Consider the following 56,170-nt stretch of genomic DNA (forward strand, 5'->3'; position numbering starts at 1 on the left):
CGCCCTTGCCGCCGACGACCGCGACCAGCGTCTCGTCGGCCTCCTGCAGATCCCACACGTACTGCTCGATCATCGCGATACCTCCGAGGCAGCCGTGTCCCGTTGCACTGCGGTGGCCGATCGAATCACCGGCGCCGCCTCCAACTCTGTCGAGCTTCTTGTCGAGCACGTACTCATCCCTGGCTGCATTCCCTCTGACGAGTCGGGCGGCGCGCACCCCCGCACCACCGCCCCGAGCGCTCGCGACCGCACTGCCGGTCCCACCACTGGTTCGACGTCACCGCGTCCCCCATACGTCGACAACAACACCCGCACGGCCTGCCCCCATTTCCGCAGGTTGTGGCCTCGGCCGCCGATTCTGCGCCACCACCCGGGTCTTGCGGCAAGCCCCCCAGCGCGCTATAAGTTGAGAGTGGCGAGGAGAGAGTTCTCCTTGCCTTTGCCCTTTGCCGTGGCGCGCCGCGTACGGGTACGCGGCGTCGGCCCGGGCGGATGTCCCATCGGCCTACGGATGCGGCCACGGAACCAGAAGTGCTTTCCCTTGTCGGCAAGGCCCGAACGTCGAGCGCGCCGCCCCCTCCCGGAGGTCGTGCGCATCGCCCCACGCACAACCCCCCATGCCTGGGACGAGAGCATGGGTCGATTGCCGGATTCGGTGAAGCGCTCGAGAACGCCGCTTCGCCCGCATAGAGTTCCAGGTCAGGAACTCTGCTCCCCGCGCCCGCGGGGGATGAACCCGACGGCCGGCCGAGGTCCCAGAACAGGCCTGACGTTTAATCGCTGGTGCGCGGTTCAGTGGGCCGCATAGGTTGGCAGTGCGACCGCGCCTCCGATGCGCCCGGCTGCGGCTACTTCCTCTGACAACCAAGTGACGCCGCCGCCCCTTTTTGATCTCGGCAGGCGCGGTCCGTCTTCGCCCCGTCGGACCTTGTGTCCGGGGCGTCCGTTCCTTTGGATCCGGGGGGATTCACTGCCTCGTTACACCCAACGCGTCTCCAAGGTCTGGTCTGAGATGCTCGTGGCCCCGCCCGTCTCCGCGGCCGCCCGTACGCCGCTCGCACCGGATGTCCACCACTGGCCCGCCGGGCGGCCCTTCCGTACGTACGAAGGCGGCCCGGCCTTCGTACGGGAGCCGCGGGAGGAGCTCTTCCTGCTGGCCGTCGGGAACTTCGTCTCCCAGCAGACCTTCTACGAGAGCGGCCGCGAGCGCGACGACCGGTACGCCCGCCTCGTGGGTGAACTCGCCGTCGAGGACCCCGTATGGACGGCCGGCCTGCTGCGCTGGCTTCGCAGCGAGGGCAACATGCGTACGGCGTCCCTGGTGGGCGCCGCCCGGTACGTTAGGGCCCGGCTCGAGGCGGGGTCGTCCGAGGGCCCGTCCAACCGGTCCGTGATCGACTCGGTGCTCCAGCGCGCCGACGAGCCGGGAGAGATGCTCGCCCACTGGACCTTGGTGTACGGGCGCAGCGTGCCGCTGCCCGTGAAGCGGGGCATCGCCGACGCCGTACGCCGGCTGTACTCCTCCCGCTCCCTGCTGAAGTACGACACCGCATCCAAGGACTTCCGCTTCGGTGACGTGCTCAACCTGGTGCATGCTTCCCCCGACCCGGAAAAGCCCTGGCAGGGCGCGCTCTTCCGGCACGCCCTGGACCGCCGCCACCACCCGGAGCAGGCGGTCGTGCCGGTCTCCGACCGGCTGTTGACCGCGCACCGGGCTCTGATGGAGGTGCCGGCGGACGAGCGGCGGGCCGTGGTGACCGGGCCGGGTGGCGCCGAGCGGCTGGCCGCGGCGGGTATGACCTGGGAGGCCCTGGCGGGCTGGCTCCACGGACCGATGGACGCGGCCGTCTGGGAGGCCGTGATCCCCTCGATGGGGCCCATGGCGCTCCTGCGGAACCTGCGGAACTTCGACGAGGCAGGGGTTTCGGACGAGGTGGCCGCCCAGGTCGCCGCACGGATCGCGGACGCCGCCGAGGTCGCCCGGTCCCGGCAGTTCCCCTTCCGCTACCTGGCCGCCCACCGGCACGCGCCGTCGCCGCGCTGGGCAGACCCGCTGGAACGGGCGCTGGGCCACTCCTTGGCCAACGTACCGGTCCTGCCCGGCCGGACGCTGATCCTGGTGGACCGCTCCGACTCCATGTTCTGGGACACCGTCTCGGAGCGGTCCAAGCTGAAGCGGGCGGATGCGGCGGCCGTGTTCGGTGCCGCGTTGGCGATGCGCGCCGAGCAGGCGGACCTGGTGGAGTTCGGCTGGTCCAGCGCGGAGGTGCGGTTCGAGGCGGGGGAGCCGGTGCTCGAGGTGCTGAAACGGTTCCACAGTCTCGGAGGCACCGAGACCACGAAGGCCGTACGCGCCCACTACCGGGAGCACGACCGGGTCCTGATCGTCACCGACGAGCAGGCCGCGTCCGCGCCTCGCGGCGGCCGCCGCGGGCCGGCCGAACCGGTTCCGGCCGAGATCCCGGTCTACACCTGGAACCTGGCGGGGTACCAGCCCGCGCACGGCCCCGCGGGCCCCCACCGGCACACCTTCGGCGGCCTCACGGACACCGCGTTCCGGCTGATCGGCCTCATCGAGGCCGGCCGCCAGGCCGACTGGCCGTGGACTACGGGCCCGGCGTAGCGTGCTCCACCAGGGTGGGCAGCGGACAACGCCGTGTGCTCCTCGACTCCCGCTTTGTTGGCCTTCTTGATGACCACCTTGACGCTCAGGGCGCTCATCCGGAGAACGTGACCACGGTGCTGATCGCCATCGCCGGCTATTTCATTCACCAGTCCGTCCAGGCTGCGCCACCGGGGCTGCCGACTCTGCGCGAGTTTCAGGGGGCCCAGGGCGAAGCTGCACTCCGCTGGTTGCGGCAACGGTCGAGCTGGAGCTAAGCGGCTACGGCGAAGTCGGGTGCTGATCCTTTCCCCGTCCGGGCTCGCGACCAGCGCGGACGGCGTGGGAACAGCAGCGCGCTTCACCGCATCCGCTCAGTGCTGTACCTGCCTCCCCGAAGGGGTGCTCCGTGCGTGGGCCCCCAGCCAGGGGCGGAAGCTGTAGGAGTTGCGGATTCCGAAGAGACAGGCGAGGCCGACGTTGGTCCTCCTCGGGATCGCCGAAGAACCGTCCTGTTCACACAGGGAGTCGATCGCCGCGTTCTCTTCGTCGCTCAGCTGCACATCGAGCGCAACGCTGAAGACGGCCCGGGCGCGCGCCAACCGGCGAGTGACGTCCCAGCCAGCGATCAGAACATGGTGTTGTCGTTCTTGGAGGTGGGTGGGATCACCTGGAGGACGTCCCAGTGTTCGACGATCTTGCCGCCCGCGTCGAAACGGAAGATGTCGATGCCGGCGTACTCCTCGCCGGGCCAGGTCTGGTGGCAGTGCAGGATCACGTGGTCGCCTTCGGCGAAGGCGCGCTTGACCTCCACCCGCTTGCCCGGGTACTCGGCGGCCATGCGCTCGAAGTAGTCGATGAACGCCTGTTTGCCGTCGCCGACGTGCGGATTGTGTTGGATGTAGGTGTCGCCGACGTGCCGGTCGATGGCCTCGGCGGGGCGGCACTGGTTGAACATCAGGTCGTAGAACGCCTTCGCCGCGGCCTTGTTCTTCTCCGGATCGCTCATGGTGCCACCGTAGGGTCGGCGGCCGGGTGCGGCACGGTGAGTGCGTCGAGCAGGTGGTCGGCTCCGCCGGGGACGGGCAAAGTCCGGCTGGCGAGGTCGGCGGGGGTCTCAGAGCGGGTGGGATTGACGCGTACGAGGCGTGGGTGCGGGATATGGCGGGTGAGGTGTTCGCCCGGCCATCGGATGACGCCAGGGGTGTTGCATCCGGCGCCGAATTCGAGGATGAGCAGGCGGGTGCGGTGCCGGCCGGGGCGGTCCCCACACGGTCGGCCGCGCCGAGCCGGGTGCGTATCGTTCCTGCGGCGGCTTCCAGGTCGAAGGCGGGCTGGTTCATCGGGGCTGGGGCCCTTCGGTCAGTGCCTGGAGGTAGACGGCGAGGTCGTCGTCCGCGTACACGTTGAAGATCACGCGGTCGAGCCGTCCGGGGTGGAGGTCGAGCCATTCGGCCACGGTGTTCAGGGCGGTGCGGGCGGCGGGCGTCTTGGGGTAGCCGAAGACGCCGGTGCTGATGCCGCAGAACGCGACGCTGCGTATGCCGCCCACTTCGGCGGCGAGGTCGAGGCAGGCACGGTACGAGGCCGCCAGTGCCTGCTGGTGCTGCGGGAGCACGGGGCCGTCGACGATCGGGCCGACGGTGTGCAGGACGTAGCGGGCGGGCAGGTGGTAGCCGCGGGTGATCTTGGCGGTGCCGGTCGGCTCCGGGTGGCCCTGCAGGGACATGATCGCGTGGCAGTCGGCGCGCAGGCGGGGGCCGGCCGCGGCGTGGAGGGCGTTGTCGATGCACGGGTGCATCGGGGTGAAGCAGCCGAGCAGGGCACTGTTGGCGGCGTTCACGACGGCGTCCGCGCCGAGGGTGGTGATGTCGCCCTGCCACAGCGCCGTACGGTCGGCGGCCTGGTACGTGGCGTGGGGAAGCGTGTCGCGGACGGTGGGCAGCGAGGCTGCGTCGGTGGTGTCGCGTGCCAGGCGTTCGCCGGTGAGGAGCGCGTCGAGTACGCGGACGGTCCCGGTGGGCAGCGGGCCCGGTTGCCGGACCGTCAGCACAGCGCGCAGGAGCCGCCGGGCGGCGGCATCGTCGATCCGGTCCACTGCGCCGGGGCGCAGCCCGACCCTCACCGCCACCGGGTCGTCGCCCAGCAGGCCGAGCGCCTCTCGGACCAGGTCGGCGGACCGGTCATCCGGGTCATGGCCGGGGTCGGGTCGAAACGGTTCGTCCAAGGCGATGGCGGCGCTGTAGGCGGCGAGCGGCAGTGAGGTGGGGTGCACGGTGGTCCTCCGGACAGTGGGCACGTGGCGGGTCGAAGGTGAGCTGGGTCTGCCGGAGTCCATTGCCCCGGCAGCGGATCTTCAAGGGCGTCTTCGACAGACTGCGGCCACGCTGAACCCCAGGCGCACCCCTATTGCGGCTTCGGTCCCTTCATCAGCTTGCTGAGCTGCTCCAGGGGACCTTCCTTCATGCCCCGGACGTAGTCCCAGCCGTTGTGGTCGCCGCCCTGGATCTCGTGGATCGTGACCTTGACCGGGCCCTTGCCGTACTGCTGCTGGAACTTCTCCATCCGGTCCCGGCCGCCTTCCTTGGTGCCGTACTGGAAGAGGACGTTCACCTCAGGACCCTTGCCGTTGATCAGCTTCGGGGCGAGCTTCTCGGGGTTGTTGGCGTCCATCTCCGCCTGGTGGCCCTTCCACAGCGGGGAGTCCGGGACGATCTCGCCGCCGTTGGCGATCACGGCCCGGAACCGGTCCGGTTTCTGCAGGAGCTGCTTCAGGCCGACGAAGGCGCCGGAGGAGTTGCCCATGAAGGCCCAGCCGTCGCGGGACTTGTAGGTGCGGAAGTTGGCCTGCGCGAGGTCGGGTATGTCCTCGCCGATCCAGGTGCCCATCTTGGCCTGGCCGGGGATGTCGGAGCCGTCGTAGTAGTACTTGCTGTCCGGGTTGAGGATCGGCATGACCAGGATGAAGGGGAGGCTCTTGCCGGTCGCGGCGCCCTCGGAGACGGCCTTCTGCAGGCCCAGCTGCGGCATGGTCGCCCAGTAGTTGTCGGCGTTCCCGTTGCCCCCGGGCAGCGCGATCATGACCGGGAAGGCGCTCTTGGCGTACTCCGGCCGGTCGTACTCCTTGGGCGTCCACACCCAGACGTTGCCCTCGAAGCCCGACTTGGGGCCCTTCACCCGGGCCTTGGATATGCGGGTGCCGTCCTCCAGCTTGACCGTCTGCTTGAAGTCGGCGAACGGCCCGGCGGGGAGGGACACGTCCGGATCCCCGCTCGGCGCGGCGGCCCGGTTCCCGCTGCCGCCCGCCTCCTTGTCCGCTGCGGCGGGGGGCTTCCCGTAGCTGACGGCCTCGCCGTTCCCGTCGAACCAGTCCGTCTTCCAGTGGATCCACCCGGCGCCCCCGCCGGCGAGCAGGGCCACGGCCACCGCGGAGCCGATCCACACGTTCTTACGGGATCGCTTGGGCTGCTGCGGGTACTCGTGCACGAACTTCGCTCCGAACAATTGCGGCTGCCCTTGCGGGGCCGAACGGGTAGGGGTTCTCCCTTCTTCTGATGCACTTCATGACCCCCAAGGTTGCAAAAAAACGCACAAAAGTTGTCGTTTCGGTTCGTGAAGAGGCGGCGAGCGGCCGCGCCCGATGAACGCGCCCGACGAGCGCGTCCGGCGGAGGAGCTCGGGCCGCACCGCCCCGCCGTCGTGGACGGCGGGACGATCCGCGCCGCGTTGATGCCGACCACAGCCGCGACCCCCGTCCAAGTGAGCCCCCAGGCGATAGAGGCGCCGCGATGCCGGACGCCTCGGTCGCCGGGTTCGTGGGGTTACCCGGCCGGTCCGCGGTGCTCCTAGGCTTGGCCGGGGCAGCCGCCGGCCGGTGGCGGACCCTTGTGGGCTGTGTGCGGTCACCGCGCTGGAACAGGAGCCATGGCCCGATTGCCGGATTCCGTTGCAAGTGCTCGAGAATGCCGCATCGCCCGCATAGAGTCCCAGGTCAGGAACTGTGCAGGTACTCCGCGCGCATGCGGGGATCGGCACCATCGCCGCCAGTTGCTCCGCGTTCGATGCCCCTCACGACCCCAGGGGAGGGGAGGGGAGGGGAGTGGCGCCCGTGCGAACCTCAGTTCGTCAGCACGGGGCGGCGCGCGACGCACGTCCGGGTGGTACTTGCCCGCGCGGGCGCATTCTGGCCGTTCGGGCCCGGGCGGGCCGCAAGAGTTGGGCCATGATCATGGATCCCGATGCCAACTCCGGAACCCCTGAAGTTCCCGGAACCCCCGGCGAGCCCTCACCGGCGCCCTCCCGCCACCCCTCCCGCCGTACCGTCATCGCCGGAGCGGCCGCCGTCGCCGGAGCCGGCGCGCTGACGGTCGCCGTCACCTCCGCCGAACCCTCGCAGGCCGTCCCCGCAGCCGCGGTCGCCGACTGGGCCTCCTGCCTGACGATCGCCCGGGCCATCCTCGTACGGGACGACGAGGACCAGCCGCTCGTACCGCGCTACGCCGACATCCTCCTGAAGAACGGCCTGCCCCGCTCGCGCCGCCCCGGCAAGAAGGTGCTGATCGTCGGCGCCGGGCCGGCCGGCCTCACCGCCGCCCACCTCCTGCGCGAGGCCGGCCACCAGGTCACCGTCATCGAGGCCAACGCCAACCGGGTGGGCGGCCGGATCAAGACCTTCCGCACCGGCGGCCACGAAAACGCCGCCCAGCCCTTCGCCGACCCGAAGCAGTACGCCGAGGCCGGCGCGATGCGCATCCCCGACAGCCACCCGCTGGTCACCGGACTGATGGACGGCCTCGGCCTCAAGCGCCGGCGCTTCCACCTCGTCGACGTGGACGGGGCCGGCCGCCCCGCCTACCGGACGTGGATCTACGTCAACGGCATCCGCGTCCGCCGCGCCGACTACGCGCGCGCCCCACAGGTGCTCAATCGTTCCTTCGGCGTCCCGAAGGCGTACGAATCCGTCCCCGCCTCGCAGATCGTCCGCGACGCCTTCGCCCCCGTACGCAAGGAGATCGAGGGCAAGAAGGACAAGGAACTCGTCGAGGGCTGGGCGCGCGTCATCCAGCGCTACGGCCACATGTCGATGTATCGATTCCTGACGGAGGAGGCCAAGCTCGACGAACGGACCATCGACCTGATCGGAACCGTCGAGAACCTCACCTCCCGCCTGCACCTCGCCTTCGTGCACAGCTTCATCGGCGCCTCGCTGATCAGCCCCGACACCGCCTTCTACGAACTGCCCGACGGCACCGCCACCCTGGCCGACGCGCTGTACGCGCGCGTCAAGGACCTCGTACGGCTCGACCGCCGCGCCACCCGCATCACCCACGGCGAGGGCAAGGTCACCGTCGAAACCGTCTCCGAGGGCCGCGGCGGCAGCCCCGTGCGGCGCGAGACCTTCACCGCCGACACCGCGATCATCACCGTCCCCTTCTCCGGACTGCGCCACATCCCCATCGCCCCCGCGCTCTCCTACGGCAAGCGGCGCGCGGTCACCGAGCTGCACTACGACGCCGCCACCAAGGTGCTGCTCGAATTCAGCCGCCGCTGGTGGGAGTTCGACGAGGCCGACTGGAAGCGCGAGCTCGAGGCCGTGCAACCCGGCCTGTACCGGAAGTACCAGACCGGGCAGAGCCCGTCGGACGGAACACTGATGGGCGCCCACGACTCCGTACCCGAGGGCCACATCTCCAGGGGCCAGCGCTCCCACTACGCCGCCTGCCGCGTGGTCTCCCGCGACCAGCCCGAGGCGGCCGGCGTCATCGGCGGCGGCTCGGCCACCGACAACCCCAACCGCTTCATGTTCCAGCCCTCCTACCCCGTCGAAGGCAGCCCCGGCGGCGTCATCCTCGCCTCCTACAGCTGGTCGGACGACGCCCTGAAGTGGGACTCACTGGACGACGAGGAGCGCTACCCGCGCGCCCTCGCCGGGGTCCAGGAAGTGTTCGGGCAGCGCATCGAGGTGTTCTACACCGGCGTCGGCCGCACCCAGTCCTGGATGCGCGACCCGTACGCCTACGGTGAGGCGTCCGTACTGCTGCCCGGCCAGCACACCGAGCTCTTCCCCCACGTCCGCAAGGCCGAGGGCAACCTGCACTTCGCCGGCTGCCACACCTCCATCAAGCCCGCATGGATCGAGGGAGCCCTGGAATCCGCGGTGCGGACCGCCCTGGAAGTGCACACGGCTTGATCCGCTCCCCGGGCTGAAGCCAGCACCTCAACAAGGGCGCGACGTGGAGATCGAATGACCTGGCCGACATGGTCTACCTGTCCTGTGCGGCCGCATACGCGGACTTCATCGTCGGTGAGAAGCACATGCGCGATGTTTTGCAGCGCGGCCTGAAACACACCGCACGCTCGACACAGGTCTATCGGCCGGACTCGCAGATGCCGTGGCGGCGGGAGGCGCTGGAAGCGTCTCCCGCCCCCGTACAGCCCGCGCAGGAGCCTGGGATGACACCCCGACCTTGAGCCTACTGGGTGCCGGGGCCGGTGTCTCTCGCTGCCCGAGCAGGGAGCGGGCCCCGCCACCGCCACCCCCTCAGAGGTGGCCGCAGCCACCCGTGTGCCTTCCGCACCCGTTCAGCACATAAATGTCGGCATCTCCACCTACTGCCGAAATAATCCTCTATGTCCGTCCGGTCTCTGAGTGCCGGACCTCATGAAAAGTGGTGAGAGACATGTGGCGGGTCACATATCGCAGGTGCCTGACGGCACTCGCCGGCTGCCTGGTCGTCGGCGGCGTTCTTCTGCCGTCCTCGGCTGAAGCTGCTCCCCTGGTGACTACCAGGTGGTCTTGCAACGGGGGGCCGGTCTTCACGGTCACCACTACCCCGCAGGCCACCTCCCTGCTGAGGCAGATCTACCCGCGGTACGGCTGCCAGCAGGTGGGGTAATCCGCACCGTCTCGGGCCGCGCGTCGCCACGGCCGCAGCCCGGGGCGGACGGCTGCAGGACGCCCTGCCCACAGCTCACGCAGGGAGGCACTCCGGCCAACCCATCCACATGGCTGGAGTCGGTGACGTTCTTGTCGGATGCCCTTGAGCTGGCATCGGAGGCGGATGATCTCCTCGCCCTGCCTTCGGTCTCGGACGCTGGCCTGGCTCTGGTCGGCGTGGCCTTCCCGCTCGGCGAGGACGGCCGTCAGCCGCGCCACCATGAGCCGAGGCGTCACCCGCACTGACCTGGTCCAGGGGTTCCGGGACCAGACGGGTGATCGATCCCCGTTTGACATGGTTCGAACGGATGGCAGGGTGGTAGGTGGGGTCAATGTTGGGAGGCTCGGCATGGCATCCGGATCGGTATGGCGTTCGGCAGCGCGGCAACTTCCGCTCAGGCTCACGGTCGGCACGTTCTTCCTGAACTCCGGGCTCTCGAAACGGGGTGCGGACGAGGCCACCGCCGAGAGGCTGCATCAGTTCGCCGCCACTACCTACCCGTTCCTGGGCAAGTGCGATGCCCAGAAGTTCGTCCGGCTGGTCTCGGCCGGGGAGATCGCTATTGCCACCGCGCTGCTCCTGCCGGTCGTCCCTGCCGCTGTCGCGGGGGTTGCGCTGACCGCATTTTCAGCCGGCACCCTCGGGCTCTACCTTCGTACGCCCGGGATGCGGCAGGAAAGCAGCCTGCGCCCGACCGAGCAGGGAATCGCGCTGGCCAAGGACATCTGGATGCTGGGCATCGGCGTCTCCCTCATCGCCGACGGCGTGAGCGAACACCGGCGATGTGGTTGAAATGGCAAGTCAGGGGCGCGCATGGCCATGACCAAATGGTTCTTCGAGCCCGGTCATACCGGGGCGGAGTTCCGCGCCAGGCACATGATGGTCACCTACGTGCGCGGGCAGCTCAAGAACGTGCACGGCTTGCTGGAGGTCGATCCCGACGAGCCGGAGAAGGCGCGCGTCGAGGCGACCGTCGACGCTACCCAGATATACACCGGTCAGCCTGAGCGCGACGCCCACCTCCGCAGTGCTGATTTCTTCGACGTCGAGCACCACCCGACGTGGACGTTCGTCGGGTCGCGCATTCACCAGGTGAGCGGAACCGAGTTCGAGGTCATGGGAGATCTCACGGTACGAGGCGTGGCGCGCCCCGTAACCTTCGACGTCACTTACTTGGGACGGTGGGATACCCCGTGGTGGGAGGAGGGGCGGGACCTCGGGCCCAGGCGACGCGCCGGGTTCTCTGCCACGGCGCGCATCAACCGACATGACTTCGGGGTGAGTTGGAACGATGTGATCGACCGCGGCGGAGTGGTCGTCAGCCCCATGGTCGATGTCACGGTCGATGTCGAGGCCGTCCTCGAGCCCAGTGAAACGGCCGCCTGAGCACGACCAGCTCGGGCTCCGAGCGGACCGAGCCGTGAACGGCAACATGGGTGGGGCTTGCACAGCTCGCGATGGGATGACCGTCTGGACCGGTGGACCGGTAGAGATCACTCCGTCAGACCCCTTGGCTGGCCGCTGGCGGTGACAACCGCCTGTGCACCGAGAAAGGGCAGCCCTTGGTGGCGCGGCCAGGACCACCGGGTGACCATGGGCCACCCGTCTCTTTTCGGGCCGGCCGCGCCTGGGGTCCCCGCAACACACCGCTGATCCCAGGCTCGATCGCCGGGTCTGACGTACCCCGGCGTAGTCGGCTCGCGATCCCCAGACCGGCATCGGCATGCGGAGGGCGCTCACCCGTCGACCGTCAGGTACGGTGGTCCGTCTGCTCGTCGTCTGAGGGCAGCAGGTCCTTGGCCCTGCGCTCCATCAGGACCGGCAGGTAGGTACGCACACGTGCGTACCTGAGCTCGTCGTACGCCGTCCGAACTGAGCTTTCCACCAGTTCGGCGTCCAGCTCGGGGTGGGCCTTCATCAGCCGCTCCGCGACATGGCGGATGGTCAGGGCATCCTCCGACTCCGCCACCACGCACCTCAGCTTTCCTTCAGGGGCCGCCCTTCCTCAGTCTCGCGGAGCGGCCGTGACCCCGGAAGTCGATCTTCCGCCGCTCTACGCGGCCATCGGACGTACCTACGGCCGAAACCTGCTGCGCACTTTCCGGCGACCGGCGGTGGCTGAGTGTCAGGCGCCACCGTACCGTGGGCGTCACCGGTCGGCTGGGGCGCCCGCGCCGTCGCCGATGCGCTGGAGCAGGTCGAGCAACGTGGTGCGCTCGGCCGGGGACAGGGGCGAGTAGCACGAGGTGAGGACTTCGTCGGCGATCCGATGGCCTGTGCTCAGGACCTCTTCGCCGGAGGGGGTGAGGTAGTGCTCGATACGTCGGCCACGGCCCGGCCTGCGGTCGATCAGGCATAGAGCCGCCAATCGGCCGGCGAGCGTACCGAAGGCCTGCTCGCTCTGGAACGTCGCCGCGGCCAGGGCGCGAGCCGGCGCCCCGGGCGCCCGGCTGATCGCGCGGAGGGCGTCCCACTGAGCCAGTGTCGTGCCGGCGGCGCCGAGGCGGCTGTCCAGCGCTCGGTGCTGCTTGTACTGGGCTTGCTTCACCGCTCTTCCAAGGACCTGCAGTTCATCGGGCATGGCCCCATCCTAGGGCATAACTAAGCTTGTTTATATAAACAAGCTTAGTTATGGTCTGGGCATGTCCTCAAACAAGAGCGTCGCCCTGTACCCGGACCTGTCCCTCAACCTGACCGAAGCCGGAACCGGCAGGCCCTGCCTGATCCTTCACGGTGGTGGGGGACCGGCCACGGTCGCCGGACTCTCGTCCCACCTCGCACGGACCGCGCATGCCATCACGCCGGTACACCCGGGATGGGACGGTACCCCCCGCCCCGGATGGCTGACCGGCATCGACGATCTCGCCGTCGCCTACCTGCACCACCTCCAAGACCGCGGACTGCGTGACGTCCTGGTCGTGGGCTCCTCGGTCGGCGGCTGGACCGCCGCGGAGATGGCCGTACGGGACACTGGCGGAATCATCACGGGGCTCGTCCTGATCGACCCCGTCGGAGTCCACGTCGAGACCGAGCCGATCAGGGAGTTCTTCGCGCTCGACGCCCTCGGCGTGGCCGAGTACGCCTGGCACGACTCGGCCCGCTTCCACCGCGACCCCGAGATGCTCCCCGCCGCTCAAGTCGCCCTGCAGCGCGACAACATGGCTACTCTGCGCGTCCTCGCCGGTGACCCCTACATGCACGACCCGAAGCTGCTCCGCCGTCTGCGGCGCGTCGATGTTCCCGCCCTCCTGCTCTGGGGTGAGAGCGACCGCATCGTCACCCCCGCCTACGGAGCCGCGTACGCCGAAGCCTTCGGCAGGGGCCGGCTGGAAGTCATCCCCGAGGCAGGACACCTGCCCCAGCTGGAACAGCCGGAAGCGACCTTCGCCGCGATCGACCGCTACCTGCGCGGGATGACGGACGACCCTGTCGGCGCTTGATTGCCCGGCAACGTGAGCTGGGGCTGGTCGAACCGGCGTCGGATTGCGGCGGCCGTTTGGGGGGTGAGGGCGGAGGCGTACTCGGACAGGTTTGGTTCGGCCTCGTTCCGAGCGGCGAGTTCGAGCAGACGGGCTCGGCTGTAGCCGGCTCGGAGGAGGACGCCGATGTCGATGGCATCACGCACTTGGGCCCGGCCGAACAGGGCGCCGGTCTTGGCGGCTGCCAAGGCGTCCAGATGGAGGACGGGCCTCGTACGCCGCGGCGAGGCGGTCGATCGCCTGCGGCAGCTCGCCCTCGGCCGGTCCGATCGGAGTGAAGAGATCAACATTCATCACTGATCCGACTGACAAGTCGTAGGGCCTGGACCGCGTACCCGCCGGCTAGCCGGTAGCCGAAGTCCTTGGCGAGCGCTTCCAGGCCGAGGCGGATGACCCGACGGTGCAAGTCTTCCACCACGCGGCCACCGCCGTCGCGCTGGCGGTTCGGGAAGCGGGCCTCAAAGGCGGCCCTCGCCCGGGCCGGGCAGGAACAGGGCCCGCCAATAGCTCCGCAGCGTCCGGCCACGGCCGCCCCGGCGGCGCCGTCAGCTCTCGGCGAGCACGATCAGCCAGTCCTCCTCGGAGAACCGGACCCTCTGCCGCTTGTCGGGGTTGATCCGCACCCCGTAGTCGGGGCCCGTGGCGCCCCGCGCGCGCAGCCGGTACCCGACCGCGCATTCCCGGCGCCGCCGCGCCGACTCGACGGCGGTGGCGAACGAGACCTCATGACCGGCCCGGACGTAGTCCGCGGCCGGCTTGAGGTGGAACTCGTGGCCCTCCGCCTTGAACAGCTCCTCGAAGACCTCGGCGAGGTACGGGCTCTCCGAGATCTGGGTCATCAGAAGGCTGATCAGCCTGCCGCTCACGATGAAGTCGGCGCCTTCCCGGGCGGGTGCGAGGAGCCGGTTGCAGTCGTCGGACATCTCGGTGGTGAGGGCGAGTTCCCGCTGCGCGGCGTCCCCGATGGCCCGTAGATGCAACAGGGTGACCAGAGTCCTGTCGTCAGCCCGCGCCTCCGGATCCGTCACCACCGGAGCGAGGGGGGCAACGGCCGCGTCCCAGGCCCAGGCCGAGGCTGAGCCTGAGGCCGAGGCCGCGCCGGAGACCCAGGGCTCCGTCTCACCGATCACGATCACGCTGTGGTACGAGGTCACGTCCAGCTTGGCCAGGGTGCGCGGGTCGGTGATGTCCCCCTCGCGGAAGGAGACTTCGAGGCGGGACAGCGCTTCCGTGACGGCGCGGGCGCCGGGCGTGGCGGCGTACTCGCCGAGTGCCACGACGTCCAGGCTGGTCCCCGGGCTCACGTACTGGTCGAGCTGCTCGATGACGAGCGGGGCGCGGCGGTTCCAGCCGAGCAGGAGGAGGCGTTCGGCCTGGGCGAGACCGGGCCCGGCCGTCACGATCGCGTCCTCGTCGACATGGGAGGCCACGTCCGCCCGTACGGCCGTGTCGTCGTCCTGGGAGATGACGATGATCCGGTCGGCGGGGCCGATCTCCGCCCCCGGATCCGGATTGAGGGTGACGCTCCCGTCGGCGTGCAGCAGGCCGACCGCCGAGGACGTGGCGAACGACAGCAGAGCCTCGCCGAACGCATGCCCCACGAGGCCCTCGGCGGCGACCGGGTAGAACTCGTCGCCCTCGAAATCCAGCAACTCCGAGTAGACGAGGGAGAGGCCGGGCTGCCGGGCGGTCTGAACGAGGAGCCGGGCGACGATGTCGTCGACGCACAGGACGTGCCCCGTGGGCCCGGCGGCCAGCCTGGCGGTCATGTGGCTGCGGGAGTCTCGGACGGCGGCGACCACCACCGCTTCCCCCTCACCTGCGCCGGGGCCGGCCGCGTCGAGGGCGAGCAGGGTCTTCACCACCTGGACGTCACCGGTGTCACCGGTGGGAGGCAGCACCAGCACCGCCTTCGCCGTACGCGGACTCACCCGGCACAGCTCGGAGGGATCGGTGGTGCTCCCGTTGCGGCAGATGATCCGCGTCCGGCCACTGTCGCCGACGCGGATGGAGATCTCGTCCTCCATCCACACCTTGTCCTGCGGGGCGAGCAAGGCGATGGCGGAGCGGCGCTGGTTCGCGTTGGCGGCCACCAGCTCCCCGATGACGGGAAAGACCTGGTCCGACCATCCCAAGACCACGGTGTGCCGCGTCTCCAGCACGGTGGAGTGACCGAGGCGCAGCGACATGATGCGCTGGTTGATGCCCGTGGTGATCACACTGACCAGGGTCGATACGAAGAGCAACGCCACCAGCGCGAGCGAGACGGAGGCCAGCACGTAGAGCGGGGATCCGACCGCACCCCCGATCTTCAGCGTCTGGCCGACGCTGACCCACACGGCCGTGAGCCGGCCGGCGAGCGTGGCCGGAGCGGCCCGGTCGGACCAGACGAGGACCACGCTCGCCGGGACGACGACGGCGAGGCAGGCCAGGGAGAGCCAGCCGATGAGCGCGGTCGTTCCCCCCGAGACCAGATGGTCGAACCGGTACCGGAGGCGGAGCCGGAGTGACGTCGTGTGCTGCTGCGCCTGCTGCTGCGACACACAAGCTCCCGTACATGAGTCGACGTGCCGATCGGAGCGGCTGCCCGCCACTCCAGGAGTCACCCTAGGCAGTTCTCGGCATCCGCCCCCCTCGTACCCGACCGACCTCACTCAGAGGTATGAATGCGCGCTCCGTGGACCTGGCCCGGGGTGACGTCGGCGAACTGATCGAGGAAGCGCAGGTGCATGGCTGGGACGGCGGGGTCACCGCCCCGCCGCAGGGCCGCCTCCGCTTCCTTGGCCCTCAGAAGGTCCTCGCCCGCTGCCAACGCCTCGCCGGAACCCAGGACATCCCGGCCCGGCGCAAGGGCCGCCGCGAGTACGGAACCGTCAGCACCCTTACAACAGCCGGACCGTGACCGGTCGCAGCGCCAACGGCTGCACCGATGCTCTTCGCGGCCGCCGTCCTATTGTTGGCTGATGCGCGCACACCGTATTGACCGCCCAGCCGATCTCGACGTGGTCCGTGAGTCCTATGACCGCGTTGCTGACAACTACGCCCACATGGTGGTGACGACGGGATTCGGTGACATCCGTAGCCACCCATGGCTCAAGGCGTCAATCGACGCTTTCGCTGACACCGTGAGCGAGCTTGGGCCCGTCCTCGACGTCGGCTGCGGGCCCGGAACGGTGACCGCCTACCTCACCGAACGCGGACTCGACGTGTCCGGAGTCGATCTCTCACCCCGCATGATCGAAAACGCCCGCCGTCTTCATCCGCAATGCCGCTTCAGCGTTGCCTCAGCCACCGACCTCGACCTTGGAGAAGCCTCCCTTGGCGGCGTGCTCGGGTGGTGGTCACTGTTCAACCTCCCTCGCGACGTCCTTCCTCAGGTCCTCGCCATGTTCGCGCGCGCCCTGAAGCCGGGCGGCCACTTCATCACCGCAACGCACGTCGGCGACGAAGACGCGGTGCGCACCGAGGCCTACGGAGGTGTACCCGTTCGTTGGACGACGCACAAATGGCGGCCGGAACAGCTCGTGGACCTGATCGAGCAGGCCGGACTGCGCCCGGTCGCCGAACTTCGCCTCCCCGCAGATGAGCAATCCGGACCGGGCCTGGTCGTCATGGCCAAGCGCCCCGCCTAAGAAGTCGCGCAGACAGTCGAGTTCAAGGGCGCCGTTTCGGTCGGTTGTGCCAGCTGCGGGTTGTCCAGGCGCGTCGGATGAGGCTGCGGACGGTGAGGATCACATCGGCGAGATCGAAGAAGGCGTTGATCGCGGCTGCGCGGCGTTCGTAGCGGCGATCGCCAGGAAGGGCGAAGACTCCGTACGGAGTCTTCGCCCCGGGACGGAGGTCAGGCGGTTTCGGTAGGGAGGCCGGCCTCGACCCAGTCCTGAATGCCCTCGCGGTACTTGCGGACGTCGGTGTAGCCGAGGGCGCTGAGTCGATCGGCGACCTGTCCGCTGTTGGGGCACGCCGGGTTGGAGCAGTACGTGACGATCGCGGCGTCGCGGTCGGGGAGCAGGCCGGGCGCCTGGGCGTCGACGTCGGCCGGGATCAGCGCCAGGGCGCCGGGCAGGTGCTGCTGGGCATAGTAGGCGCCGCCGAGCGTGTCGACGACGGTCACGGCGCCGGCCTCGATCGCTGCTGCCAGCTCGTCGCGAGTGATGAGTGCGGTCATGTCACTGCCTCCAAGGGAATCGGACTACAGTCCTGTTATGGCTCACGACGATAACGGACTGCGGTCCGGTTCTGCAATGCCGCTGGAACTGCTGCAGACGCCGCCGCCCAAAGAGCGTGCGGACGCGGCCCGAAACCGGGCCGCGGTGCTGGAGGCAGCTGCCAGGCTGTTCGCCGAGCAGGGCGTCGAGGCGGTGTCCATGGATCAGGTTGCCGCAGCCGCCGGCGTCGGCAAGGGCACCCTGTTCCGCCGGTTCGGTGACAAGTCAGGGTTGGCTGCCGCCCTGCTGGACGCCCGCGAGCGCGTGCTGCAGGAGGCGGTCCTGCACGGGCCGCCCCCACTCGGCCCCGGGGCCCCAGCCGACGAGCGCCTGGCCGCCTTCCTCGACGCCTACCTCGACTACCTGCTGGAGCACCTGGCGCTGGTCCGGATGTCCGAGACCGCCACCCCCGGAGCCCGATACAGGATCGGGGCCTACCGGTTCTGGCATCGCCATGTGGCGATCCTGCTCGCCACCGCACCCGACCCCGATCACACAGCCCACGCCTTGCTCGCCGCCCTGGCAGCCGATCACGTCGCCGCACTCCTGCCGGAACTCGGCGAACAGCGGATGCGCAGCGGCCTGCTCCGCCTCGCCCACCGCGCGATGTGATGATCCCATCCCGTCGGCCACGGCTCAGCCTGCCCCAGGGGCCCTCGCCCACCTGCGCAAGCTCTAAGGCCGGGCATGGAGTCGGGGTGAGGTGACGATGGAACCGGCAGTGTGCTGCTCTGCAGGCTGGCCGTGATCGTCACCGACACCGCGTCGTACAGCGGCATCGTGTGCGGCCTGCTCACGCTCGCTGGGGTTCGTGTAGCACCGCAGTTGGCAGATCTACCCCACCAGAAGATGTGGCGCATCGACCGCACCGCCGACTGCGGCGCCTTCCCAACTTCCCGACCCGCCGGGCGGGCTGCGACCTCTGCGTGACCCGGGCGCCCCTGACGAGAAATGACCGTGTGGACATCGCTACGGCCTGCTACCGTCTGCGGCATGAAGCGCGCTGCTATGACGACGACGCCGGAGAGTGTCCCGGCGCGCTGACTGATGTCTTAGTCCGAAGCCCCGGGGCGAGTGCCCCGGGGCTTCGCCTTGCCGTCACTCGCCCGATGTCCGCGAGGAGACCGCCATGCATGACCACCGCAAGCTCGGCCGTGAACTGGGCCTGTTCGACACCGACCCGCTGATCGGCGCAGGCCTGCCGTACTGGCTGCCCGACGGTGCGACCGTACGGCACACCCTGGAGGAGTACATCCGCGCCGCCGAGCGGCGAGCCGGGTACCGCCACGTGTACTCCCCGGTCCTCGGCAAGCGGGAACTGTACGAGATCTCCGGGCACTGGGCGCACTACAGCGACGACATGTTCCCCCCGATGGACCTCGGCAGCGAGCAGGTCGTCCTGCGGCCAAGCCTGTGCCCTCATCACGCCGTGATCTACCGCTCCCGCTCTCACAGCTACCGCGAACTGCCCCTGCGCATGGCCGAGTTGGGTGGCATGTATCGCTCCGAGCTCTCCGGCGTGCTCGGCGGGCTGACCCGGGTACGGGCCATCCAGCTCAACGACGCGCACATCTTCTGCACTCTGGACCAGGTCGCCGAGGAGGCGCAGGCCGCGCTGGAGATGATCCGCCGGGCGTACGAGGCGCTCGGCATCACCCCGAGCCGCTACCGGCTCTCCCTACCGGGCCCCGGTGGCAAGTACGTCGCCGCCCCTGAGAAGTGGCAGCGCTCAACCGCCCTGCTGACCGATGTCCTCGACCGCTCCGGCCTGCCTTACGAGGCGGCCGAGGGAGAGGCCGCGTTCTACGGCCCCAAGATCGACGTCCAGGTCATCGACGGCGCCGGCCGGGAGTCCACCCTGTCCACCGTCCAGGTCGACTTCCACCAGCCCGAGCAGTTTGACCTGCACTACATCGGCGCGGACGGCACCAAACATCGCCCGGTGATGGTCCACCGCAGCGTTATCGGCAGTGTGGAGCGAGCCGTTGCCCACCTCATCGAACAGCACGGTGGGGCCTTCCCCGCCTGGCTCGCCCCTACTCAGATGGTGATCCTTCCGATTTCCGATGCCGAACTACCGGGCGCCGCGGCCCTCGCCGAGCGATGCGCCGGCCTCGGACTGCGGGCCGAGATCGCAGGACCGGACCGCGGCACTCTGGGCGCTCGTATCCGCGAGGCCCGTCTGGTTCCCTACCAAGCCGTCATCGGCGCCAAGGAGGCGGCGGACGATCACGTCGCCCTGCGTCTGCGTGACGGACGCCGACTCGACCCGCAGCCGGTCAGCGATGTACTCACCCGCATCAGTGCGCTCATCGATGCCCACAGCACCGACCTGTGGGTCGATGCTGCCGCATAGCAGGCGGTGCGATGTCCGGCGAGGCCTTGAAGTAGCGGCGGACGTTCTCCGGCTTCTTGTGTCGCGACTTGGCCATCAGCAACAGCATCAGCAGGCTCGCCCCGGCCTCGCCGAGGGGGTGGGGTGGGCCTGGGGGAGGGGCTGTAGTCGTGCAGGTCCCAGCCGCCTCCCGGCCAGCGCAGGGCGAGGTATTGGGTCGACGGAGTCGGTGCCGTCCGGGCGGTCGTACGTGGTGTCCGCCAGGCGGGAGTCCTTGACCCAGCCGCCCGCCTGGTTGCGGAGTCGGCCATCTCGTTCGCGGCCCGGCCGGACAGGTGGTTGCCGCGGTCGGTGGCGAGGGTGCGGTAGGTCGCGATCATCTCGCGGGCGAGGGAGTCGTCGGGGCGTTCGCCCTTCGGGTACCAGGTGACGATGCACGAGAGGAACTGCAGCAGGGTGTCGGGCTTCTAGCGGCCGGTGTCGATGAGGTGGCCGACGTACTCGGTGAGGTGGGCGGTGGTCGTGGTGGGGCGGGCGATCCGGCCGTGGGCCGAGCACCATCGTTCGTACGCGGTGCGGGAGGAACCCCGGTTGATTCGGGTGTTCTTGGCGCCGCGCCGATCGAGCCGGTCCTTGACGGCGGCCGAGACGGTGAAGTCCTCGTCGCTGAAGGCGGGTTGTGCGTCGACGGGCGGTGGCAGCTCACTTTCACCGATGACGCCTGGTCAAGCTTCCTGTAGTACATCGCCACTCGCTGAGCACGAAGAGGCCTGCCGCCTCACCAGGGCAGCAGGCCTCTCCGGTCAGCCGACTACGGCCGCGTCACCTCGATTGCACGGAGGTTGCGCAGCTTCCCCTCACCGGCCTCGAACTGGCTCGGGTAGAGCAGCTGCACGTCGATGAAGAGCGGCGTGCCGGGCTCGATGGTGTGGCTCTCGTCCGGGGAGGCGAGCAAGACAGTGCCGTCGGAGCCGTCCGAGACCACCTGGTACCACTGCGTCTGTGTCGGGTTGACACGCGCGGGCGAGACCGGGTCGAAGGAGATCTGCCACCAGACCACCCGCTGCTCGTTCGCCTCCAGCTTGAGCTTGTAGCTGAAGACGTACCCCTGGGCGTCCTCGGGCCAGGTCTGGCTCCACTGCCCGACGATCTCGTAGCCGATGCTGACCGGCGGGAGCTCGACATCGGTGGTGACCGAGTCGGACCACTTGGCGGCCATGTTGGAGCGGGTCGGCGACTTGACCAGCGCGGTGCAGGTGAACCTGCCCTCGTAGTCCGGCGCGATGGTGCCGCTGATGGTGATCAGCGCCTTGCTGCCCTTCGGCAGGTCGACCGGGATCACCGCTCCCTCAGCGGTCGAACCGATGCCGCTGACCGCTCCGTTCTCACCCCGGCCATCGATCTCCACATCGAGCAGCTCCGCCGGGATCGCACACTCCACCACCGCGTCGGGGGCGTCGTTCGGTCCGCTGTTCTCAACGCTGATCACGTACGAGATCCGGTCACCCGCCTTGGCCGTCTGCGGGCCGCTCATCTCCAGCGGTATGTTGACCGGCAGCGCGACCGTGAGATCCCTGATCCGGTGGACGGCCGTCGCCGCGCCCGTCCCGGCTGCGAAGCCGAGCTTGAAGGTCGCGGGCATCGCGACCTGGCCAGCCCCGCCGGCCAGGTCGAAGTCGTCGATCAGCAATACGCCGTTCGGATTGGCCTTGTCCGCGTGCCGCACGGTCAGCCGACCGCCGATGATCGACACCTGGATGTGCGCCCCCTGCTCCCACGGTGCGCGGAACCCGCCCGGCACCTGCGTACCGGTGAGCCACCGGAAGCCCTCCCTCCCGCTGCCCGAACCGCGCACGCCGACCGTGTTGGCGCGGCTGCCCGGGCCGCCAGTGCCGGCCAGGTCGGAGGCGAAGTTCCCGAAGTTGTCGAAGCCGATGCCCACGTAGCCGGCCGTGACGCCGTCGGAGACGATGGTGCCGGAGTTGTTCTTCGTGAAGGAGTAGCCGAGCGCGCCGCCGATGCCGCCCGGGCCGGTCGTCCGGTCTCCGTCGATCAGGTAGACGCTGAAGCCGTCGCCGAGGTTGGCGCTGCCCTCGCAGGAGTAGTCGAAGTCGATCGTGACGCCGAGCGTCGAGGAGAACGGCTGGTCGAGGAAAGCCGTCCCGGCCTTGCTGTTGGCGTTGGGGGTGAGCTCTAGGCTGCCGTTGTTCAGCTCCGCGCTGCCGAGCAGCTGCCAGTGCGGGTTCACCACGCTGCCCTGGGTGAACGTTTCGATGATCGGGAACTCTACCTGCCGAGATGCAGAGGCTTGAGCGGTCATAACTGATTCCTCCTGGGCCGAACGTGCCGTGGGACGGATGGTCACGCCTTGTTCCGCTTCGCTTTGCTCGCTTGAGATCTCACCCACGGTAAGTGCAGCTTGACTCTGCGCACCCATAAGATCCGGCATTGCTGGAAGAAGGGCCGATTTGCACTCCTTGACGACCGCGAGGATCCCATTGCTCGTGCGAGGTGGACGGCGACCGGTCGAGGATGAAGCGACACGGCTGCCCCATGCCGCGTCGGCTTCGTCGAGCATGCCGGTGAACGACGGGAATACGTGCGGCACATCGGCGGTGACGTCGAGGATGACGTCCGCGCCGGCCGCTGCCGCGCGGGTCGCCAGTCGGGTCGCGCCGGGTCAGGACATGCGATGTCGTCGTGCTCGCCGACGTGGAGGAAGAACCCCTTGCCGCCGTCACCGTGGAGCCGGCACCAGGCGCCCCCGCGCAGCACCATGGCGCGCGGGAGTCCGAGCCCGGTGGCGAGCGGGATGCGCGCGCCGTCGTGGTGGCCGGTGTGGGGCGGAGGAGGAGAAGGAGAAGAAGCCTTCGACCATCGGATACGAGTGCTGCCGGGGCGGACGGGGCCGGGATCCGCAGGGGGAGTCGGCGGGGGCGGACGGGGGATGTGATCGTGCGCGGAGCGTACCCGAGGCGCCGTCCGCCGTAGGAACCCTTTGCAGGCCAGGCACGTGTGGGCGGCGACTCCGAAGAGCCGCCGCCCACACTGTTTTTCAGCCGGTCAGGCCTTCAGCTGTCGGTGCCGTCAGCTGTTGTCAGTGCCGTCGGCGCTGTCGGCAAGCCCCGAGTGGAGCCTGTTCCAGTCGTCATTCTGATCACGCCATGCGGCACTCTCGTAAATGGCTGTCTTCGCTTCGGGCAAAGAGATTCCGAAAGTACGCGTCACCACGTAAATGGTCTCGATCGGCGACATTCCCCGGGTGCGCATCTCCCGGAAAACCTGCTCGCGGTCCAGCTCGCCACGCGCGGTCAATTCGGCTGCCAGTGCGTCCAGAGCCATCCGGTCCATGCTTATCCTCATCCTCCCAGGATCTCTGCCACGTCCAGCTTCATTGTCCCCATACGCTTGAAAATGGTGCCGTCAGGCTTGGGGATGTGCCTTTCGTAGGTGAGAACCACGGTCTTGAACCCATCGGCCTTCGCCTGCTCGGCCAGGGGTCGCTTCAGCTGGAGGACCTCGTCAACGCCGACGGGCGCCCTGTCGAGTCCATCCGTTCCCCTGGGGAACACCATGAGCCCGTCCAGCTGCAGGGTGTCACCGTTCCGCGTCACCGTTGCCATGGTTTCGAGGGTCCTTCCGTTGACCTCGAACGCGTCATCCCAGATGTCGCCGTCGATGAATCGCTGGCAAGGCGTGGTGTTGTGGACCAGAACCGGAGTGGTTCCTGCCACCACGTAGTAGGTGTGGAGGTCGTTGACGGTGAGGTTGTAGGCGGGCTGAAGAGTCTTCCAGTGGCGGATCCCGCTGATCTGCGCAGTGTCGCCCTCGGCGGTCCGAAGAGTGTCCCCGGCCTCGAGGTCGGCCGCGCTCGTCCACGCCTTCTCGTTCTGGGCCCAGAACGGGTGGTGATCCGTAGCGGTGACAGAGCCACCACCGCTCAGGGTGATGTCGGTGAAGTCGCGGTCGTCGGGCGTATAGATCGTGGCCTCGACGCGGCGCGGGCCGCTGACGCCGGTTTCCGGGTCGGTGGCGGTGACAGTGTCACCGACCTTGACCTGCTCGATCGCACGAGTGGTGCCGTCCCCCATCAGGACACGGGTACCTGCGGGGAAGCTGTTCGCGGCTCCCACCGCGCACTCGATGCCCTTGCGCAGTTTCCTGCCCTCGGCCAGGGCTTCGACGCCCTTCTTGCCCCACTTGAAGAGCTTGACTCCCTTGCCCCAAGGCGTGATGCCGACGACGGCCATGGTGCAGCCGCCCCAGGTGGGTTCCTGGATGCACCTCTGGACATCGGCGCCGCCGATGACTTCCCAGGCGCCCTTGAGAACGAGCTTGGTCAGGTCGGGGTCGGGGCTGGCGAAGACGACCTCGTCGGGCTCGGCGCCCATCATGCACGGGGGCAGGCTGTCCCGGTTGAACGGGACGATGCACTTCGGCTTCTTCTTCTGTGCCTCGGCCTGCTTCTTGCGGGCTTCCTCTGCCTGCCGACGCGCTTCGGCCTCTTCTGCCTCGCGCTTGACCTTGACCTCGGTCCACGCCTCGGACGCGAGGGTCTTGGCCTCGTCGGCGCTCTTGCCGGCCGCAGTGGCCGACTCCCGCGCCATGTCCGCCGACTGCTGTGCCTTGGTGGCCGAGTCACGGGCGTACTGCGCGGAGAATGCGGCCTGGGCGGCGGATTCCTCGGCGGCGTCCGCGTCGCGGTCGGCGGCGGCTGCCGCGTTGCGGGCGGTGGCGGCGGAGTTCTTGGCCGCGCTCGCGCTGGCTTCGGCGGCGTTCGCGGACTTGTTGGCGTCCGCGGCGTACTTGGCGGCGGAGTTCGCGGAATTCTGCGCTTCGGCCGCTGCGGCGTCGGCCTCGGCCTTCGCCTGGTTGGCCTTGGCCGCTGCCTCGGCCGCGCGCCAGCGGTTCTGGTTGGCCTTGGCCGCGATGCCGGAGGCTTCGGCGATCAGGCGGTCGATCTGGTTCTCGTGGTGCTCGGCGAGCTTGTCCTTGCGGTCGGCCATGTACTGGCCCACCGCGACGAAGTCGTGGAGCTGGTCGGCCGGGCCGGCCAGGGCGATCTTGGCCGCGGCTTTGACCTCCGGGCCGCCTTCGTTGACGAGCTTGGAGGTGATGACCTGCTCGTCGCTGTTGCGCGCCGAGTACTGGCCGACCATGAGGAAGGTGGCCAGGGCCTTGCCACTGCCGTCGGCGAGCGCCTTCTTGGTGGCGTCCTTGACGCCCGGGCCGCCGAAGTTGTTGAACTTCGAGACCTCGACCGCCAGGTCATCGGCGCCGGCCGTGTACTGGCCGGTGGTGTAGAAGCCGTTGATCTGCTCAGGCGTGCCCTGCGCAAGCGCGGTCGCGGCAGCGGTACGCACCGACGGGTACGGGCTCTGGCCACTGAGCTGGAAGACCCGCTCGCGGATCTCGTCCTGCCCGGCCTCCTTCCACCGCGTGCGCAGGTAGGTCAAGACCTCCTCGTCCGTCCCGGAGAGCGCAGTGGCTGCGGCGCCCTGGCTCCAGGGACCGCGGAGCTTGATGGCCTTCATGGCCAGGGCGCGGCCCTTGGCAGCGGTGGCCTTGACGTCCACGCCGGGCTGCGCCGCCTCGGCGGCCAGCGCCGTCGCCGTGGTGTCGAGGTTGCGGGCCTCGAGCTGCTGTGAGGCGGCGGCGGAGATGTAGGCGTCGGTCTGGTCCTTGCGGGACTTGGCACGCTCGATGGCGGCCTCGGTCCGGGTCGCCAGGTCGGCGGCCTCGGTCTCCCGCGCGATCTGGACGACGTTCTTCGCCGTGGTCACCGCCTTGTCGGCGGCCTCGGCCGCCGTCTTCGCGGCGTCCGCGTGCTTCGTCGCCTCGGCAGCGGCGTTCGCCGCCTGCCCCGCGTGGGCAGCGGCCTCATCGGCCGCGTCCGCGGCGGCGCGGGCGTGGCGGGCTGCGGAACGGGCCGCGTCGCGCGACTCGAAGGCGGCGTTGGCGGAGCGCTGGGCGAGCCCGGAAGCCTGGTCGGCGGCGCGGTTCGCGGCGTTCGCGTGGCGGCGGGCTTCGGCTGCGGCCTGGCGGGCCTCGGCCGAGGAGTTGCCGGCCGCGTCCGCGTAGTCGTTGGCACGATCCGCGGCATCGGCCGCCGCGTTGGCGTTGTCGCCGGCGCTCTGCGAGGCCTTGGCCGCAAGGCCCGCTGCCTGGGAGGCCTTGCCCGCCATCTCGGCCGCGAGGGCCGAGGTCTCGACGAGACCGGCCGCCGTACGGGCGACGGCGGCGAGGTCCCTGGCGCGGGAGGCCTGCGTGGCGTCGTTACCCGCGGCGATGGCCGCGTTGTAGGCGTCGTTCGCGGCATTCGCCGCGGCCACAGCCGCACTCGCGGTCTGCGCCGCCGCCAGCGCTGCGACCCGTGCGGCACGGCTGGCCGCGTTCGCGGAACTGATGGCCTGCTGGGCCGCAGCTGCCGCGGCGCGAGCCGCGTCGGCGGCCTGCTTGGCCTTCACCGCGGCGCGCGTGGCGTCGTTCTTCGCCTTGTTCGCCTCGTCGGCCGCCTTCAGCGCGGCCTCCTTCGCCAGCGCGGACGCGGCAATGGCACGGGCCGAAGCCTCCTCGGCCGCCTTCGTCGCACCTTCGGCCTGGATACCGGCCTGCTTGGCGTCCTCCGTCAACTGCGCGACGGTCGCGAACTCCTGGTCCCGGTTACGGGCGGTGAACTGCCCGATCTCCAGGAACTCGACCATGTCGTCCTGCGTCCCGCGCAGAGCGACCTTCGCCGCAGCCTGCACATTCGGACCGCCGGACGCCGCCAGCTTGGAAACGGCGACCTCGTTGTCCGATTCGCGCGCCGTGTACTGGCCCTCGTCGAGGAACTTCTCGATGGCCTCCGGGGTGCCCTTGAGCGCGGTCTTGCCCGCCTCCTTCACCCCGTTACCGCCCAGGTTGATGATCCGCGAGACCTCGACCTGACGGTCCTCGTTCAGCGGAGCCTTCCAGCCTCCGTTCAAGAAGGTGTTCAGCTGCGCCGGGGTGCCCTTGAGCGCCTGCTTGGCCGCCGCCCGGACCGCAGGACCGCCCACATTGAAGAGACGGCTCGCCGCGACGTAGTCGTCGTCGTACCGAATGGCATCCCTGTTGTCGAGGAACTTCTGGATGTCCTTGTCCGACCCGAGCAACGCCTGCTCGGCGGCCTCCCTGACGCCGGCTCCGCCCAGTCGCCAGTACTGAACGGCCAGCGGCCGCCCGGAGATGAAGGACACGTCGTCCTGCGTGCCCTGAGCCGCCGCGGGTGACGCGCCCACCAGACCGGCCAGCATCGCGGAGGGCAGGATGACACCGAAGGCGGCCTGCAAGGCTGACGTCCCCCGCTGCCTGCGCCTGCCGTGGACGGGGCGTGGCGCCCCGGTGAAGAGTGTTCGCCGTTTCATTCGGCGGATTCCCCCTACGTGATTGCTTGGGAAGCGCTCCGCACGGCATCGCAGACGGGCCAGTGGCAGCCGGCGTCGCGGCGGCAGCGCGACCGGGCACGACTGTCTCCCGGCCTGCCGTGACCGTATGCGCGAACCCCCATAAAATCAACCACAGTTGACTCAATATCACCCATGGTTGATTTGCAGGAGCTCAGTGGCTAACGTCTCCCTCGAACGACTCAAGATCGCAGGGTCCCGGCGGGGGTGGCGTACTCGGGCCGGGCGGGCCGGGCCGGTGGCGCTGGTAGATGTCCATCGGCAGCCGGCTCCTCGTCCTCTGTCGTGACCGCTCGGGCTCTACGATGAGTCGGTGACCGAGACGCTGCCCCCCAGGGGAGTTGACCTCTTCGGCGTTGGGCGGCTTCACCTGGCTGAGGTTGAAGCGCCGCCGCTGTCACCCGGGGATGAATGGGTCAGAGACCGGGTGTGGGACAGGGCGGTCCAGGCCAACCCGAACCTCTTCGACGGGCCGGTGGTGGCGTGTGCGCGACTGGAGTGGACCGAGCCGCGGACGGTAAGCCTCTCCTGGGTGCGGGTGACCTACCGGCATTACGCCCTGCGCCGGGTCCCGGGCGCCACCGCGCTGCCGTCGTTGTTCGTGAACGTCGTTCAGCCGGCCCATGACGGTCGCGTACTGGCGGCGAGGATGTCGTCGGCTACGGCAGCCCCTGGCCGCTGGCAGCTGCCGGGAGGCTCCGTGGAGCCGCCCCGAGATGGCGAAGCCCTGGACGAAGCCGCGCTGGGTGTCCAGGCGGCGCGGGAACTGGTCGAGGAGATGGGCATCGACACAGCCCCCGGCACATTGCGGCTGTGGGCCGCTACCCGCGGGGAGAACAGCAGCGTCGGCCTGACCTACCTCGCCCCGGCCCTGCCCGAGTCAGCGCTGCGCGAGGGCTTTGCCGCTGCGGCGTCGGTGCAGCGCTCCCAGGGCTGTGAACCCGAACTCGATGAGATCGCGCTCGTGCGATCCCCCGACGAGCTGGCCGGCCTGATCGGACCGCACGCGGACTACCTGGAGCCGGTGGTCCGCCGGTACACGAGGGCGCCGCTTCAACGTGACGCGTGACCCAACCCAGTGGTCCGTCGTCGTACTGAACGGTATGGGACGCGCGAGGTCGACTCCATGTCGCGACCGCTCCGCTTCCGGGCTCCCTGGAGGGACAAGAGGGCGAGCGGGCTAGCCCAGAGACCGGCGGTAGCGCAACTTGTTGAGCGAGGCGCCCTCGGTGGAGTCCTCCACGGCCGCGCCGTCCGGGCCCCAGCCGGCGGCTTCGTAGAAGCGCCGGGCGCGTTCGTTGTCTTCCAGGACCCACAAGGCGGCTTGTGCGTAATCGGCCTGTCCGAGAGCCGTCAGCGCGGCCAGCATCAACTGCTCTCCGATCCCCGTGCCCCAGATTTCGGGCATCGCGTACAGCGGTTCAAGGTGGATGAGGCCGCGGCGGTGTGCGGCGGCGGCCTTTCCTCCCTGAACCTGGGGAGCGGTCGAACCGATGTCCTCGCCAGGCTCGCCGCACGCCGAAACTGCAACCCCGCCCGCCGCCTGAAGTTCGCCTGTCTCAAGGTGGCCCTGCCTGCCACGTCAAGATCAATTTAGGCTTCGTGGCATGGGCCTTGGCCCGGAGCTTGTGGAAGTTGCATGTCAGGGCTCGCCAGCGCAAAGGCGGAGAGCGGGGTGCCTTGACAGGCTCAGTGGTTAGCCGCCATATTACTTGCATGACGAGGGACGGCACCGACGGCGAGGCACCCACGCTGGACCAGGCCAGGCGGCAGGTCGAGCACTACGGCCTGGAGGTCGATCCGCAAGCGGTGCTGGTCGCGGTACGGCTGATCTCGGCGGGCGCGAGGGTCGGCCGGGCGGCCGAGGCGCACTTTGCCAGGTTCGGCCTGTCGACGGGGCGCTACCGTCTGCTCGCCGACCTCGAGGACCACGGCGGGGAGAAATCCCCCTCGCGCCTTGCGGACGACCTCGATGTCTCCAGGGCCACGGTCACCGGCCTGCTGGACGGCCTTGAGCGCGAGGGCCTGATCGCCCGCCGCCCGTCCATGGAGGACGGCAGGGGCACGGTGGCCGTCCTGACCGCGCGCGGGGCACAGCGCCTGCGCGACATGGCGCCCGAGCATTTCGGGCGGCTCGAGGCGATGGTGGGCGGGCTTTCCGTCGAGGAGCGTGCCGTGTTCCTGGAGCTGCTCGCCCGCGTCGTGCGCGGCAGTGCGGCTCTGGCCGCTGACTGACCCCAGCTCCCAGCCGGTTTGGCCCCGCCTTCCGGGCAGGGCCCTTTTTGCGAGGCAATAGTTAGCTGCCTAATTATTTGGCCGAGTCGGCCTGCCGCCCCGCCGCCGCACCCCTTCGCTTCCCTCACACGAACGAGAAAGAGGCCAGCATGTCCGCAACGAAGGACAGGACCAGCCGAAACCGGGCAGCCTCCCGGCCGTTCACCCTGTGGCGCGAGGTGATGACCGCCTATGCCGCCCCCGCGCTGATGGCCGGTATCGCCGGAGTCGTCACCGGGCAGCAGGACCTGACCGTGGCCGCCTGCACCTCCATAGCCGGCACCTCCGCCGTGGTGGCGTTCCTGGTCGGCACCTGGCTGCGGCACGGCGGGCAGCCCCGACGGTGGACCACCACCACGCCGCTCGTCGCCCTGACCGCCGCACTCGTCATCACCGCCGCCGGCGCGGCGGCCCTGCTGGGATGGTTCACCGCCCAATGGCTACCCGCCCACACCCCGCTCCCCGCCGCCCCCTGGCTGGAGCGCCTGCGCATCGACCTGCCCGTCTCCGCAGCCCTCGCCACCACCATCGTCACCCTGCGCTGGCGCAGCACCACCACAGCACCCCCGACGTAGCCCGCCCCGGCACCGGATAGCCCGCCCCGGCACCGGGCCCGCCCGCCCCACCTGCCCAAGCCCGACCGAGCCGCACCCCGGCAGCACACGCCGCCGGGAAGTCACCAAGGAATGAGCACACGATGATCGCTGTCATGGGAGCGACCGGAGCAACCGGGAACGCCCTGCTCCACAGCCTCCTCACCCTCGGCACACCCGTCCGTGCGCTGACCCGCACCCCGCACGATCCGATCCCCGGCATAACCGGCGCGCACCGACCGCCCGTCGAGGTCCAGTACGCCGACGCCACCGACCCCCACTCCCTGCGCACCGCCTTCAAGGGCGCCAGCCAGCTCTTCCTCGCCATGGCCAACAGCCCCGCCCAGGTCGAACTCGAAACCCGTGTCATCGACATCGCCGCCCACAGCGGCATCGGACACATCGTCAAGATCTCCGCGCCCGCCGCCGAACCCGACTCCCCGGTCGCCGTCTCCCGCGGACACCACGCCGTCGAGGAACACCTGAGCGCCAGCGGCCTCACCCACACCATCCTGCGCCCCTACGCGTTCATGCAGAACCTCCTGCGCCTGGCCCCCACCGTCGCCCGGGGCGTCATCCTCGCCACGACGGGCGACGCGCCCCTCAACCACATCGACTGCCGCGACATCGGCGACGTCGCCGCCGCAGCCCTCACCAGGCCCGACATCGCCGGCGCCGTCTACACCCTGACCGGACCCGAAGCCGTCTCCTACCCCGAACTCGCCTCACGACTGACCGCCCTGACCGGCGATCCGATCCGCTACGTCAACCTCACCCCGGACGAACTGCGCGACAACCTCATCCACGACGCCCACATGCCCACCTGGCTCGCCGACCACGTGACGGAGATCCAGCACCTCGCCATCACCCGACCCGAGACCCCCACCACCGCCGTCACCGACATCCTCGGCCGCCCGCCCCGCACCCTCGACGCCTTCCTGCACGAACACCACGGCCACTTCCGCCGATAAGTCGCCAGCTCGAACCCGCGTCCCTGGCCGCCTACGCCGATCCGGACATCCGCCACTGGAACCGTCGGGTTCATCGGCCCATGACGCCGTCCCGTTCCGTCCCCGCCGGGCGCCCGGCGGGCGGCGGCCGGGCGGCGGCCGGCCGGGGCCGGTACGACACAAATGGCGCGAATAGTCCAGTTAGTGACATTACGTTTCCTTCTCCCTAGTCTCTCGTCCGGCACCGAGCGAATGGACTTGAAAATGAGACGACCGCTTTCGGCGATCACCGCGGCCTGGGTGGCCGCGCTCCTCGTGCTGGGCTGTGGCACCGCTGCCACCGCGAGCACGAACCCGGACGGCGGTAAGGGAGCCAGGGGCCTGTGCGCCCCGGGCGTACCGATCGGCCCGGAGGGCGAGAAGTTCTACGACCCGCCGTCGCCGCTGCCCGAGGGCGACCACGGCGACCTGATCTGGGCCCGCCGCGTCGACGCCCCCAACGGTGTGCGCGCCTGCCGCATCCTGTACCTCTCGACGCTCCAGAGCGGTACCCCCGTCGCCGTCTCGGGCATCGTGGCCTGGCCCGACGACCCCGCCCCCCGGCACGGCCGCAACGTCGTGGCCTGGGCGCACGGGACCGTGGGCGGGCCGCGCATGTGCGCACCCTCCGCGGCGCCGCGGCCGGCCGTAGACCTGGTGGACTACTTCACCTACGACAGCCCCTTCGGCATCGACGTCGGCGTGCCGGCGCTGACGCAGTTCCTCGCTTCGGGCGATGTCGTGGTCGGCACCGACTACCAGGGTCTGGGCACTCCGGGCGTGCACCAGTACACGGTCGCCGTCACGGAGACGAACAACGTCCTGGACTCGGTCCGGGCGGCCCGCCAGATCACCGCCACCCACGCGAACCGCAAGACGGCGATCCTGGGCTGGTCGCAGGGCGGCGGCGCGGCGCTGTTCGCCGGCCAGAACTACCGCTCGTACACCCCCGAGACCCGGCTGGTCGGCGTCGCGGGGCTGGCGCCCGCGGCCAACCTGGGACCGGACTTCGAGGGCCTGGTGCTGCCCGGCCCGACCGATGCCACATCGGCCTCCCACAACGCGGCGCTGCGGATCAACGTCTACCGGGGCTTCCTCGCGGCCTACCCCGAGCTGAAGGCCACGGACGTGCTGAAGCCGGCCGGCCTGGAGGCGCTCAGGGGTGACGGGGTGGCGTGCATCGAGCACTTCTCCGACGTGATCCAGAACAACGTGGGGAACAACGGGCAGCTCGACACGCTGTTCAAGCCGCTGTCGGAGGTACCGGAGGTCTGGCACCAGCGCTTCCGCGAGAACACTGCGGGCCTGGTCGCCTCGCTGGTGCCGGTGCTCGTGATGCAGGGGACGGCGGACACCGTCATCAACCCGAACTCGACCGACGAGTACGTGAAGCGGGCCTGCCGCTTCGACGAGCCGGTCGAGTACACGAAGTACCAGGGCGCGACGCACCAGACGATCCCCAACGTCGCGGAGTCGGAGTACCTGGGCTGGATCGCGGACCGCTTCGCGGGCCGTCCCGCTCCGTCCAACTGCGCCTGACACGAGGCGACGTACGGACGAAGGCTCCCGGCCGGTGGTCCATACCGGCCGGGAGCCTTCGTCGTCTTTTGCCAGCGTACGCGTGCCTGGGGCCATCGGGGGAGGGCACCGGGGTCGCGCCGGTCAGGTCACAGCTGGCGTCCCACAACCGCGCCGCGACGGAGGTGTCGGCGAGGTGGTTCCGCACCGGTTCACGTCGGGGCTCGCCGCGCAGGCCGAAGACGCGCGGTCCCCAGAGCAGCTGGCCCCCACGCACGGCCGGGTCGAGCCCGGCGCACGGCTGAGCGCGGCACCTGCGGCCCTCCTCGTCCAGGGCAAGCGCGCCGGCGCATGGCCCGCGGTCCGGGCGGCGCTCGTCACCGTGCTGCCGGCGGCGCGCAGACGGCGGTCGAGTTCGACGCCGAAGTGCATCTGTGTCAACTTGGAGCGTCCGTAGGTGCGCTTGGGCCGGTAGTCCTTCCGGGACTGCAGGTCGTCCAGGTCGAGCCGCTCGGACTTGGCCGCGAAGCTGCCCATGGTCACGAGGCGGGCCGCCGGCACAGCCGACAGCAGCGGCATCAGCCACCGGGTCAAGGCGAAGTGAGTGCCCGAGGTGGTTCGTGCCGAACATCAGCTCGTGACCGTCCCCGGTGCCCTTGCGCGGCGGGTCGTCGGCTACGGGGCCCCTTGCTGGTGAAGACAGCTGCGGCTGCTCTCTTGGGCAACTCGGCACCCCACGGTTCCAGCGGCCACCGATACATCGCCCATGGATCACCAACAGTCCCGCCGGACGGCCGACATCCCGCCGACACGGTGCCGGCCCGTCGCCGTGCGTGTTCGGGTGCGCGGTCAGTCCAGGTGGAGGCATGACACCCCGGCCATGCGGGGCAGGCGCGCACTGCCGGGTGTCAGCGGATGCCGGCGCCCCGCATGGCTGTGCCGGCGAACTCCTTGGTCCGCGCGACCGCCTGCGTCATGGAAAGGTGCCGGTTGCCGCCGGGCGGGAAGTAGTCGATCGCGCCGACCGCGCCGTAGTCCGCCCAGAAGCAACTGGCCATGGGGAAGCCGTCGGCGAGGTTGTGCCGGCAGGCGAGCGCCAGGGTTCCGGCGGTCACGACGGTCGGCTCGCCAACTGCTTTCCGCTGTCCGTCCGGCGGTAGGGAGGCGTCCATCGCCTTCTGTACGGCGGCCACCGGGTCCGGCACGGTGCGGAAGAGTTCCGTTCGGGCGATGAGGTCCGGCGCGGCCACCGTCCTGCCGGACTTGGTCAGCTCGATGAGCGGGAAGCCCCGGCAGGTGGTCACGGTCTCGTTGGTGCCGCTCGAAAGCGGGGACAGGTCGTCCACACCGGAGAGGTGAAGGTCCCAGCCGCTGCCGAAGCGGAACGTGGAGCTCCCCTCTTCGCACTCCAACTGTTCCATCACGGGAAGTCCGACGGCGGTGGGACGGGTGCCCGGATCAGGTGCGAGCTTGCCGACGACGGGCCCGGGAGCCGTGCTTCCCGGCACGCCGGGCCCGCCCGCCGTACCCGCGGAGGCGGATGCGCCCGCCGCGCTGGGGGCAGTGGACACGGCGGCGGGTGACGCCTTTCCGCCGGCCGCCGGCCCGCATCCTGCACTGAGCGCGCCGAGCACCCCGAGCGCCACCGCCATCCGCTTCGTGCCATGCCTAACCATGTCCATGTCCCCCCGACGCCGAAAACGATCAAGAGCACCCTACGGGAGACACCGACGCAGGGCGGGGCCCTGCCCGCACAGCCCGCGTCCTCCTTCGGCCGTCGGCATGACGGAACCGGCCGAGGGGTTGCATGCTTGCATGCCGTGGAGCCCGCCCCGCGGCTCTTGATCGTTTTCGGCGTGCGGAGGTCGCGCAGCGAAGGTCCCCAGCTTGATGGCGCCGTGACCCGCTGATCCAGATCGGGATCCCGACCGTCTGACGGTCGGGATCCCGTCGTGCGCAGAGCCAGCCGGATGCCGGTGGTTGCGGTGGCTTCGCCGTACTGAGGCGGTGGAGATTTCGTGAAACGTCGGGTACCGGGTCCATGAAGGGCGGAGCGTACCGAGCACGGCCTGGGCCGAACCGGGAACCGGGTCGACGGCATCTGACCACCAGGAGATGCGGATGAAGCGGTTGATGAAGCGGTTACGCAAGCCACAGCTGTTGGGCGTCGGCGTCATGACGCTGCTGCTCGGTCTGGTTGTTTCCCCCACCGCCCAGGCGGCGCCGGCCGCGGCCCCTGCCGCCGCGCAGTGCACCGGCAGCTGGGACGGCATCACGTACTGGGCGAAGAGTCCGGCGGGGCGCAACGGGGGCGGCTACGCGCGCACCTACTGGAACAGTTCGACCAAACAGAACTGCGTGAAGTTCTGGTCCAGCCCCTACGACGGCCTCGCCTCGCACGTCACCCTGTCGATCTTCGACGAGAGCGGCGACTACTCCGTCGACCCGCCGAAGGAGCATCCGGCCAATTACCACTACCACGCCGGGCCGCTGTACACCTGGTTCGACTCGAGGGGGCAATGCATCAGCGTGGGCGGCTCGCTGGTGCGGGGCGGAGTGACCTACCGTCTCAACACCGGGCCGATCCGGTGCGGCTGATCCGCCGCCGCCGCCTCCTCCTCTTCCGCCTCCTCCTCTTCCGCCTCCTCCGAACGTAGGGGCTGGCAGCACGTCCGGCCAGGGTGACGGGCTCCGGGGTCTCGCCGGGGTGGGCTTGATCGTGAATGGTCAGGCCGCTGCCGACGAGAGCGGCTGGCCGCCCCGGCGGATGCCCTGCGGGAGAGCCCGGTCAGAAGTAGGGGTAGTGCGCGCACATCCGTTCTTCTGTCTCTGTTCGGCGTCACAGCCAAGGGCGATGCAGGTGTGCGCGAGGACCGGGTCCTGGGCTGGGACGGGACCGAAGCCGCTGCCATGGTCCACACTGGTGGTAGGCGAGGAGGAGGTGGTAGAGACATGAGCATTGCCAGCCTTGCCCAGCACCACGCCGAGGCCGGCATCGAGCACTACTGGCGCCTCGAATTCGACCCGGCGCCGCGCCTGATCGTCGGCGAGCTCGCCGGCGGCCTGTACACCGAGAAGACCATCGCCCTCCCTGGTGTGACCGCCCGCGTCGAGGCGCCGTTCCCCGTCGAGATCGACCCGGCCGGGCTCACCCAGCCCGAGCGGCGAGGCTGAGACGCAGGACCGCAACGGGGGGCGGTCGCCCTTGTCGGCGAGGTCACCCAGGAGGCCCTGCACAACGCAGTGGGCCCGCTCCTCACCGACACCGCCCGACGGACGGCGATGGCGGAACGGGCCCGGTCGTACGGGAGGCCGGAGGCCGCGGACAGGCTCGTGGACGTGTTCCTGTCCGCAGCGGCCCGCTGACCCGTCCCGCGCAGGGGCTGTCGCAGGTGTGCGGCGGCTGTGCGGCATGGGTCCGCCGGGTGGATGGCCCAACGACGGGACCGAGCCCGTGTCCGGCGACCGGCGACCGGCTACCGACACCGCCGGTCAGCGGAGCGGCCCGGATACAGTCACCCGATGCTGCGCATCGACTTCCCCATCGCCACCGCCCGGCTGACACTCCGTCCGTTCCGGCCCGAGGCGCCGAGGACGTCTGCGACTACCAGCGCCGGCCCGACGTCGCCCGGTTCATGCGGTGGGAGCCGCGCGGGCCGCAGGACGTCCGGGTGGCGGTGGAGCAGATGGCCCGGGAGACCGAACTGGCTTCGGACGGGGACTGTCTCAGCCTGGCGGTCGTCGAGCCGGGCACGGGGACGGTCATCGGTCAGGTCGAACTGGTCCTCCTCAGCGCGGAACACCTCCAGGGCGAGATCGGCTGTGTCTTCCACCCCGCCCACCAGGGCAAGGGCTTCGCCACCGAGGCCGCGTTCGCCGTCCTGCGCCTGGGATTCGACGCACTGGGGCTGCGCCGGGTGATCGGCCGCTGCCACGCGGACAACGCCGCCTCCGCCGGCCTCCTCGAACGACTGGGCATGCGCCGGGAGGCCCGTTTCATCGGAACAGAGTTCTTCAAGGGGGCATGGCGCGACGACCTGGTGTACGCCATGCTCCGGCAGGAGTGGGCCCGTGGAGACGACGGATAACCCCGCTTCTATGATGGGCCGATGACGTCGATCAAGAAGTTCCAAGTCACCTTCGACTGCGCAGAACCTGAGCGCGTCGCTCGTTTCTGGTGCGAGGTGTTGGGGTACGTCGTACCGCCGCCACCGGAGGGGTTTGCCACTTGGGACGATTTCAATCGCTCGCTGCCGCCTGAGCGCCAGGATTCAGGGTTCGTCTGCATGGATCCCTCAGGTGTGGGCCCGCGCATGTACTTCCAGCGCGTCCCCGAAGGCAAGGTCGTCAAGAATCGGGTGCATCTTGACGTGCGGGTCGGCACCGGGCTCGTGGGTGAAGAGCGCCTGGCCGCACTCGAGGCCGAATGCGCACGACTGGTCCCGCTCGGCGCGGTACGCGGGCAACTACTGCTTGCCGATGACGACAACGAGTCGTGCCTCCTGATGCAGGACATCGAGGGCAACGAGTTCTGTCTCGACTGAGTGGCCGCGAACGGGGCATCCAGGGACTGACCCCGCCACACCGTGCTCCGGTCAGCTACGGACATCGGCCGTGGTCCCCTCCCCGTGGCCGACGAGCTCGGCGTAGTGCGGGCTGCCCGCGAGGAGCTCGGCGTGCGTGCCCAGCGCCGTCCGGTCGCCGTCGAGGAGCAGGACCCCGCGGGCCCGGGTGGCGGAGACGAGCCGGTGGGCGATGTCGATGAGGGAGCCAACAACTGCCGCTCACCACTGGACAGTTCGGTCAAGGTTCACGTTCACCTCTGTCGGCAGGGGCCCGACTTGGGCCTCCATCGCTTCCAGAGTGGGGCGGAGCAGAGGTGAATCGTGTCGGTTGGCGCCGGCGGAGACGATGCCCAGCGGCACCCCGGCCTCATCCGAGGACCCGATCGCTTCAGGCCCCGCTTGCCCCGGTCGACTGGGGAGCGGCCGGCCCGCTGGCCACCCGAGGGTGCCTTGGTGATGCAGCCGTCCACGGCGATCTCGGCCAGTCCGAGGCCGATCATGCGGTCGTACGCCTCCAGAGCCAGCGCATGGACCTGCTCCGATATCCCCATCTGCGCCCAGGATTTGATGCGGCGCCGGATCGTGCGGTCCGAGCCGCCAGGACTGGAGATCCGTTCGTGCCCGGAACCGTGCACCAGAGCCTGCGCGATGTGCTCGAAGACCACCCGGTCCGGGATCCGACGGCGATGGCAGCCCAGCGGATGGGGCGCCGCGAACTCACCCCGCGTCGGAAGCAGGGCGGCGAACTGATCCCACAAGGGTTCGAGCAGGCAAGGCGGCACAGCGGGCACAGGCCCTCCGGTGATCGCTGAGCGCAGAGAACGTCATGCTCGTGCCTGCCTACGCGTCCGGGATGGCGCCCCACCGCAGCCAGCACCATGCGCCGGTTTACGCGCGGGCGTCTGACGCATGGCCTCTCGGCTGACGACAAGCACGGCGGCATACCCGGACAAGACCCGCCGCCACGACCACCAGCACGATCACGACCAGATCGGGCCCGTGGGAACCTTCCATGAACCCCACGGCGCCCGGGTGCAGCCGCACTTCGATGGAGCCTTCCGGGACGATATCCGCCAGCAGCCAGTGCACCCAAGCCAGGACTGCCCCACCGGCCACGCCCACTGCCAGCAGAGCCCCGGCGCTCATTCCCGACCGACGACCAGCACGCCAACAGCCCCTCACCGTATCCACCACCCAAATGACCAGCGCAACTCCGAGCGCACCAGACGCGGCCATCCAGGCCCCGACAGCAACCGCGCCCAGCACCGAAGCGGCGAGACTCCCAGGCCCCCGCCCCGTCAACGCCTCCATGGACCCCTCCGGCGGGGCCACGCCGCGTGCCAGCAGCCAGCTCACTCCGCCCAGGACCGCCAGGCCGGCCGCCCCCGAAGCCCACAGCATCCCGGCGCCCCGGCGCCCGCTTCGTCTCTCCACCAGTTCCCCCAGACTGCCTAGTTGCGGATGTCAACCTACCAATCGGTAAGGCGTCCATCCGCGGAGAGGCCAGGCCGGGAAGCGGTGGATGGCCGTGAACCTCTACCTTGCCGCCGCACTCGTCACGCTCCGCATGCTCATCCGTCGCGCGACCAGCCGCTACCACTGGGATACCCGCCCCACGACCCGACGCCTCAAGTGATCCATTTGCCGGTCGGTCTTGGCACGGCACCCCGGCTCTGACCTGCGGTCGGGCGGTCAGCAGTTGTCGCACGCGGCCGTCCTTGGCCACCGCCCCATGCCCGCACACGGCCAACCTCTCTACAGATCCGGCCAGGTGTGCGGCTTCAGGTAGACGTGTCGGCCTCGGAAGAACCAGTCGGCCAAGTCCGTCAATCGTTCAATGCACGCGTCGTAATACTCGTCCGGCTGTGGCCTGGGGAAGTTGGGATGAGCTGTCCACGAGGGAACGTCGGTGGCTACCTGGTAGTACCCCTCTGCAAGCCACCGAGGAAGCTGCTCAACTCCGAGAGGTCCGGCTCGCTCATGACTCCCCCTTGGCGGCACCGTGTAGCGCGCTACTGGCGCAGCCTGGCTGGTTGGCAACCCACGCGCGGCTCTTGATGTCACCATCCTGAGGCACAAACCAGCGTGTCGACACCTGCTTCGTAAGCTCGCCCGGGCACACGTTCTACCCCTGAGTTCCCACGGCTGACCGACCCGTAGAGAGGCGCGGACAACTGCCGAAATCCGCCATCGTTGATGTCAGCCGCGGATGTCAGATCCACGCCCAGCTTCACGACGACCGCCGGCTACTCTCACGCCTCGTCGCCGCTCGTCCTGCCACCGGCACCCCCAAGCCCTTCGCATCTCACCACGGACCGGGACGGCACAGAACCGGCCTCAACTCGCCAACGGAGCACCGCTGACCAGCGGTGAGCTGTCGCCAGTTATCGGCGATGGTCACCACTGAGCGCTGTCTCACGACCCCACCCCGGCCCGGGAGGGCGCGCAGCTGTGGTCAGGGCTGGCGTTGCAACGCTGCGTATGCCCGCTCGACCTCGCCCAGGTACTGCTCCAGGCTGAAGCGAACCTCCTCGATGACCCCGTCATCGGGGCCCGGGTACATGACGTCGGACCAGATGACTGTCTCGCCCCGGAGCCGGACCCGGATGGGCAGCCTGTCCGGCCCCGGCTCGGGCTGCTCCTGGGATGCCACGTCCACTGTGCACGGCATGTCCGTCGGATAGAGCGGTCCGCCTGGGCGGAGGAGTTGCCTCGGGTCGAGGCCGACCATCCTGCTATCGCTGCGCGCCACTACGTCGAGGCCATCGACGAAGAGGTATGTGTGCACGGCCGTACATGCTGGCGGCCCAGGACACGCGCTGATGAGCAGCGTGCTTACCGCACGGCTGTGCCCGTCGGGCGCGGTGGCCCTCAGCTCGCGCGGGGATCTACGAGGCATCCGCCTGATGTGACGTCATGGGGCGATCGTAGCGGCGCACCGTACCCGTTTGGAAGATCGCGCACCCACAGCAACAGGAATCGAATCAGCGCTTTGTGTACACCAGGGCATGGGTGGGTCACGATTCAAGCGTCGTCGACAGGGACGCTCCTGAATGTCGGCATCGCTTGCGCAATAGGGCTCGAGTGACGTCGCTGCCTAGTGGATTCCGGTGCCGTTATTCCAGCGGTCGGCCCACTCTTGCGCGGCCTCGGCCGACTCCCAGACGCCCCGTGAGACGCCTTCGCCCAGCCGTTGTAGGACGGCCGGGCTGTAGACGCCCCGCACACGGAAGTCCTCCAGGTGCCAGACCGGGACGATCACTCCCACGAGTCGCTGCGAGCCCCGGTGCGGGCCGATGGCCAGGACGCGGCCCCAGCCGGGATCCCAGTGCGGCCGGACGAGCCACAGCTTCCTGCCGGGTGGGAAGCGTTTGGTCCCGCGCTTGCTTTCCGCCCCGTGGTTCCCGTACCTGATCTCCTGCCGCACGTTGGCGACCACCGCGAACCCGTACGGCTCCGGGGTGTCCGGCTGCTCCGTCATGTCCCCAGCAAACCGTCTCGACCTCGGGAGCGGCAGTGGATTTGCTGTTCCAGCACAGCTTTCGCGTCGCAGCCCCAACGGATGCTCTGGCCGATGCCGTTCCGGGCTGCTCGAGAGATGACAGTCGTGTGGCATTGGCCCTACTCACGGGTTGTGTCTCTGGCTCTCACGGTGGGGTCTGTACGGTCAGCGGTGGATCTTCGAGCAGGAAGTGACACCTGATGACGGACGTGACCGTGTCGGCGGAGGCTGTGGCGGAGGTGCAGCCGTCCGGGTGGCGTCGGACGTTTTGGATGATCAGCCGGCTGGCCGGGGTCGACGGGATGGTGCTCTCGCTGTCGGCCCGCGGTCTGACCCGCGGTGAGATGTCCGCCCACCTCGCGGAGGTCTACGGCGTACGGCGCCGAGGTTTCCAAGCAGACGATCTTGACGATCACGGACAAGGTGGTCGACGGCATGAACGAAGGGCAGAACCGGCCCCTCGACTCGGTCTGCCTGGTTTTGTTCATTGACTGTGTCGACGTGAAGCTGCGGGGCGGGAAGGTCGCGAGCAGGCCGCTCTATGTGGTCCTGGCGGTCAGCGTCGAGGGCACTCGCGAGATCCTGGGCTTGTGGGCCGGCCACCGGAGGCGAGGGCGCCGAGTACTGGCTCCAGGTCCTTACGGAGATCAAGAACCGCGGCACGGAAGACGTCTGCATGGTCGTCTGCGACGGTCTGAAGGGGCTGCCCGACGCGATCGCGGCGGTCTGGCCGCAGGCGATCACGCAGACGTGTGTCTTCACCTGCTGAGGGCGTCGTTCCGTTACGCGGCCCGGCAGGACTGGGACAAGATCTCGAAGGCTCTCAAGCCCGTCTACGTGATCGTGCGGTTGTGGGAGAACGCGCGGGCCGAGTTCGTGCCGTTCCTCAAGTTCGACACCGCGATACGGCGGATCATCTGCACGACGAACGCGATGAGTCCGTGAACGCGCGGATCCGCAAGTCAGCCGGGCCCGCGGCCATTTCCCGAACGAGCAGGCCGCCATCAAGTGCGTCTACATGGCCATCATGAGCCTCGACCCCACCGGCCAGGGACGCAAACACTGGACCCAGCGGTGGAAGGCAGCCTTGAACGCCTTCGACATCACCTTCGACGGTCGGCTCTCAGCCGCCCAACGCTGAACCCCTCAACAACTCCAAAAACACCGTTCACTGGACGGACCCACAATGCGTTTTCAGCGGTGAGTCTCCAGAGGCAGGATGGCTCTTGCGATTGACGTGAGGTTGTTGGGGCTGGTCCGGGCCTTGCGGAGGACTCGCCAGGTTTTGCTCCGGGCGATAGCCCTTTCGACGGGCCGTCAGAATCGGCAGTGTGCACGGTTGGTGGAGATCAAGTCTGCACGCCCAAGCACCAGCCCTTGTGTCGTGCGCGGCGGTCGGCTGTCCACCGTTCGATGGACATGAGGAGGTACGCACGGGGGGACCGGTGGACGTGCTTCAGACAGACGATGTGGCCATGACGCGAAACGCGGTGGAAGTGCGGGGGCTTCGCAAGCAGTACGGCGATGTCGCCGCGGTGGACGGACTGGACCTGACGATCCGGCCGGGCGAGGTCTTCGGCCTCCTCGGGCCCAACGGCGCCGGCAAGAGCACGACCGTGGAAATACTGCAGGGGCACCGGGAGCGGGACGGCGGCGAGGTTTCTGTCCTCGGCGCGGACCCCGCCACCGGCGGCCGGGCCTGGCGCTCGCGCGTCGGCATCGTCTGGCAGGACGAGTCGGCGCCAGCCGAACTGACCGTGCGGGAGACGGTCGAGCACTTCGCCCGCTACTACCCGGCGCCCCGCGATCCGGCCGACGTCATCGCCCTCGTCGGCCTGGAGGCCAAGCAAGGCCACCGGGTGAAGAGTCTCTCCGGCGGCCAGCGGCGCCGCCTCGACGTCGCGCTCGGCGTCATCGGCGACCCGGAGCTGCTGCTCCTAGACGAGCCGACCACCGGCTTCGATCCGGCGGCCCGGCGGCAGTTCTGGGACCTGATCCGGCTGCTGTCCGACGCCGGTACCACCATTGTGCTCACCACCCACTACCTGGAGGAGGCCGAGGCGCTCGCCGACCGGCTCGCGGTCGTCGCCCGCGGCAAGGTCGTCGCTGAGGGCGAACCGGCGGACCTGCGTGCCCGTCTGGGGACCGGGGCCACCGTCTCCTGGACCGACCCCGACGGCGGCCCGCGCGGCATCCGCACCGACACTCCCACCCGTACGGTCGCCGAACTGGCGGCCCGCTTCGACGGCGAGATCACGGACCTGAGGATCACCCGCCCCACCCTGGAGGACGTGTACCTGCGCCTCACGGGCCAGCCCGACCCCAACACGACGTGGCAGGAGGGATCCCGATGAGCACGGTGACCGGTACGAGCGGGCGCGGCGGCCGCCCCACATCCCTGCCCGGCGCCTGGTCGCTGGGTCTGAGGCGGGGCACGCTGGAGATCAGACAGTTCTCCCGCCAGCGCGACGCGGTGATCTTCACCTTTGCCTTCCCCATCGTCCTCCTCGCGCTCTTCGCCTCGATCTTCCGCGACGGCACGGAGAACGCCGGGGCCACCCCTTCGCAGATGTACGCGGCCGGCATGATCGCGGCCGGCGTCATGTCCACCAGCTTCCAGTCCCTCGGCATCTCGATCGCCGTCGAGCGCGACGAGAAGGTGCTGCGTCGGCTGCGCGGCACACCGATGCCTCCGGCCGCGTACTTCCTCGGCAAGGTCTGGCTGGTGCTGGTCACCGGACTCGCCGAGACTGCCATCCTGCTGCTGGTCGGCTCCACCCTGTTCGACCTCGATCTGCCGGCGTCCGCCGCGAAGTGGCTGACTTTCGCCTGGATCTTCGCCCTCGGGCTGGCCGGCTGCGCCTTGCTCGGCATCGCCATCAGCAGCCTGCCCAAGTCCGGCAAGAGCGCCAGCTCGGTCGTGGTCCTGCCGTTCCTGATCATGCAGTTCGTCTCCGGGGTCTTCATCCCGGTCCACCAGATCCCGGACTGGCTGTTGAACATCGGCGCGCTGTTCCCGCTCAAGTGGATGTGCCAGGGGCTGCGCGGGGTGTTCCTGCCGGAGTCGGCAGCCGTTCTCGAACAGTCCGGCGGCTGGGAGTATGGAAAGGTCGCCCTGGTCCTGGGCGCCTGGGTTGTGGGGGGTCTGCTCCTGTGTCTGGTGTCTTTCAAGTGGAAGAACCGCCGCGATGGCTGAACGGTCCCGCCCGGTACCCCGGAGCGCGCGAGTCCCACGTCTGGGACCGCGCCTTCGGGCCGTGGGACTTCTACTTCGGGCTGGTGTGGGCCGTCACCGCGGTCTTCGTCCTGGGCGTCGGCTTTCCGCCGCTCGCCTACCGGCTGGCCGCCGTGACCCTGCTCGCGCTGCTCGTCCCGTGGTACGTGTGGGCCGGGCGCCCGCTGCTCCTGCTGGAACTCGGCCCCCGGTACGGACAGTCGGTGCGCTACCTGGCGGGCAACCTGGCACTGTTCGTGCCGGCCGCCGCCCTGGCTGGCGAGGCCCGCGTGATCACCTTTGCGCTCGCCCCGCCCTGCTTCATGCTGCTGCCACTGCGCCGGGCGGTGGCCGCTGTGGGGTTGGTGGCCCTGCTGCCCGTGGCCGGCTGGGCACTGCTGTGGCGGCCGCCCGGGAACGATGTGTTCGCGGGCGTCCTCGACTCCGTCGTCACCTTCGCCTTCTCCGCCTTCTTCGGTGCCTGGATCATCCGCATCATCGAGCAGAGCCACAACCGGGCTTCCCTGATCGCCGAACTCGACGCCAGCCGGGAGGAGGTGGCCAGGCTCTCCGCCGAACGCGGCGCCCACACTGAAAGGGAACGCATGTCCCGGGAGATCCACGACACGCTCGCGCAGGGCTTCACCAGTCTCCTGATGCTGGTCCAGGCCGTGCAGTCGGAGCTGGACACCGACCCGGCGCAGGCGCGCCGCCACCTGGACCTGATGGCCGTCACCGCCCGGCAGAACCTGGCGGAGGCCCGCGCCCTGGTCAACGGCGGCGCACCTGCCGACTTCGACGGCGGCTCGCTGCCGGACGCCGTACGCCGCCTCGCGGCCCGGCACGACCCGCCGGCGGCCGTCTCGGTGACGGGAGACGTCCGCCCGCTGGCCCCGGCCCTGGAAGTCGTGGCCCTGCGCACCTGCCAGGAATCCCTCTCGAACGCGGCCCGGCACGCTGGCCCCGGCGCCCCCACCACCCTGGACCTGGCCTACACGCCCTCGGCCCTCACCGTGTCGGTACGGGACACGGGCCGCGGCTTCGACCCGGGCTCCGTACCGCTGGGCTACGGCCTGCGGGGCCTGCGGGCCCGGGCCCGGGAGGTGGGCGGCTCCGCGGCCGTCGACAGCGCGCCGGCCGCGGGCACCACGGTCACCGTCACCCTCCCGCTCAACTGAGGAGCCGTACGACATGATCCGCATCCTGCTCGCCGACGACCACCCGGTGGTACGCGAAGGCCTGCGCGGCATGCTCAGCGCCGAACCAGACCTGGACGTGGTGGCGGAGGCGTCCAACGGCCCCCAGGCGGAGGCGCTCGCCGCGAACCTGGGCGCCGCCGGCCTGGACCTGATCCTGATGGACCTGCGGATGCCGGGCGGCGACGGCGTCGACTCGATCGCCCGCATCAGCGCAGCCGGACTACCGGTGCCGGTGGTGGTCCTGACCACCTACGAGGACGACCGGGACATCCTGCGCGCGGTAGAGGCGGGCGCGGCCGGCTACCTACTCAAGGACATGACCCGAGCCGAACTGGCCAGAGCCGTCCGCGCGGCCGTCCGCGGCGAGACGGTCCTCGCCCCGACGGTGGCAGGCCGCCTCGTCGACCGGCTGCGCACCCGCCCGCAACGGCCCCGCCTCTCGGAGCGTGAGGTGTCGGTCCTGCGCCTGGTAGCGGAGGGCGCGACGAACGCGGAGATCGGCCGCGGGCTGTTCGTGGCCGAGTCCACGGTCAAAACGCACCTGCTGCGGATCTTCGGCAAGCTGAAGGTCACGGACCGCACGGCGGCGGTGACCACGGCCATGCGCCACGGCCTGCTGTAAGAAGCCGTATCTCAACCGATCATGGAACGTGCGGGTCGAACAGGCTTCCCACCCGGGTGATCTTCCCGTTGTACGCGCATGAAGGCAGGGCCTCTCGGTAGCTCGGGGATGCGAATCTGACCGAGCAGCGCCGGGAGGCCCTGGTGTCCTTGTTGTACGTGTCCGAGCCCGTCCAGTTCAACTCGGCCGCACCATCGTGTGATTGCCTCGCGCACGTGTACGGCAACGCGGCCGACCATCCCGACCGGGTGCGCCGGTATCCGTCGGACATGACGGACGCGGAGTGGGCGGCCGTGCGGCCGTTGCTGCCGGTGCCGGCCTGGCTGAACGGGAGGGGCGGACGCCCCGAGGGCTACTGCCACCGCCAGCTGCTCGACGCGATCCGCTACCTGGTCGCTGGCGGGATCTCCTGGCGGGCGATGCCCGCGGACTTCCCCGGCTGGGGCCGGGTCTACGCCTTCTTCCGCCGCTGGCGCGAGCAAGGGCTGATCACCGAGTTCCACGACCGGCTGCGCGGGAAGGTCCGTGAACGCGAAGGCCGCGACGTCGAGCCCACGGCGGGAATCATCGACGCGCAGTCGGTGCGGGCCGCCGCGACGGTGCCGGCCGCCTCACGCGGCTACGACGGCGGGAAGAAAGTGCCGGGCCGTAAACGGCACATCGTGACCGACACGCTCGGTCTGCTCCTGGTCGTCGCGGTCACCGCCGCGAACATCGGCGACCGGGACGCCGCCGTGGGCCTGCTTTCGCGGCTGCGCCGTCTGCACCGCGACATCACCCTCGTCTGGGCCGACGGCGGCTACACCGGATCCCTCGTCGACTGGTGCCGTCAGAAACTCGCCCTGACCCTGGAGATCGTCAAACGCACCGACGACATGACAGGGTTCGTGGTGCTCCCCAGACGCTGGGTGGCAGAGCGCACGTTCGCATGGCTGATGCATTCGCGCCGCCTGGCCCGGGACTACGAGACGTTGCCGGCCAGCAGCGAGGCGGTGATCCGGTGGTCGATGATCACGCGGATGAGCCGGCGTCTGGCACGGCCACGGGCCGCCGGCCGGCACTGAACATCCCCGATGCCTCCAGGAGGAGCCACCCGCGTTCCGCCAGGCGCCTGGCCTTCGAACGCACCCCCTCGACCTTCCCCGGCGCCGTCCCAAGGCCCAGCTCCGCCGCGATCTCCTTGGCCATCACCGGCCCCTTGCCCGCGGACCGCCGCTCCTCCAGCACGCCCAGAATCCGCTGGTAGTCCGCTGCCAACACCGCCACCGGCAGCCCGTCCCGCCAGGGCGGCACCACCGACCCCGGCACCGGCGAGGGCACCACCGTTTCCCGCTCCGCCCCGGTCACCGCAGCCGTCTCGGCTGCGGACACGGCCAGGGCCTCGACCAGCTCCTCCCGCGCGATCACCCGCCGGTCCAGCTCGATCTCCGCGGCCTCCAACACCTCAGCCAACCGCGCGGCTTCCTCCCGCAGGCCCTCCACCCGCACCCGGGCAGCCGCCTCCCGCTCCTCCAGCATTCCCAGCACCGATGCCATCGCGCACCCCTCGCCCATGAAGCGGACAACAAGACGCCGCATGCCTCCCTCACCCCGAGCGAAACCATGCCTGACCAGCAGAAATCAAGAGATCACGTTCGGTTGAGATACGGCTTCTAAAAGCGGGCCCCACCGGCCCACTCGGCCTCCCCGGCTCCCCGGCTCCCCGGCGCTTGAGGCGCGGGGTCTGGGGATGGAGAAAGGACGGGGCGGGCAGAGCCCCGCCAGCACCGACCGCATTCGCTCAGGCCGTTGGCTGTACCGGCGCGTTACTGAGCCTATGGCTGTGTTGTCGTCAGTTTGAGGCCAACGGGCGCCGTGCTGGTCGTGACGGCCTCAACCGCAAGCCTCTTGCTCTTGCCTCTGGACAGAGGCAGCGCTCGGGAGGGAGAGATCCCTGCTCATCCGACATCCCGCGACGGCAGCTGGCCGGTACAGCCGAGAAGTCCTCACCGCGACGAAGAGGACGAGCCCGACCCCGTCGAAGCGATGCCCGACCAGCTGCGCACCTCCGCCTACTTGAGCGCTGCACCCCCCGAGTTGTGGTAGGTGATCGTCTTGTTGATCAGGTTTCCGCCGTCGGTCTCGACCGATGTCTGTTCCCCATGCCCTGCACCGAACAGCAGGCCGGCGATATGCGCTTTCGCCACCTGGTCCATGTGCGCGAAGAACCAATCCACCTTGTCGTCCTTGTAATGGTTGAGGGTGTTGTTCTGCGCCATGTTGCCGACGGGGATCTGCCACAAGACCACCGGCTTGCCCACGGATTCGGCCATCGTCTTGTAGAACCCCAGCTGGGCAGTGGCCTTCTGGGCGGTCCAGAAGTTGTCGTAGCCGCCGTGGGCCGGCTGTGCGTACCAGCCCGCATCGCGGTCCGACACATCGGCGACCAGGAAGTCGGCGTTCTGTGCACCGAGGTTCGCGTAGTCCTTGGCGCATCCCTGTGTGTTGTTCTGCCAGTCCCAGCAGGAAAGGTGGAACCCCACGGTGGTGTTCGGCGCATATTTGTGCGCCATCGAGATCAGGCAGCGGGAGAGCCCGGCGGCGCTGTTCTCCTGCGATCCGCAATCCGTCGGATTTGCGCCCGAGACCTTCGCGGCAACCTGGTGCGGATCGCCGAGCGACCGGACATAGCCCCAGAAGTCGGGCTCAAGGTCGATCATGTCGTGCGAGTTGCCGATCTTCTGGAGGAAGAAACGGTAGTCGTTCATATACCGGGTGAGCAGGTCAAGCCTGTTGATGGCCACGACCTCGCCCGGACCGTCGCCCGAGCCTGCCAGGTCCCCGAGGTCACGCAACGAGTACCAGGTCCAGAAGAACTTCTGCGGGCGCGGGCTACCCTTGTAGGTGGCCTGGGCCACATGGTCGTCCCACCAGGTCACGTAATGGCCGGGCGCCGTGGTGCTGCCGGACCAGCAGCCCCACCAGCTCTTCCAGGCGTCCTGGCATTTCGATGCCGAGTAGTAGTCCGACGAGGGCGCGGGCTGGCTGTGCACATAGGCGTATCGCACGTCGAACGGCGCGGCGGTCGCCGAGGCGTCAGACATCGATCCGCCGATGAGCACCGTGCTACTACCCATGAAACGTGTCGTAGAGCTGCCGCCACCGGCCGCAGGAGACGACGTCGAGGACGGGCGCGTGCCGCTCGGAGCCTGGCTTGTGGGAACATTGCCGCCCGTCGTGGGCGTGCCGGCGCTGCCGACGCTCCCGGCTGGGACGAGTTGCCATTGCTGATTGGCGCCGCCCCAGTCGCGGGACTGGACGACGTCGCCCCCGTCCTCCTTGGAGGCGTTGTGGACCTCGACGGCCATGCCACTGAAGCGATTGATCAAACGCACGTAGCCGTTCGGCGACTTCGCCACTTGGAACTGCTGGTTGGTGCCGTTCAGGTCGCTCCACTGCACGATGCCGGAACCGGTCGTCTTCGACCAGTTGTAGTCGTCCAGCACCTTGCCGGAGTTCCGGTTCTGCAGCCGGTAGTACCCCTCACCCGCGTCGATGAACCGCCACTGCTGGTTGGCCCCGCCATGACGGCCCCACTGCACCACCGCCGCGCCGTTGTTCGTGGCGAAGCCGCGGTCATCCAGCACCTTGCCGCTGTTGCGGTTGACCAGCACGTACCACGCCTTCAGATCCACGGTTCCCGCTGAGGCCGTGCCGACCACAACTATGGAGCCGGCCACGACAGCCATGACGACGGCCGCCCAGAGACCCCGACGCGCGAACAACCGACGGCCACGATGCATCGCTTTTCGTCTCCCCGTGACGGCTGAGCGGGACGACCGGCGGCTACCGCGGGCGTTGCCGTCGGCACGGCGGCCGCCAGCGCGGTACGCCACCGATGACGTGGGTGGGCGAGGGAACATGTCTGTGCTCTCTTTCAGCCGTTGCATCTGACCGGACCACCTGGCCGGACAGGACTGAGTGGCCGCCGGAGGCCCATAAGTTGCCGCGGCACGCGAAGATTCACAGATTTTTCTGCCGTGCTGCGCTTCCCGTTCGCCGCGAAGCGCAGCACGGCGAACGCCTGATGGCTGCTCCCGGCCTTGCCGCTCACGTCGCGCATCGCGAACCACGCCCGCCACTGGACGTCCCCCGCGGACGGCCTTGTCCCGGGCGCAGCCGCTTGGCCGCACGGGCCGGGCGACTACGCGTGGCACGCGCTGGCCCGGCTGAGGGGTACGCACCGCGACCCGGTCGTCGGCAGCGGGCCGTTCGCCCGACCCGCAGGCGTCCTGTCCTTCGCCCAGGCGCCGGACATCATCCTCGCGTCGCGAGTCCAGCTGACCGGGGCGCAGACCTGAGCGAACTGCACGACCTGATCGCCACCGCCACGCGCGGCATCGACTTCGCTGCCCGGGCTCTCGGCCCCGACATCGCCCTGGAGGTCATAGTCGGCAAGCGTCAGGACTTGGCCTGCACGATGACCTCCTGACGGGTCTGACCCGGCTCTTACTGGACGCCGCCACCACCATCGGCACGCCCGGGATCGCCCGCCCGCCACGCCCCGGAAGAAGCGGCCGAGGAAGAGGAAACGGGAGAGGACGACGACAGCGCCGCCGAGCCGCCCGGCTACCAGTACGACCTGCCGATCCCGCCCGGCCGGCGCGTCGGCGGCTTCGCCTCCTGGCACCGTACCGATCCGTCACCGATGGACTGCCGCGCCTGCGCGACCCCGATGCACCTCCTGTTGACCGCCGACACGACTGAATGGGACGGGGCAGCCAGAGCTGGGCCCCCGTCGAGGAACAAGACCTGCCCGCGCGCCTGGCCGGCGAACCCACCGCAGGGGTCGCGGGCAACCACGGCGAACTCAACGTCTTCGCCTGCCCCACCGACCAGGGACACCCGCACCGCTGGAGTCCCAACGGGGGAGTGCCGATCGCGCTGGGCTCCGACCCCACCGGCTGCGCAGCCGCCCGCCGGCACCTCAACCTTGATCTGCGAGGCAGGTGAAAGGGACGGTGTAGAGGGCGTCGTACTTGCTGATGACCGTCCTGAGTTCGCGGGCGCTCCGAGGCGACATGGCCAGTAGCACCCGGTCGAGGAGTGCACGGCCTTCCAGAGGGTTACCGCAGCAGTACCAGTGGACGTTGCCCCACTCACAGTCGTCCCACAACGCACGCCTGGGGCTGCGAACGTACTTCTGCCACCGGTCCAGGGCCAGGATCACGTCTCCCGCCTCCAGATGGTTCCGCGTGTGTTCGAGGTGGGTGATCTCCGATACCGCGCGCGCGGAAAGACCATCGATGCCCGGCCTTGCAGCGTCTGTCCGGTGCCGTCGCGGGAAGGCAGTCCGGAGGTGTCCTGGCCGTCTACGCGGCATGGACCTTTCTGATCGTCGTCATGCGGCACATGCTGCCACGACTCCGCACGACGAGGGACAGACTTTCGTCCTCGGACAAAAGTCGAGGCTGTGGGTGGGCCCGCGGTCCAGTCCGCGACACGGCGAAGACGTGCGGTGGCACAACCTGCGCAGGCCGGTCCGTGGGTCGTAGCGGACTTGACCGAACAGGCCCGAGATGCAAGCCCCCGTGGCGTCGAAGACCAGCACGGTCGAGCGGTCGAGCGGTTTGCGTGTCGGGCGGGGCCAGGCTTTCGGGACCGGCAGCCTGTCATCCCCCTGGAACCATTTCCCCGGCATGGAAACCGTGGGCAGCAGGAGCTTCCGCTTCACCCGCCGCTCATCCACAGGAGCCACCCCCTTCTTCAGCTGTCGCGAACTGTAGAGCTCGGCCCGCAGCTTGCCTTCAGCGTCGTAGGTCAGCTCCTCGCCATGCCGGTAAAGACACACGGCGTTCACCGAGGGGGTACTGAGCCGGGGGAGTGCGCGGAGCCCCTCCACGCCGCCCCTTTCGCCGGCGCCGTTCAGCTCACCTGCGACCAGCCACTCCACGGTCGCGGGGTGGCCCCTGGCACCCGGGGGGCCCGGGCGACCTGGTAGTCGGTGGTGGAGGAGAAGGAGCTCTCACCCGCGCGACATCCTGCCGTCTCACGTAGTCATGAGGGGTATGCGCGGGGATCACAGAACAAGAGAACAGGCGGGGACCGAGTGAAATCAGCACAGGAGGATGCGTACCTGGAGTTCGTGGCCGCCAGGGCGAAGGCGCTCTACCGCTCGGCGTACGCACTCGCGGCCGGCGACACCCATCTCGCCGAGGACCTGGTCCAGGAAACCCTCAGCCGGTTGTACGTGCACTGGAAGCGGGTGGCCGGTGCGGACAACCCGGCGGCCTACGCCCAGACGGTTCTGGTCCGCACCTTCCTCAGCCTGCGACGTCGGCGAAGCACCGGCGAGCGCCCGATCGGGAACATGCCCGACAGCCCGGAGTCCGGCCCCGATGCCGCACTGCGGATCACCTTGCTGGGCGCGCTCGGCCAACTGCCGCCCCGCGACCGGGCGGTGCTGCTGCTGCGCTACTGGGAGGGCCACAACATCGAGGAGACCGCCCGGATGCTCAGGCTGAGCAGCAGCGCGGTCCGCTCGCAGGGGACCCGGGCACTCGGCAGGCTGCGTGCGCTGCTCGGCGACAGCCTGTCCGACCTGGTTCCGCAGTGAGCACCGGTGCACGCAGGTCCATGCCGCCGCAACGCCCCCATCAGCGAAAGAGAAGTGATGCCACCATGCCGTTCGAAGCAGACCTCGCACATGCCCTGGACCGCACGACCGACTCTCTCGAACCCGACCTCACCGCGCTCCTGGGCGGAGCCGTCCAGCGCGGGCGGAGCCGCCGGCGTCGGCGCAGCGCCGGCGCACTCGCCGGGGTCGGCGCCTGCGCCGTGATCGCGGCAGCCGGCCTGGTGATCCCCGGCGTGCTCGCCGGGTTCCGCTCCGCAGGATCCGACATCGAGACGGTGGCGCTGGCGATGCCCCGTTCTGCGATCACCGACACCCAGATGATCCAGGCCCTGGAGATGACGTTCCCCGGGGGCCGGTTCAGTCAGGTGACCGGGCAGAGCAACAACCCCTCGGATCCGTCCGGCGGGTACGTCGCCAACGGTGGGCTGGTCGTCGACGACGGGCACGGCGCCGCCTTCGTCGGTATCTCGGCCCTGCGGCTCAAGCTGCCGCTCAGGGACGGCGACGGGCTGAGCTGCGAGCAAACGCCCGCGCGTGCCAAAGACGACACCTGCACGATGAGCGAGCTGCCGAGCAGTGCCGGGGTTCCCGGCGGGGCCGTGGTGATGTCGGAGAAGAACGCGGCCGAACACCCGGCCCGGGCGGACACCGCTCACCGCTGGACGGTGACGGTGACCCTGAAGTCGACCGGCGCGCAGCTTCAGATGGTGCAGTGGAACAGCACCGGCGGCGGCAGCGGCTCCGACACACCGAAGCCGACCCGCGCTGCTCCGCCGCTCTCCGAGCAGCAGGTGGTGGCCGCGCTCACCGGTGCCACTTGGGCGCCGATCCTCGGCGCTGTCGGCTGAGCCGTCGCGGCGCCGAAGGGGGTTGTACCCACTGGCGATCGTGTGACACCCACTTGTCGGACGCCGGCTGACACGCGAGGGGCGACGGTGCCCCGTACCATCCCCACCGCCAGCGGGAAAGCCGCTGACGAAACCCTGCGCCGCACTGGCATCCACTCGCCTGAGGCGCGACTCGACAGCCTGCCTCAGGGCGGCCCCGGGAGGCAAAACATCTGCCCGGGGCTGCCCTGAGGACCGGTCACTTTCGCCAGAACAGGTGGTGCGTCACCCCGCTCGGGCTGGGAACGACGTCCAGGTGGAACCGGTCGAGCAGCTCATCGGGGGACTTCCAGAGTCGTACTCCGGCCCCGAGCTTCACCGGCGAGACCGCCACGTGCATGGTGTCGACGAGGTCGGCGTCGAGAAACTGCCGGATGGTGGTGGCCCCGCCGCCGAGTCGGACGTCCTTGCCCTGCGCTGCCTCCCGGGCCTGCTCGAGGACCGTGGCAGGGTCGCCATCGACGAAGTGGAACGTGGTGTCGGACAGCGTGAGCGAAGGACGCTTGTGGTGGGTCAGGACGAATACCGGTGTGTGGAACGGGGGCTCGTCACCCCACCAGCCCTGCCACTCATGGTCCTGCCAGGGCCCCCGCTGGGGACCGAACTTGTTGCGGCCCATGATCTCGGCGCCGATGTTGCGCGCGTAGTCCCGCGTGAGGTAGTCGTCCAGGCCCCGGCTCCCGCCGGGTTCGGTGCGCATGGGCCAGCTCGCCGTGGCACCGGCCCATGCGAACAGCTTCTCGGGCTCGACATGACCGAACGGCCTCTCGAGGGTCTGGTCCTCACCGGCACCGATGCCGTCACTCGAGACGTTGAAGTTTTGGACTCTCAATAGCTGAGCCATGCGTTCCTCCTGTGATGGGGCGATGACAGGGGTGAGACTCTCCGGGCCGGGCAAACTCATCGCTACCTCCGTGACCGGTCAGAAAATCGGCTGACTAGCGTACTGACTTGTGAGGTTTGCGCGGTTTGGGCAGGCTCGTGTGGTGAGGGGCGGCGTCCGCCCCCTGCGGGGCCTTTCGCTATCTGCTTGGTCATCGAGGAGGTTTGAAGGTGCTGTCACAGACGGCGGGCGGCCCATGCAGTGACGTCAATTCTCGGGTTCTGGCTCAGCTTCTGTGGTGAGGGCACGCTGACGATTACGCCTCGCGAGCTGGCTGAGCCCTTCACGTTCGTCATCGACTCGGCGGGCGTGCTGCGGCTCGCGCCGCGCCGGAGCGAACACGTGGTGTGTACTGGCGGTGGCCCCGTTCTCAGCGCCGGGGAGATGAGTGCAGTCGATCGCATGCAGGGATGAGACGAAGGCCAGCGAGGACGGCGCGCAGTGGGAGCCGGGCATGCAAGCGATGGCGATGCCGGTGATGCCGGCCTGTGGGGCAGCCGGGCGTAGGCGCGCTTGAAGACTCGGAGGAAGCTGAGCCGCCGGGTTTGCCTTCTGTGGCGAGGACGTCGAAGGAGTGGTGCGGTGCCGTGGCCCATGAGCTACCAACTCCAAGAGCTCCGGGACCAGCCGCAACGGGCCGGACATCGCGCGCCCCGGGCGGGCAGAGCCTCCAGCGCCGCCCATGGCCGACCGTCTGGGTCCGGCCGTGCCGTGCCGCCCAGATCAGTCGGCTCGCACGTCTGGCCTCGTCCGCCCACGGAATGTCCAAGCCAGAGCGCATGGCCAAGTAGCACGCTCAACGTAAGGCCATCTGAAAGGTTCTGATCGCGCTTCCGTGATGACTACGCCTGGAGGCGGATGGCGGCGCAGGCGACACCGGTGAGCGGACGATCAACAGACTCAGGCACCCTCGTGTGGTCGCCATCCCGGAAGACAGCTACGAGTGAACGATCTTGTACCGGGCGGCCCGCTCACCCGTTGCCTGTGGGCCGTGGCGGTCATCGTCCCCGGCTGTTTGGGGGAACCGGGGACCACCCCTGCTCTTCTCTCACCCAGCGGGGGCATCCATTGGTGAAACGGAAGAGAGACAGAGACACGATGCCGCTCTATCTATCAAGGTTCAGCTACACGCCGGAGACTTGGGCGAGGCTGATCGGTCACCCCGAGGACCGGGCGAAGGCCGCTCAGTCGTACATCGAGTCCGTCGGTGGGAAGCTCCACGGCTTCTGGTACGCCTTCGGCACGCACGACGGCTATAACCTCTGGGAAGCTCCGGACAACGTGTCCATGGCCGCGGTGGCGCTGGCGATCAGCGGCGGTGGCGCGCTGAGTTCGTTCGAGACGACCGTTCTCCTGAGCGTCGATGAAACGCTGGATGCCTTGCGCAGAGCCGGGCAAGTCCAGTATCGGGCCCCCGGCGAGTAGCAGGCCCGGCCAGCGGGCCTGCTGCCTCAGGTGGCGGGGTGCCGCGCCTCTCGTGCGCCTTCAGCTCCGTCCGTCCGCGCATGGGGTCTGCATCCGATAGGTGGCCCGGATGGGCGGCTTCGATGCGCGACTTTCTACGTCGGGAACGGCGAGGCGAGGCCCTGCCGCCTGGAATCTCTTCTTGCGCTCCGGATCTTCGATCTAGGGCATCGCGTGGGGCCCGGGGACCCGACGGCGACCCTCCACGCCCGCTCGGCCTGCCCCGCACGTCGTACAGGTTGCACCCCCTGCCGGGGCGGCTCCGCCGCGCCCTCGGGCACCTCGGAGGGCAGGCTGCCGCGTTCCTCGGCACGCAGGGAGCCCGGGATCAGCACGGAACGTTCCCAGCCCGTGGCGAACCCGGCCGCCGTCCAGCGCCGGAGCCAGGTCCGGCGAGTCGTGCCCGTACACCTTCCGCTCCACCGGCTCACCGCGCTCCGCGAAGGCCTCCTGCTGCCGGCGCACCACTGCGGCGGTGTCCGTGCCGGGCCCCAGAGGGGCGTGCTCAGCGGTGCCGTGGGTGCCGGCGGACGACAGGGCCCGTCGGCCTCGACAACCACCCCGACCGGATGCCACGCGGGAACCCGCCCCCCGCAGCCCCTCGTACATCGCCCACCGTTCACTCATGTCCATGATCAGGAGCCTAGACGGGCCGCGCGGGCCGCACGGGCCGACCTGACGCCCGCCCGAGGCCCCGGCATGGGGAAAATTCCCGGTGCGCTCCGGCCGCCCAAGGGGATCATGAATGGCCGCCGTCCCGCGCCCGGGACGGCGGCCATTGACGTACCACTCCGGGAGGGATCCTGTATGACCCCTGTGCCGTTCGTCCGACGCGTGTTCGGTGACGGGCCGTTC

Annotated in this window: 49 protein-coding genes and 8 pseudogenes (2 of these 57 cut by a window edge); 34 read left to right on the top strand and 23 right to left on the bottom strand. The window is 69.4% G+C overall.

What is annotated here, in order from left to right; genetic code table 11:
• On the bottom strand, positions 1–73 hold the 5' end (the start) of the coding sequence (gene rph / locus ACFWB8_RS08375; protein ID WP_385223706.1) for a rifamycin-inactivating phosphotransferase. Its footprint begins 2,558 nt before the window's first position; 73 of the gene's 2,631 nt are visible here — the first part of the coding sequence; it begins with the start codon at positions 71–73; the stop codon falls past the left edge of the window.
• A gap of 939 nt (positions 74–1,012) precedes the next feature.
• Here rph and ACFWB8_RS08380 point away from each other — a divergent pair.
• Both ACFWB8_RS08380 and ACFWB8_RS08385 read left to right on the top strand, forming a co-directional pair.
• Positions 1,013–2,623, top strand: coding sequence for a TROVE domain-containing protein (locus ACFWB8_RS08380; protein WP_385223707.1), 1,611 nt, complete (start codon positions 1,013–1,015; stop codon positions 2,621–2,623).
• 35 nt (positions 2,624–2,658) lie between these two features.
• Positions 2,659–2,880, top strand: coding sequence for a hypothetical protein (locus ACFWB8_RS08385; protein ID WP_385223708.1), 222 nt, complete (start codon positions 2,659–2,661; stop codon positions 2,878–2,880).
• Positions 2,881–3,230: 350 nt separating this feature from the next.
• Here ACFWB8_RS08385 and ACFWB8_RS08390 read toward each other — a convergent pair whose 3' ends face one another.
• The 3 genes from ACFWB8_RS08390 to ACFWB8_RS08400 form a co-directional block, all read right to left on the bottom strand.
• The gene (locus tag ACFWB8_RS08390; RefSeq protein WP_385223709.1) at positions 3,231–3,611 is read right to left on the bottom strand and encodes a nuclear transport factor 2 family protein; all 381 of its coding nucleotides are present in this window, start codon (positions 3,609–3,611) and stop codon (positions 3,231–3,233) included.
• Between the two features lie 330 nt (positions 3,612–3,941).
• Positions 3,942–4,877 carry a protein-ADP-ribose hydrolase gene (locus tag ACFWB8_RS08395; protein ID WP_385223710.1) on the bottom strand — a complete coding sequence of 312 codons (936 nt, stop codon included), beginning with the start codon at positions 4,875–4,877 and terminating at the stop codon, positions 3,942–3,944.
• 131 nt (positions 4,878–5,008) lie between these two features.
• Positions 5,009–6,106 carry an alpha/beta hydrolase gene (locus ACFWB8_RS08400; RefSeq protein WP_385223711.1) on the bottom strand — a complete coding sequence of 366 codons (1,098 nt, stop codon included), beginning with the start codon at positions 6,104–6,106 and terminating at the stop codon, positions 5,009–5,011.
• Positions 6,107–6,830: 724 nt separating this feature from the next.
• Here ACFWB8_RS08400 and ACFWB8_RS08405 point away from each other — a divergent pair.
• From ACFWB8_RS08405 to ACFWB8_RS08415, 3 genes are all read left to right on the top strand, one after another.
• Complete coding sequence (locus ACFWB8_RS08405; protein ID WP_385223768.1) at positions 6,831–8,792, top strand: FAD-dependent oxidoreductase; 1,962 nt, start codon at positions 6,831–6,833, stop codon at positions 8,790–8,792.
• A 1,096-nt stretch (positions 8,793–9,888) separates the two neighbouring features.
• Positions 9,889–10,332: a hypothetical protein gene (locus ACFWB8_RS08410; RefSeq protein ID WP_385223712.1), complete on the top strand. Its 444-nt coding sequence runs from the start codon at positions 9,889–9,891 to the stop codon at positions 10,330–10,332.
• A gap of 21 nt (positions 10,333–10,353) precedes the next feature.
• On the top strand, positions 10,354–10,926 hold the full coding sequence (locus ACFWB8_RS08415) for a YceI family protein (RefSeq protein ID WP_385223713.1): 573 nt from the start codon (positions 10,354–10,356) through the stop codon (positions 10,924–10,926).
• 364 nt (positions 10,927–11,290) lie between these two features.
• Here the strand turns inward: ACFWB8_RS08415 and ACFWB8_RS08420 are convergent, their stop codons facing one another.
• Positions 11,291–11,512 (bottom strand): three-helix bundle dimerization domain-containing protein, encoded by a 222-nt coding sequence (locus tag ACFWB8_RS08420; protein ID WP_385223714.1) that lies wholly within the window; start codon positions 11,510–11,512, stop codon positions 11,291–11,293.
• A gap of 177 nt (positions 11,513–11,689) precedes the next feature.
• Positions 11,690–12,121: a MarR family winged helix-turn-helix transcriptional regulator gene (locus ACFWB8_RS08425; RefSeq protein ID WP_385223715.1), complete on the bottom strand. Its 432-nt coding sequence runs from the start codon at positions 12,119–12,121 to the stop codon at positions 11,690–11,692.
• Between the two features lie 61 nt (positions 12,122–12,182).
• On the opposite strand from ACFWB8_RS08425, the gene ACFWB8_RS08430 reads away from it, so the two are divergent.
• Positions 12,183–12,980 carry an alpha/beta fold hydrolase gene (locus ACFWB8_RS08430; RefSeq protein ID WP_385223716.1) on the top strand — a complete coding sequence of 266 codons (798 nt, stop codon included), beginning with the start codon at positions 12,183–12,185 and terminating at the stop codon, positions 12,978–12,980.
• Here the strand turns inward: ACFWB8_RS08430 and ACFWB8_RS08435 are convergent.
• Both ACFWB8_RS08435 and ACFWB8_RS08440 read right to left on the bottom strand, forming a co-directional pair.
• On the bottom strand, positions 12,941–13,309 hold the full coding sequence (locus ACFWB8_RS08435) for a nucleotidyl transferase AbiEii/AbiGii toxin family protein (protein ID WP_385223717.1): 369 nt from the start codon (positions 13,307–13,309) through the stop codon (positions 12,941–12,943). The two genes, ACFWB8_RS08430 and ACFWB8_RS08435, sit on opposite strands and share 40 nt — an antisense overlap.
• Positions 13,310–13,564: 255 nt before the next feature.
• Entirely contained in the window at positions 13,565–15,562 is a 1,998-nt protein-coding gene (locus ACFWB8_RS08440) for an NAD-binding lipoprotein (RefSeq protein WP_385223718.1), read from the bottom strand.
• Between the two features lie 119 nt (positions 15,563–15,681).
• On the opposite strand from ACFWB8_RS08440, the gene ACFWB8_RS08445 reads away from it, so the two are divergent.
• Both ACFWB8_RS08445 and ACFWB8_RS08450 read left to right on the top strand, forming a co-directional pair.
• Complete coding sequence (locus ACFWB8_RS08445; RefSeq protein WP_385223719.1) at positions 15,682–15,921, top strand: hypothetical protein; 240 nt, start codon at positions 15,682–15,684, stop codon at positions 15,919–15,921.
• 61 nt (positions 15,922–15,982) lie between these two features.
• The gene (locus ACFWB8_RS08450) at positions 15,983–16,651 is read left to right on the top strand and encodes a class I SAM-dependent methyltransferase (protein ID WP_385223720.1); all 669 of its coding nucleotides are present in this window, start codon (positions 15,983–15,985) and stop codon (positions 16,649–16,651) included.
• Between the two features lie 22 nt (positions 16,652–16,673).
• Here the strand turns inward: ACFWB8_RS08450 and ACFWB8_RS08455 are convergent.
• Both ACFWB8_RS08455 and ACFWB8_RS08460 read right to left on the bottom strand, forming a co-directional pair.
• Positions 16,674–16,808, bottom strand: a pseudogene (locus ACFWB8_RS08455) (IS5/IS1182 family transposase); the annotation flags it as partial.
• 52 nt (positions 16,809–16,860) lie between these two features.
• Positions 16,861–17,187, bottom strand: coding sequence for a rhodanese-like domain-containing protein (locus ACFWB8_RS08460; RefSeq protein WP_385223721.1), 327 nt, complete (start codon positions 17,185–17,187; stop codon positions 16,861–16,863).
• A 37-nt stretch (positions 17,188–17,224) separates the two neighbouring features.
• Here ACFWB8_RS08460 and ACFWB8_RS08465 point away from each other — a divergent pair, with 37 nt between their 5' ends.
• From ACFWB8_RS08465 to thrS, 3 genes and pseudogenes are all read left to right on the top strand, one after another.
• A complete protein-coding gene (locus ACFWB8_RS08465; protein WP_385223722.1) occupies positions 17,225–17,839 on the top strand; it encodes a TetR/AcrR family transcriptional regulator in 615 nt (204 codons plus the stop codon).
• A 123-nt stretch (positions 17,840–17,962) separates the two neighbouring features.
• A pseudogene (locus tag ACFWB8_RS08470) lies at positions 17,963–18,115 on the top strand (Tn3 family transposase); the annotation flags it as partial.
• A 235-nt stretch (positions 18,116–18,350) separates the two neighbouring features.
• Positions 18,351–19,583: pseudogene (thrS, locus tag ACFWB8_RS08475) on the top strand (threonine--tRNA ligase); the annotation flags it as partial.
• Here thrS and ACFWB8_RS08480 read toward each other — a convergent pair.
• From ACFWB8_RS08480 to ACFWB8_RS08495, 4 genes and pseudogenes are all read right to left on the bottom strand, one after another.
• Positions 19,537–19,777 (bottom strand): annotated as a pseudogene (locus tag ACFWB8_RS08480) (hypothetical protein); the annotation flags it as partial. The pseudogenes thrS and ACFWB8_RS08480 sit on opposite strands and share 47 nt — an antisense overlap.
• A gap of 596 nt (positions 19,778–20,373) precedes the next feature.
• Positions 20,374–21,882, bottom strand: coding sequence for a hypothetical protein (locus ACFWB8_RS08485; protein WP_385223723.1), 1,509 nt, complete (start codon positions 21,880–21,882; stop codon positions 20,374–20,376).
• A 767-nt stretch (positions 21,883–22,649) separates the two neighbouring features.
• Positions 22,650–22,904, bottom strand: coding sequence for a hypothetical protein (locus tag ACFWB8_RS08490; protein WP_385223724.1), 255 nt, complete (start codon positions 22,902–22,904; stop codon positions 22,650–22,652).
• Between the two features lie 17 nt (positions 22,905–22,921).
• Positions 22,922–26,875, bottom strand: coding sequence for a polymorphic toxin-type HINT domain-containing protein (locus ACFWB8_RS08495; protein ID WP_385223725.1), 3,954 nt, complete (start codon positions 26,873–26,875; stop codon positions 22,922–22,924).
• A gap of 427 nt (positions 26,876–27,302) precedes the next feature.
• Here ACFWB8_RS08495 and ACFWB8_RS08500 point away from each other — a divergent pair, with 427 nt between their 5' ends.
• Positions 27,303–28,058, top strand: a complete 756-nt coding sequence (locus ACFWB8_RS08500) for an NUDIX domain-containing protein (RefSeq protein WP_385223726.1) — start codon at positions 27,303–27,305, stop codon at positions 28,056–28,058.
• Positions 28,059–28,169: 111 nt separating this feature from the next.
• Here the strand turns inward: ACFWB8_RS08500 and ACFWB8_RS08505 are convergent, their stop codons facing one another.
• The gene (locus tag ACFWB8_RS08505) at positions 28,170–28,484 is read right to left on the bottom strand and encodes a GNAT family N-acetyltransferase (protein WP_385223769.1); all 315 of its coding nucleotides are present in this window, start codon (positions 28,482–28,484) and stop codon (positions 28,170–28,172) included.
• Positions 28,485–28,705: 221 nt separating this feature from the next.
• Here ACFWB8_RS08505 and ACFWB8_RS08510 point away from each other — a divergent pair, with 221 nt between their 5' ends.
• The 4 genes from ACFWB8_RS08510 (at position 28,706) to ACFWB8_RS08525 (ending at position 32,384) form a co-directional block, all read left to right on the top strand.
• Complete coding sequence (locus ACFWB8_RS08510) at positions 28,706–29,224, top strand: MarR family winged helix-turn-helix transcriptional regulator (RefSeq protein ID WP_385223727.1); 519 nt, start codon at positions 28,706–28,708, stop codon at positions 29,222–29,224.
• Positions 29,225–29,373: 149 nt separating this feature from the next.
• Positions 29,374–29,838, top strand: coding sequence for a hypothetical protein (locus ACFWB8_RS08515; RefSeq protein WP_385223728.1), 465 nt, complete (start codon positions 29,374–29,376; stop codon positions 29,836–29,838).
• A gap of 122 nt (positions 29,839–29,960) precedes the next feature.
• Positions 29,961–30,827 carry an NmrA family NAD(P)-binding protein gene (locus ACFWB8_RS08520; protein ID WP_385223729.1) on the top strand — a complete coding sequence of 289 codons (867 nt, stop codon included), beginning with the start codon at positions 29,961–29,963 and terminating at the stop codon, positions 30,825–30,827.
• 243 nt (positions 30,828–31,070) lie between these two features.
• On the top strand, positions 31,071–32,384 hold the full coding sequence (locus ACFWB8_RS08525) for a lipase family protein (protein WP_385223730.1): 1,314 nt from the start codon (positions 31,071–31,073) through the stop codon (positions 32,382–32,384).
• Positions 32,385–33,271: 887 nt separating this feature from the next.
• On the opposite strand, the gene ACFWB8_RS08530 is transcribed toward ACFWB8_RS08525, so the two are convergent.
• A complete protein-coding gene (locus ACFWB8_RS08530) occupies positions 33,272–33,934 on the bottom strand; it encodes a hypothetical protein (protein WP_385223731.1) in 663 nt (220 codons plus the stop codon).
• Positions 33,935–34,484: 550 nt separating this feature from the next.
• Here ACFWB8_RS08530 and ACFWB8_RS08535 point away from each other — a divergent pair.
• From ACFWB8_RS08535 to ACFWB8_RS08550, 4 genes are all read left to right on the top strand, one after another.
• Positions 34,485–34,961, top strand: a complete 477-nt coding sequence (locus ACFWB8_RS08535; protein WP_385223732.1) for a hypothetical protein — start codon at positions 34,485–34,487, stop codon at positions 34,959–34,961.
• Positions 34,962–35,315: 354 nt separating this feature from the next.
• Positions 35,316–35,537 carry a hypothetical protein gene (locus tag ACFWB8_RS08540; protein ID WP_385223733.1) on the top strand — a complete coding sequence of 74 codons (222 nt, stop codon included), beginning with the start codon at positions 35,316–35,318 and terminating at the stop codon, positions 35,535–35,537.
• A gap of 461 nt (positions 35,538–35,998) precedes the next feature.
• A complete protein-coding gene (locus ACFWB8_RS08545) occupies positions 35,999–36,451 on the top strand; it encodes a GNAT family N-acetyltransferase (RefSeq protein ID WP_385223734.1) in 453 nt (150 codons plus the stop codon).
• Between the two features lie 21 nt (positions 36,452–36,472).
• Entirely contained in the window at positions 36,473–36,907 is a 435-nt protein-coding gene (locus ACFWB8_RS08550) for a VOC family protein (protein ID WP_385223735.1), read from the top strand.
• Positions 36,908–37,162: 255 nt separating this feature from the next.
• Here the strand turns inward: ACFWB8_RS08550 and ACFWB8_RS08555 are convergent.
• Positions 37,163–37,719, bottom strand: a pseudogene (locus ACFWB8_RS08555) (IS5/IS1182 family transposase); the annotation flags it as partial.
• Positions 37,720–38,462: 743 nt separating this feature from the next.
• Here ACFWB8_RS08555 and ACFWB8_RS08560 point away from each other — a divergent pair.
• A pseudogene (locus ACFWB8_RS08560) lies at positions 38,463–38,564 on the top strand (IS5/IS1182 family transposase); the annotation flags it as partial.
• Positions 38,565–39,383: 819 nt separating this feature from the next.
• On the opposite strand, the gene ACFWB8_RS08565 reads toward ACFWB8_RS08560, so the two are convergent.
• Together ACFWB8_RS08565 and ACFWB8_RS08570 are read right to left on the bottom strand one after the other, a co-directional pair.
• Positions 39,384–39,599 (bottom strand): hypothetical protein, encoded by a 216-nt coding sequence (locus ACFWB8_RS08565; protein ID WP_385223736.1) that lies wholly within the window; start codon positions 39,597–39,599, stop codon positions 39,384–39,386.
• A gap of 426 nt (positions 39,600–40,025) precedes the next feature.
• The gene (locus ACFWB8_RS08570) at positions 40,026–40,409 is read right to left on the bottom strand and encodes a hypothetical protein (protein WP_385223737.1); all 384 of its coding nucleotides are present in this window, start codon (positions 40,407–40,409) and stop codon (positions 40,026–40,028) included.
• 302 nt (positions 40,410–40,711) lie between these two features.
• Here ACFWB8_RS08570 and ACFWB8_RS08575 point away from each other — a divergent pair.
• The 6 genes and pseudogenes from ACFWB8_RS08575 to ACFWB8_RS08600 form a co-directional block, all read left to right on the top strand.
• A pseudogene (locus tag ACFWB8_RS08575) lies at positions 40,712–41,571 on the top strand (transposase); the annotation flags it as partial.
• Between the two features lie 334 nt (positions 41,572–41,905).
• Positions 41,906–42,784, top strand: coding sequence for an ABC transporter ATP-binding protein (locus tag ACFWB8_RS08580; RefSeq protein WP_385223738.1), 879 nt, complete (start codon positions 41,906–41,908; stop codon positions 42,782–42,784).
• The gene (locus tag ACFWB8_RS08585) at positions 42,781–43,626 is read left to right on the top strand and encodes an ABC transporter permease (RefSeq protein ID WP_385223739.1); all 846 of its coding nucleotides are present in this window, start codon (positions 42,781–42,783) and stop codon (positions 43,624–43,626) included. Before ACFWB8_RS08580 ends, ACFWB8_RS08585 begins: the two co-directional genes overlap by 4 nt.
• Positions 43,602–44,822, top strand: a complete 1,221-nt coding sequence (locus ACFWB8_RS08590; protein ID WP_385223740.1) for a sensor histidine kinase — start codon at positions 43,602–43,604, stop codon at positions 44,820–44,822. The genes ACFWB8_RS08585 and ACFWB8_RS08590 overlap by 25 nt, the downstream gene beginning before the upstream one ends.
• A gap of 13 nt (positions 44,823–44,835) precedes the next feature.
• Positions 44,836–45,465: a response regulator gene (locus tag ACFWB8_RS08595; RefSeq protein WP_385223741.1), complete on the top strand. Its 630-nt coding sequence runs from the start codon at positions 44,836–44,838 to the stop codon at positions 45,463–45,465.
• Between the two features lie 269 nt (positions 45,466–45,734).
• The gene (locus tag ACFWB8_RS08600) at positions 45,735–46,529 is read left to right on the top strand and encodes an IS5 family transposase (protein WP_385223770.1); all 795 of its coding nucleotides are present in this window, start codon (positions 45,735–45,737) and stop codon (positions 46,527–46,529) included.
• On the opposite strand, the gene ACFWB8_RS08605 is transcribed toward ACFWB8_RS08600, so the two are convergent.
• Together ACFWB8_RS08605 and ACFWB8_RS08610 are read right to left on the bottom strand one after the other, a co-directional pair.
• Positions 46,477–47,043: a hypothetical protein gene (locus ACFWB8_RS08605; RefSeq protein ID WP_385223742.1), complete on the bottom strand. Its 567-nt coding sequence runs from the start codon at positions 47,041–47,043 to the stop codon at positions 46,477–46,479. The two genes, ACFWB8_RS08600 and ACFWB8_RS08605, sit on opposite strands and share 53 nt — an antisense overlap.
• A 473-nt stretch (positions 47,044–47,516) precedes the next feature.
• On the bottom strand, positions 47,517–49,193 hold the full coding sequence (locus ACFWB8_RS08610; RefSeq protein WP_385223743.1) for an RICIN domain-containing protein: 1,677 nt from the start codon (positions 49,191–49,193) through the stop codon (positions 47,517–47,519).
• 354 nt (positions 49,194–49,547) lie between these two features.
• On the opposite strand from ACFWB8_RS08610, the gene ACFWB8_RS08615 reads away from it, so the two are divergent.
• Positions 49,548–49,805 (top strand): hypothetical protein, encoded by a 258-nt coding sequence (locus ACFWB8_RS08615; RefSeq protein WP_385223744.1) that lies wholly within the window; start codon positions 49,548–49,550, stop codon positions 49,803–49,805.
• A 406-nt stretch (positions 49,806–50,211) separates the two neighbouring features.
• On the top strand, positions 50,212–50,457 hold the full coding sequence (locus ACFWB8_RS08620) for a hypothetical protein (RefSeq protein WP_385223745.1): 246 nt from the start codon (positions 50,212–50,214) through the stop codon (positions 50,455–50,457).
• Positions 50,458–50,845: 388 nt separating this feature from the next.
• Here ACFWB8_RS08620 and ACFWB8_RS08625 read toward each other — a convergent pair whose 3' ends face one another.
• A complete protein-coding gene (locus ACFWB8_RS08625; protein WP_385223746.1) occupies positions 50,846–51,397 on the bottom strand; it encodes a hypothetical protein in 552 nt (183 codons plus the stop codon).
• 156 nt (positions 51,398–51,553) lie between these two features.
• On the opposite strand from ACFWB8_RS08625, the gene ACFWB8_RS08630 reads away from it, so the two are divergent.
• Both ACFWB8_RS08630 and ACFWB8_RS08635 read left to right on the top strand, forming a co-directional pair.
• Entirely contained in the window at positions 51,554–52,060 is a 507-nt protein-coding gene (locus ACFWB8_RS08630) for a SigE family RNA polymerase sigma factor (RefSeq protein ID WP_385223747.1), read from the top strand.
• Positions 52,061–52,125: 65 nt separating this feature from the next.
• Positions 52,126–52,929 (top strand): hypothetical protein, encoded by an 804-nt coding sequence (locus tag ACFWB8_RS08635; RefSeq protein ID WP_385223748.1) that lies wholly within the window; start codon positions 52,126–52,128, stop codon positions 52,927–52,929.
• 238 nt (positions 52,930–53,167) lie between these two features.
• Here ACFWB8_RS08635 and ACFWB8_RS08640 read toward each other — a convergent pair whose 3' ends face one another.
• Positions 53,168–53,812 (bottom strand): dihydrofolate reductase family protein, encoded by a 645-nt coding sequence (locus ACFWB8_RS08640; protein WP_385223749.1) that lies wholly within the window; start codon positions 53,810–53,812, stop codon positions 53,168–53,170.
• Positions 53,813–54,061: 249 nt separating this feature from the next.
• Between ACFWB8_RS08640 and ACFWB8_RS08645 the strand changes: the two are divergent.
• From ACFWB8_RS08645 to ACFWB8_RS08655, 3 genes and pseudogenes are all read left to right on the top strand, one after another.
• Positions 54,062–54,241 (top strand): annotated as a pseudogene (locus ACFWB8_RS08645) (hypothetical protein); the annotation flags it as partial.
• Between the two features lie 708 nt (positions 54,242–54,949).
• A complete protein-coding gene (locus ACFWB8_RS08650) occupies positions 54,950–55,276 on the top strand; it encodes a GYD domain-containing protein (protein ID WP_385223750.1) in 327 nt (108 codons plus the stop codon).
• 846 nt (positions 55,277–56,122) lie between these two features.
• A protein-coding gene (locus ACFWB8_RS08655; RefSeq protein ID WP_385223751.1) for a hypothetical protein crosses the window boundary here: on the top strand, positions 56,123–56,170 show its start. 1,542 nt of this gene lie beyond the right edge of the window; the window shows 48 of its 1,590 coding nt (coding positions 1–48); it begins with the start codon at positions 56,123–56,125; the stop codon falls past the right edge of the window.

Origin of the sequence: Streptomyces sp. NPDC060031 (assembly GCF_042736805.1) — a bacterium.
GTDB lineage: Bacteria > Actinomycetota > Actinomycetes > Streptomycetales > Streptomycetaceae > Streptomyces.

Excerpts from the sequence above, each read along its gene's own strand:
- ACFWB8_RS08415 (WP_385223713.1), top strand. The coding sequence starts at position 10,354 with ATGGCCATGACCAAATGGTTCTTCGAGCCCGGTCATACCGGGGCGGAG.
- ACFWB8_RS08450 (WP_385223720.1), top strand. The coding sequence starts at position 15,983 with ATGCGCGCACACCGTATTGACCGCCCAGCCGATCTCGACGTGGTCCGT.
- ACFWB8_RS08600 (WP_385223770.1), top strand. The coding sequence starts at position 45,735 with ATGACGGACGCGGAGTGGGCGGCCGTGCGGCCGTTGCTGCCGGTGCCG.
- ACFWB8_RS08640 (WP_385223749.1), bottom strand. The coding sequence starts at position 53,812 with ATGGCTCAGCTATTGAGAGTCCAAAACTTCAACGTCTCGAGTGACGGC.
- ACFWB8_RS08485 (WP_385223723.1), bottom strand. The coding sequence starts at position 21,882 with ATGACCGCTCAAGCCTCTGCATCTCGGCAGGTAGAGTTCCCGATCATC.
- ACFWB8_RS08610 (WP_385223743.1), bottom strand. The coding sequence starts at position 49,193 with ATGGCTGTCGTGGCCGGCTCCATAGTTGTGGTCGGCACGGCCTCAGCG.
- ACFWB8_RS08545 (WP_385223734.1), top strand. The coding sequence starts at position 35,999 with ATGCGGTGGGAGCCGCGCGGGCCGCAGGACGTCCGGGTGGCGGTGGAG.
- ACFWB8_RS08515 (WP_385223728.1), top strand. The coding sequence starts at position 29,374 with ATGTCCGCAACGAAGGACAGGACCAGCCGAAACCGGGCAGCCTCCCGG.
- ACFWB8_RS08435 (WP_385223717.1), bottom strand. The coding sequence starts at position 13,309 with ATGTTGATCTCTTCACTCCGATCGGACCGGCCGAGGGCGAGCTGCCGC.
- ACFWB8_RS08520 (WP_385223729.1), top strand. The coding sequence starts at position 29,961 with ATGATCGCTGTCATGGGAGCGACCGGAGCAACCGGGAACGCCCTGCTC.
- ACFWB8_RS08550 (WP_385223735.1), top strand. The coding sequence starts at position 36,473 with ATGACGTCGATCAAGAAGTTCCAAGTCACCTTCGACTGCGCAGAACCT.
- ACFWB8_RS08405 (WP_385223768.1), top strand. The coding sequence starts at position 6,831 with ATGGATCCCGATGCCAACTCCGGAACCCCTGAAGTTCCCGGAACCCCC.
- ACFWB8_RS08425 (WP_385223715.1), bottom strand. The coding sequence starts at position 12,121 with ATGCCCGATGAACTGCAGGTCCTTGGAAGAGCGGTGAAGCAAGCCCAG.
- ACFWB8_RS08650 (WP_385223750.1), top strand. The coding sequence starts at position 54,950 with ATGCCGCTCTATCTATCAAGGTTCAGCTACACGCCGGAGACTTGGGCG.
- ACFWB8_RS08535 (WP_385223732.1), top strand. The coding sequence starts at position 34,485 with ATGAAGCGGTTGATGAAGCGGTTACGCAAGCCACAGCTGTTGGGCGTC.
- ACFWB8_RS08580 (WP_385223738.1), top strand. The coding sequence starts at position 41,906 with ATGACGCGAAACGCGGTGGAAGTGCGGGGGCTTCGCAAGCAGTACGGC.
- ACFWB8_RS08605 (WP_385223742.1), bottom strand. The coding sequence starts at position 47,043 with ATGCGGCGTCTTGTTGTCCGCTTCATGGGCGAGGGGTGCGCGATGGCA.
- ACFWB8_RS08565 (WP_385223736.1), bottom strand. The coding sequence starts at position 39,599 with ATGCCGTGCACAGTGGACGTGGCATCCCAGGAGCAGCCCGAGCCGGGG.
- ACFWB8_RS08460 (WP_385223721.1), bottom strand. The coding sequence starts at position 17,187 with ATGACCGCACTCATCACTCGCGACGAGCTGGCAGCAGCGATCGAGGCC.
- ACFWB8_RS08570 (WP_385223737.1), bottom strand. The coding sequence starts at position 40,409 with ATGACGGAGCAGCCGGACACCCCGGAGCCGTACGGGTTCGCGGTGGTC.
- ACFWB8_RS08595 (WP_385223741.1), top strand. The coding sequence starts at position 44,836 with ATGATCCGCATCCTGCTCGCCGACGACCACCCGGTGGTACGCGAAGGC.
- ACFWB8_RS08525 (WP_385223730.1), top strand. The coding sequence starts at position 31,071 with ATGAGACGACCGCTTTCGGCGATCACCGCGGCCTGGGTGGCCGCGCTC.
- ACFWB8_RS08430 (WP_385223716.1), top strand. The coding sequence starts at position 12,183 with ATGTCCTCAAACAAGAGCGTCGCCCTGTACCCGGACCTGTCCCTCAAC.
- ACFWB8_RS08380 (WP_385223707.1), top strand. The coding sequence starts at position 1,013 with ATGCTCGTGGCCCCGCCCGTCTCCGCGGCCGCCCGTACGCCGCTCGCA.
- ACFWB8_RS08585 (WP_385223739.1), top strand. The coding sequence starts at position 42,781 with ATGAGCACGGTGACCGGTACGAGCGGGCGCGGCGGCCGCCCCACATCC.
- ACFWB8_RS08620 (WP_385223745.1), top strand. The coding sequence starts at position 50,212 with ATGGGACGGGGCAGCCAGAGCTGGGCCCCCGTCGAGGAACAAGACCTG.
- ACFWB8_RS08390 (WP_385223709.1), bottom strand. The coding sequence starts at position 3,611 with ATGAGCGATCCGGAGAAGAACAAGGCCGCGGCGAAGGCGTTCTACGAC.
- ACFWB8_RS08490 (WP_385223724.1), bottom strand. The coding sequence starts at position 22,904 with ATGGCTCTGGACGCACTGGCAGCCGAATTGACCGCGCGTGGCGAGCTG.
- ACFWB8_RS08465 (WP_385223722.1), top strand. The coding sequence starts at position 17,225 with ATGGCTCACGACGATAACGGACTGCGGTCCGGTTCTGCAATGCCGCTG.
- ACFWB8_RS08510 (WP_385223727.1), top strand. The coding sequence starts at position 28,706 with ATGACGAGGGACGGCACCGACGGCGAGGCACCCACGCTGGACCAGGCC.
- ACFWB8_RS08540 (WP_385223733.1), top strand. The coding sequence starts at position 35,316 with ATGAGCATTGCCAGCCTTGCCCAGCACCACGCCGAGGCCGGCATCGAG.
- ACFWB8_RS08445 (WP_385223719.1), top strand. The coding sequence starts at position 15,682 with ATGAATGCGCGCTCCGTGGACCTGGCCCGGGGTGACGTCGGCGAACTG.
- ACFWB8_RS08635 (WP_385223748.1), top strand. The coding sequence starts at position 52,126 with ATGCCGTTCGAAGCAGACCTCGCACATGCCCTGGACCGCACGACCGAC.
- ACFWB8_RS08410 (WP_385223712.1), top strand. The coding sequence starts at position 9,889 with ATGGCATCCGGATCGGTATGGCGTTCGGCAGCGCGGCAACTTCCGCTC.